The 56255-nt window shown below is 60.8% G+C and carries 58 protein-coding genes and 1 pseudogene (2 of these 59 cut by a window edge); 12 read left to right on the forward strand and 47 right to left on the reverse strand.

Annotated features, from left to right (window positions below; genetic code table 11):
- The 5 genes from ASE60_RS08520 to ASE60_RS08540 all read right to left on the reverse strand — a co-directional run.
- Nucleotides 1-244, reverse strand: the 5' portion of a protein-coding gene (locus ASE60_RS08520; protein ID WP_057249319.1) for a MurR/RpiR family transcriptional regulator. The gene continues 50 nt to the left of window position 1, outside the view; the window shows 244 of its 294 coding nt (coding positions 1-244); it begins with the start codon at nt 242-244; the stop codon falls past the left edge of the window.
- Between the two features lie 2 nt (nt 245-246).
- On the reverse strand, nt 247-1950 hold the full coding sequence (locus tag ASE60_RS08525) for a metallophosphoesterase (protein ID WP_057249320.1): 1704 nt from the start codon (nt 1948-1950) through the stop codon (nt 247-249).
- Nucleotides 1943-2563: a dual specificity protein phosphatase gene (locus ASE60_RS08530; protein ID WP_057249321.1), complete on the reverse strand. Its 621-nt coding sequence runs from the start codon at nt 2561-2563 to the stop codon at nt 1943-1945. The genes ASE60_RS08525 and ASE60_RS08530 overlap by 8 nt, the downstream gene beginning before the upstream one ends.
- 61 nt (nt 2564-2624) lie before the next feature.
- On the reverse strand, nt 2625-3464 hold the full coding sequence (locus ASE60_RS08535) for an inositol monophosphatase (protein WP_057249322.1): 840 nt from the start codon (nt 3462-3464) through the stop codon (nt 2625-2627).
- A gap of 85 nt (nt 3465-3549) precedes the next feature.
- On the reverse strand, nt 3550-4026 hold the full coding sequence (locus ASE60_RS08540) for an Lrp/AsnC family transcriptional regulator (RefSeq protein WP_057249323.1): 477 nt from the start codon (nt 4024-4026) through the stop codon (nt 3550-3552).
- 125 nt (nt 4027-4151) lie between these two features.
- On the opposite strand from ASE60_RS08540, the gene alr reads away from it, so the two are divergent.
- From alr to ASE60_RS08555, 3 genes are read left to right on the forward strand one after another with little or no spacing between them, the layout of a single operon-like run.
- Nucleotides 4152-5285 carry an alanine racemase gene (gene alr / locus ASE60_RS08545; RefSeq protein WP_057249324.1) on the forward strand — a complete coding sequence of 378 codons (1134 nt, stop codon included), beginning with the start codon at nt 4152-4154 and terminating at the stop codon, nt 5283-5285.
- A gap of 27 nt (nt 5286-5312) precedes the next feature.
- Nucleotides 5313-6563, forward strand: coding sequence for a D-amino acid dehydrogenase (locus tag ASE60_RS08550; protein WP_057249325.1), 1251 nt, complete (start codon nt 5313-5315; stop codon nt 6561-6563).
- Between the two features lie 34 nt (nt 6564-6597).
- The gene (locus tag ASE60_RS08555; protein WP_057249326.1) at nt 6598-6975 is read left to right on the forward strand and encodes a RidA family protein; all 378 of its coding nucleotides are present in this window, start codon (nt 6598-6600) and stop codon (nt 6973-6975) included.
- Between the two features lie 97 nt (nt 6976-7072).
- On the opposite strand, the gene ASE60_RS08560 is transcribed toward ASE60_RS08555, so the two are convergent.
- The 9 genes from ASE60_RS08560 to ASE60_RS08600 all read right to left on the reverse strand — a co-directional run bounded on the left by ASE60_RS08560 (nt 7073) and on the right by ASE60_RS08600 (nt 17691).
- Complete coding sequence (locus ASE60_RS08560) at nt 7073-7771, reverse strand: alpha/beta hydrolase (RefSeq protein ID WP_057249327.1); 699 nt, start codon at nt 7769-7771, stop codon at nt 7073-7075.
- 128 nt (nt 7772-7899) lie between these two features.
- Nucleotides 7900-9171, reverse strand: a complete 1272-nt coding sequence (locus ASE60_RS08565; RefSeq protein WP_244495567.1) for an SGNH/GDSL hydrolase family protein — start codon at nt 9169-9171, stop codon at nt 7900-7902.
- A gap of 7 nt (nt 9172-9178) precedes the next feature.
- The gene (locus tag ASE60_RS08570; protein WP_057249329.1) at nt 9179-9928 is read right to left on the reverse strand and encodes a glucose 1-dehydrogenase; all 750 of its coding nucleotides are present in this window, start codon (nt 9926-9928) and stop codon (nt 9179-9181) included.
- 16 nt (nt 9929-9944) lie between these two features.
- Nucleotides 9945-12269 carry a DUF4962 domain-containing protein gene (locus ASE60_RS08575; protein WP_057249404.1) on the reverse strand — a complete coding sequence of 775 codons (2325 nt, stop codon included), beginning with the start codon at nt 12267-12269 and terminating at the stop codon, nt 9945-9947.
- Between the two features lie 64 nt (nt 12270-12333).
- Entirely contained in the window at nt 12334-13902 is a 1569-nt protein-coding gene (locus ASE60_RS08580) for an extracellular solute-binding protein (protein WP_057249330.1), read from the reverse strand.
- A 39-nt stretch (nt 13903-13941) separates the two neighbouring features.
- Nucleotides 13942-14823 carry a carbohydrate ABC transporter permease gene (locus ASE60_RS08585; protein ID WP_057249405.1) on the reverse strand — a complete coding sequence of 294 codons (882 nt, stop codon included), beginning with the start codon at nt 14821-14823 and terminating at the stop codon, nt 13942-13944.
- 5 nt (nt 14824-14828) lie between these two features.
- Complete coding sequence (locus tag ASE60_RS08590) at nt 14829-15758, reverse strand: ABC transporter permease subunit (protein ID WP_057249331.1); 930 nt, start codon at nt 15756-15758, stop codon at nt 14829-14831.
- Nucleotides 15759-15765: 7 nt separating this feature from the next.
- On the reverse strand, nt 15766-16881 hold the full coding sequence (ugpC, locus tag ASE60_RS08595; RefSeq protein WP_057249332.1) for a sn-glycerol-3-phosphate ABC transporter ATP-binding protein UgpC: 1116 nt from the start codon (nt 16879-16881) through the stop codon (nt 15766-15768).
- A gap of 27 nt (nt 16882-16908) precedes the next feature.
- The gene (locus tag ASE60_RS08600) at nt 16909-17691 is read right to left on the reverse strand and encodes a GntR family transcriptional regulator (protein ID WP_156414610.1); all 783 of its coding nucleotides are present in this window, start codon (nt 17689-17691) and stop codon (nt 16909-16911) included.
- A 360-nt stretch (nt 17692-18051) separates the two neighbouring features.
- Between ASE60_RS08600 and proV the strand changes: the two genes are divergently transcribed.
- The 4 genes from proV (at nt 18052) to ASE60_RS08620 (ending at nt 21487) form a co-directional block, all read left to right on the forward strand.
- Nucleotides 18052-19284 (forward strand): glycine betaine/L-proline ABC transporter ATP-binding protein ProV, encoded by a 1233-nt coding sequence (proV, locus tag ASE60_RS08605; protein WP_057249333.1) that lies wholly within the window; start codon nt 18052-18054, stop codon nt 19282-19284.
- Between the two features lie 23 nt (nt 19285-19307).
- The gene (locus ASE60_RS08610) at nt 19308-20192 is read left to right on the forward strand and encodes a proline/glycine betaine ABC transporter permease (RefSeq protein ID WP_057249334.1); all 885 of its coding nucleotides are present in this window, start codon (nt 19308-19310) and stop codon (nt 20190-20192) included.
- Between the two features lie 73 nt (nt 20193-20265).
- The gene (locus ASE60_RS08615) at nt 20266-21141 is read left to right on the forward strand and encodes a glycine betaine ABC transporter substrate-binding protein (protein WP_057249335.1); all 876 of its coding nucleotides are present in this window, start codon (nt 20266-20268) and stop codon (nt 21139-21141) included.
- 76 nt (nt 21142-21217) lie between these two features.
- Nucleotides 21218-21487 carry a helix-turn-helix domain-containing protein gene (locus tag ASE60_RS08620; protein ID WP_057249336.1) on the forward strand — a complete coding sequence of 90 codons (270 nt, stop codon included), beginning with the start codon at nt 21218-21220 and terminating at the stop codon, nt 21485-21487.
- A 113-nt stretch (nt 21488-21600) separates the two neighbouring features.
- On the opposite strand, the gene ASE60_RS08625 is transcribed toward ASE60_RS08620, so the two are convergent.
- Complete coding sequence (locus ASE60_RS08625) at nt 21601-22053, reverse strand: DUF2721 domain-containing protein (protein ID WP_057249337.1); 453 nt, start codon at nt 22051-22053, stop codon at nt 21601-21603.
- A gap of 234 nt (nt 22054-22287) precedes the next feature.
- Nucleotides 22288-22749, reverse strand: coding sequence for a hypothetical protein (locus tag ASE60_RS08630; RefSeq protein WP_057249338.1), 462 nt, complete (start codon nt 22747-22749; stop codon nt 22288-22290).
- Nucleotides 22750-23133: 384 nt separating this feature from the next.
- Between ASE60_RS08630 and ASE60_RS08635 the strand changes: the two genes are divergently transcribed.
- Nucleotides 23134-23652, forward strand: coding sequence for a tetratricopeptide repeat protein (locus ASE60_RS08635; RefSeq protein ID WP_113132432.1), 519 nt, complete (start codon nt 23134-23136; stop codon nt 23650-23652).
- Between the two features lie 200 nt (nt 23653-23852).
- On the opposite strand, the gene ASE60_RS08640 is transcribed toward ASE60_RS08635, so the two are convergent.
- From ASE60_RS08640 to ASE60_RS08705, 14 genes are all read right to left on the reverse strand, one after another.
- Entirely contained in the window at nt 23853-24338 is a 486-nt protein-coding gene (locus tag ASE60_RS08640) for a hypothetical protein (protein WP_244495568.1), read from the reverse strand.
- 273 nt (nt 24339-24611) lie between these two features.
- Nucleotides 24612-25916 (reverse strand): hypothetical protein, encoded by a 1305-nt coding sequence (locus ASE60_RS08645; RefSeq protein ID WP_057249340.1) that lies wholly within the window; start codon nt 25914-25916, stop codon nt 24612-24614.
- A gap of 16 nt (nt 25917-25932) precedes the next feature.
- The gene (locus tag ASE60_RS08650; RefSeq protein WP_057249341.1) at nt 25933-26877 is read right to left on the reverse strand and encodes a type II secretion system F family protein; all 945 of its coding nucleotides are present in this window, start codon (nt 26875-26877) and stop codon (nt 25933-25935) included.
- Between the two features lie 7 nt (nt 26878-26884).
- Nucleotides 26885-27838 (reverse strand): type II secretion system F family protein, encoded by a 954-nt coding sequence (locus ASE60_RS08655; RefSeq protein WP_057249342.1) that lies wholly within the window; start codon nt 27836-27838, stop codon nt 26885-26887.
- On the reverse strand, nt 27835-29292 hold the full coding sequence (locus tag ASE60_RS08660) for a CpaF family protein (protein ID WP_057249343.1): 1458 nt from the start codon (nt 29290-29292) through the stop codon (nt 27835-27837). The genes ASE60_RS08655 and ASE60_RS08660 overlap by 4 nt, the downstream gene beginning before the upstream one ends.
- A 19-nt stretch (nt 29293-29311) precedes the next feature.
- The gene (locus ASE60_RS08665; protein ID WP_057249408.1) at nt 29312-29890 is read right to left on the reverse strand and encodes a L,D-transpeptidase; all 579 of its coding nucleotides are present in this window, start codon (nt 29888-29890) and stop codon (nt 29312-29314) included.
- Nucleotides 29891-29919: 29 nt separating this feature from the next.
- Nucleotides 29920-31062 carry a MinD/ParA family protein gene (locus ASE60_RS08670; protein WP_057249344.1) on the reverse strand — a complete coding sequence of 381 codons (1143 nt, stop codon included), beginning with the start codon at nt 31060-31062 and terminating at the stop codon, nt 29920-29922.
- 28 nt (nt 31063-31090) lie between these two features.
- Nucleotides 31091-31711, reverse strand: a complete 621-nt coding sequence (locus ASE60_RS08675; RefSeq protein WP_057249345.1) for a TadE/TadG family type IV pilus assembly protein — start codon at nt 31709-31711, stop codon at nt 31091-31093.
- Nucleotides 31705-32190, reverse strand: coding sequence for a TadE/TadG family type IV pilus assembly protein (locus tag ASE60_RS08680; RefSeq protein ID WP_156414611.1), 486 nt, complete (start codon nt 32188-32190; stop codon nt 31705-31707). The genes ASE60_RS08675 and ASE60_RS08680 overlap by 7 nt, the downstream gene beginning before the upstream one ends.
- A complete protein-coding gene (locus tag ASE60_RS08685) occupies nt 32187-33809 on the reverse strand; it encodes a TadE/TadG family type IV pilus assembly protein (protein WP_057249346.1) in 1623 nt (540 codons plus the stop codon). The genes ASE60_RS08680 and ASE60_RS08685 overlap by 4 nt, the downstream gene beginning before the upstream one ends.
- A 101-nt stretch (nt 33810-33910) precedes the next feature.
- Entirely contained in the window at nt 33911-34237 is a 327-nt protein-coding gene (locus tag ASE60_RS08690) for a hypothetical protein (protein WP_057249410.1), read from the reverse strand.
- Complete coding sequence (locus ASE60_RS08695; protein WP_057249347.1) at nt 34221-35708, reverse strand: type II and III secretion system protein family protein; 1488 nt, start codon at nt 35706-35708, stop codon at nt 34221-34223. The genes ASE60_RS08690 and ASE60_RS08695 overlap by 17 nt, the downstream gene beginning before the upstream one ends.
- Before the next feature lie 65 nt (nt 35709-35773).
- The gene (cpaB, locus tag ASE60_RS08700) at nt 35774-36775 is read right to left on the reverse strand and encodes a Flp pilus assembly protein CpaB (protein ID WP_057249348.1); all 1002 of its coding nucleotides are present in this window, start codon (nt 36773-36775) and stop codon (nt 35774-35776) included.
- Nucleotides 36776-36877: 102 nt separating this feature from the next.
- Nucleotides 36878-37078, reverse strand: coding sequence for a hypothetical protein (locus ASE60_RS08705; protein ID WP_057249349.1), 201 nt, complete (start codon nt 37076-37078; stop codon nt 36878-36880).
- A 330-nt stretch (nt 37079-37408) separates the two neighbouring features.
- Between ASE60_RS08705 and ASE60_RS08710 the strand changes: the two genes are divergently transcribed.
- Together ASE60_RS08710 and ASE60_RS08715 are read left to right on the forward strand one after the other, a co-directional pair.
- The gene (locus ASE60_RS08710) at nt 37409-37921 is read left to right on the forward strand and encodes a prepilin peptidase (RefSeq protein WP_057249350.1); all 513 of its coding nucleotides are present in this window, start codon (nt 37409-37411) and stop codon (nt 37919-37921) included.
- A gap of 221 nt (nt 37922-38142) precedes the next feature.
- On the forward strand, nt 38143-38517 hold the full coding sequence (locus ASE60_RS08715; RefSeq protein ID WP_057249351.1) for a VOC family protein: 375 nt from the start codon (nt 38143-38145) through the stop codon (nt 38515-38517).
- 66 nt (nt 38518-38583) lie between these two features.
- On the opposite strand, the gene ASE60_RS08720 is transcribed toward ASE60_RS08715, so the two are convergent.
- The 14 genes from ASE60_RS08720 to ASE60_RS08785 form a co-directional block, all read right to left on the reverse strand.
- A complete protein-coding gene (locus ASE60_RS08720; RefSeq protein ID WP_057249352.1) occupies nt 38584-39897 on the reverse strand; it encodes a TRAP transporter large permease in 1314 nt (437 codons plus the stop codon).
- Entirely contained in the window at nt 39894-40406 is a 513-nt protein-coding gene (locus ASE60_RS08725; RefSeq protein WP_057249353.1) for a TRAP transporter small permease, read from the reverse strand. The genes ASE60_RS08720 and ASE60_RS08725 overlap by 4 nt, the downstream gene beginning before the upstream one ends.
- Before the next feature lie 126 nt (nt 40407-40532).
- Nucleotides 40533-41510 (reverse strand): C4-dicarboxylate TRAP transporter substrate-binding protein, encoded by a 978-nt coding sequence (locus tag ASE60_RS08730; RefSeq protein ID WP_057249354.1) that lies wholly within the window; start codon nt 41508-41510, stop codon nt 40533-40535.
- A 196-nt stretch (nt 41511-41706) separates the two neighbouring features.
- Nucleotides 41707-42984: an L-fuconate dehydratase gene (locus tag ASE60_RS08735; RefSeq protein WP_057249355.1), complete on the reverse strand. Its 1278-nt coding sequence runs from the start codon at nt 42982-42984 to the stop codon at nt 41707-41709.
- A 21-nt stretch (nt 42985-43005) separates the two neighbouring features.
- Nucleotides 43006-43851: a fumarylacetoacetate hydrolase family protein gene (locus ASE60_RS08740; RefSeq protein ID WP_057249356.1), complete on the reverse strand. Its 846-nt coding sequence runs from the start codon at nt 43849-43851 to the stop codon at nt 43006-43008.
- Nucleotides 43852-43875: 24 nt separating this feature from the next.
- Nucleotides 43876-44610, reverse strand: a complete 735-nt coding sequence (locus ASE60_RS08745) for an SDR family oxidoreductase (RefSeq protein ID WP_057249357.1) — start codon at nt 44608-44610, stop codon at nt 43876-43878.
- A 10-nt stretch (nt 44611-44620) separates the two neighbouring features.
- Nucleotides 44621-45067 (reverse strand): MaoC/PaaZ C-terminal domain-containing protein, encoded by a 447-nt coding sequence (locus ASE60_RS08750; protein WP_057249358.1) that lies wholly within the window; start codon nt 45065-45067, stop codon nt 44621-44623.
- 1 nt (nt 45068) lies between these two features.
- Nucleotides 45069-46148 (reverse strand): Gfo/Idh/MocA family oxidoreductase, encoded by a 1080-nt coding sequence (locus tag ASE60_RS08755; RefSeq protein WP_057249359.1) that lies wholly within the window; start codon nt 46146-46148, stop codon nt 45069-45071.
- Nucleotides 46141-46491 (reverse strand): L-rhamnose mutarotase, encoded by a 351-nt coding sequence (locus ASE60_RS08760; RefSeq protein WP_057249360.1) that lies wholly within the window; start codon nt 46489-46491, stop codon nt 46141-46143. The genes ASE60_RS08755 and ASE60_RS08760 overlap by 8 nt, the downstream gene beginning before the upstream one ends.
- Nucleotides 46492-46501: 10 nt before the next feature.
- Nucleotides 46502-47614, reverse strand: coding sequence for a mandelate racemase/muconate lactonizing enzyme family protein (locus tag ASE60_RS08765; RefSeq protein ID WP_057249361.1), 1113 nt, complete (start codon nt 47612-47614; stop codon nt 46502-46504).
- Nucleotide 47615: 1 nt separating this feature from the next.
- The gene (gene ugpC, locus ASE60_RS08770; protein WP_057249362.1) at nt 47616-48713 is read right to left on the reverse strand and encodes a sn-glycerol-3-phosphate ABC transporter ATP-binding protein UgpC; all 1098 of its coding nucleotides are present in this window, start codon (nt 48711-48713) and stop codon (nt 47616-47618) included.
- Nucleotides 48714-48719: 6 nt separating this feature from the next.
- Nucleotides 48720-49586, reverse strand: coding sequence for a carbohydrate ABC transporter permease (locus ASE60_RS08775; protein ID WP_057249363.1), 867 nt, complete (start codon nt 49584-49586; stop codon nt 48720-48722).
- Nucleotides 49586-50482 carry a sugar ABC transporter permease gene (locus ASE60_RS08780; protein ID WP_057249364.1) on the reverse strand — a complete coding sequence of 299 codons (897 nt, stop codon included), beginning with the start codon at nt 50480-50482 and terminating at the stop codon, nt 49586-49588. Before ASE60_RS08780 ends, ASE60_RS08775 begins: the two co-directional genes overlap by 1 nt.
- An 81-nt stretch (nt 50483-50563) precedes the next feature.
- Complete coding sequence (locus ASE60_RS08785) at nt 50564-51883, reverse strand: sugar ABC transporter substrate-binding protein (RefSeq protein ID WP_057249365.1); 1320 nt, start codon at nt 51881-51883, stop codon at nt 50564-50566.
- Nucleotides 51884-52050: 167 nt separating this feature from the next.
- Here ASE60_RS08785 and ASE60_RS08790 point away from each other — a divergent pair, with 167 nt between their 5' ends.
- Complete coding sequence (locus tag ASE60_RS08790) at nt 52051-52839, forward strand: IclR family transcriptional regulator (RefSeq protein WP_057249366.1); 789 nt, start codon at nt 52051-52053, stop codon at nt 52837-52839.
- A 76-nt stretch (nt 52840-52915) separates the two neighbouring features.
- Nucleotides 52916-53752: an amidohydrolase gene (locus ASE60_RS08795; RefSeq protein WP_057249367.1), complete on the forward strand. Its 837-nt coding sequence runs from the start codon at nt 52916-52918 to the stop codon at nt 53750-53752.
- A gap of 750 nt (nt 53753-54502) precedes the next feature.
- Here ASE60_RS08795 and ASE60_RS35555 read toward each other — a convergent pair.
- The 3 genes and pseudogenes from ASE60_RS35555 to ASE60_RS08815 all read right to left on the reverse strand — a co-directional run.
- Nucleotides 54503-54867 (reverse strand): annotated as a pseudogene (locus ASE60_RS35555) (GNAT family N-acetyltransferase).
- Between the two features lie 21 nt (nt 54868-54888).
- On the reverse strand, nt 54889-55185 hold the full coding sequence (locus ASE60_RS08810) for a DUF1778 domain-containing protein (protein ID WP_057249369.1): 297 nt from the start codon (nt 55183-55185) through the stop codon (nt 54889-54891).
- 280 nt (nt 55186-55465) lie between these two features.
- On the reverse strand, nt 55466-56255 hold the 3' portion of the coding sequence (locus ASE60_RS08815; RefSeq protein ID WP_156414612.1) for an extracellular solute-binding protein. 347 nt of this gene lie beyond the right edge of the window; only the last 790 of its 1137 coding nucleotides appear in the window; its start codon lies beyond the right edge, outside the window; it ends in the stop codon at nt 55466-55468.

Consider the following 56255-nt stretch of genomic DNA (forward strand, 5'->3'; position numbering starts at 1 on the left):
CGTAGCTTTCGAAGCCAAGATCGCTGACCAGGCGCATCACGGTCGTCGTCGAGACACCACTGCGTTCGGCCACTTCGCGCGCACTCGCAAAGGCGACATCATAGGGGTGAGCAAGCACGAACTTCGCCACCTCGAGGCGCCCGCCCTTCAATCGCCGAACGCCGAGGCGGCAGGACTCTCGCAGTTCGATGAAGGTCGCAGGCGCGGCGGTGGAGGTCGCGCGGACGGACAACTGATGCGTCATGTTCAGGCCGCCTCCTCTTTCGCGGACGCGTTCTCAATGCGGATGCGAAGACCGCCAGCCTCGGCGCGATCGAGGAAGGCGTCAAACGCGCCGAAGAAGATCGAAAGGAACCCGTCCGTCGAGCCATCCCAGCCGCTTTCCGGAGGGCGCCCAAACCGTTCAGCGAGTGCGCGATAAAGCCAAAGGCGTGGCGCGGGAATTTTGTCGAGTGCAAGCACCGAGGCCTGCCGCAGGCAATACCAATCGGCGATCAGCTCGAGCATATCGAGGCGAGCCAACTGACCGGCATCTTCGAGCGCGCATGCCGCGACCACATCTGTTATCGTGCCGGGACCACCGAGGCGTTCGCAGACACCTTCGACAGTGAGCCCGGAAATTTCGTCGACGACTTCCTTCGGCCATTCCTTCGGGAAATAGCGGTGCTGGACCAGAGCACGCTTGTGCGCCTTCAGGAGCGCTCCGTAGTCAGACGGATCAAAGGCGGGATCAAGGTTTTCTTCCAGTTGCGCCATTTCGCGTCGATAGCCGTGCAGGATGCGCGGATCGACAGCAGTGGAATGCAGTTCAATAGTTTCAACCAAGAAATCCGATGCGGATGACTCGACAACCTTGAAGGCTGGTGGAAAGGCCACCAGTGACGGCACGGCAATATTGGTAAGTTGCCGACCGCCCCGTTCTCGGCGTGTGACGCCCTCGACATGCAGATGTCCGCTGAAATGCACCGTCATTCCGCAGTCGATGAGCACTTCCGCGACGGCCTCGCGTGGCGTCCTGCGGGCAATGTTGGTCTCGCCGAAGAGCACGCCTTCGGCTCCCGTCGCGCCGTCGAAGGGGTCGAGCACCGGGTAATGCGAGAAGGCAAGAAGCGTTTTGCCGAGGCTCCTGGCCCGCGCCGATACGTCGGCGATCCACTCGATGATGAACGGCTTCAGCCTCAACAGTGCGTTCCAGCCGGCGCCGGTACTGTCGACGAAGGCGGCCTCGCCGCCCTCCTCCTCGAAGGTTCCGTCGCGCGGCTCGAACACGTTGGCATCGATCATCATCAGCCAGAGGCCGGGCGCCGGCTCGACCAGATAGGAAGCGTCCATCAGCGTGTAGCTGTTTCGGCCATCGGAGGATGAAACCTGATATAGCCGGTCCTCGGCCTTGTCCGAGGTGCCGAATGGCGTCTCCCAATGGATGTCGCCGGGCCTCCGGAAGTATCCGAACGCGGCCATGGGGGCGAGACCCTTCGGATATCCCTCACAGTACATCAGCGGCGTTGCGTACGTACCAGGGCCAGCCTTCTCGCCGTCGCTCGTGACAATGACCCTCGCGGCGTTCGCACCAAGGAACTGCTTCGTGTGATGGCGCCCCTTCGGGCCGAAGATGTCGTGGTTGCCGGGAAGCGCATAGAAGCGCGTATCGTGCTCGCGTTCGTGTCGCTCCAGGATGGCGCGCAGCCGTTCGGTGGTTTGCCTTTGGCCGTCATCCGTGTAGTCGCCGAGAAGGACGACATGCCGGATGTCGCGCCGAAGCACCTCCGCAAGCGCCTCGTCCAATGCCTTCGCACTCTCGTTGAAAACGCGGGTGGACTCGCGGGTATCGGCCCAGCTTCTGATGGCAATCCTCTCGCCATCGACCTCGATGGCGGGAAATTCGAAGTTACCCTCAAGATCATGAAAGTGAGCATCGGCAATGACGGCGATCCGCGGCAAATCAGCCATTGGAATTGACCTGCGCACGCGATGTTTCGACGAGATCGATCCAGGCGGAGGCACGCCTTGCCGCTTCGTACAGCATGGGCTTCGGCGTCTCGAACCATTCGTCCTGCCTCAGTTCGCGGTGCTCCCGGATGTGGGCGACTGCGGCGTCCAGCGTTGGAAACAGATGCGGCTGTTGCTTGTGCAGAAAAAGCGCCACCAACGATACGGAGCGACTACGCCCGCCGCGGCAATTGACCAGAATGTTGCCGCCGTCGACGAATGGGTAGGTTGAGCGTTTCGGCATCGTCTGGCGCAAAGCGCCATCGAGAATGTAATAAGCGCCGAGCATCATCGTGTCCGGGCTGCCGTCACCGTCAATCATGCCGAGCTTGTAGTAGCGTATGTCGGCGTAACCACTCGCACAGAGGTCATCGTTGACTGCAATTTCCTCTTCGCGCACCAGATTGATATCCAAGTTGACCGCGCAATTGACGACGATGGTGATCCCGTGGCGCTTGAGCAGATCCATGTCGCGCGCGCCGTCGCTACCGCCGATATAGAGATCGGCGCTGTGCGGTCCGAGCCCTTTTGCGATCAGACTGATTGCGGGGCGCGCATATACCGGTGCATTCATTGGTGTTTCCTTCTAGGGCGGCGAACGCGTCGTTCGGCCGGTGATCCCGCCATTCGTTGATTCAGGCCGATTGAAGCGCAGCCGTCATTTCGCGGGCGCTGACCGGAATGCCCGAAGCCTCGCTCACACCAGCAGCGATGGCCGGTGTCGACGCAAGCACCGGCCCTCCCTCCTGAAGGCTGCCGATCTCCATGAAGGGGCACACGACGCCGCCCGCTTCGGCCACGAGCAGGAGCCCGGCGAGACAATCCCATGAGTTCATATGCAATTCCACATAGGCGTCCGAGCGCCCGTCGGCAACATAGGCAAGCGCAAGTGCGCCCGACGCGCCGCGTCGGACATTGGCTCCTTTGGCGAGCATCCCCCGCATGGTTTCGAGGTAGGCCTCGTCCGGCACGCGGCGTGACCATCCCATTTCGATGGAGGCCGCATCGAATGCGACCGTCGACGAGATGCCGATGGGTTTTTCGTTCAATGTCGCTCCAGCCCCCCTTCGACAAAAATAGAGTTCGTCCTGAGCGGGATTATAGATGGCGCCGATCTCTGCCCTGCCCCGCTCCACATAGGTGATCGAGATGCAGAAATGCGGGATCCCGCGCGCAAAATTGGCAGTGCCATCCACCGGGTCGACGACCCACATGCGCTCGGCGATCAAGCCGCCGCCTTCCTCTCCCAGAAATGCATCGCCAGGGAAGTGTGTCGCAATCGCCTGACGGATGTGAGCCTCGGACGCAGCATCGGTCTCGGTCAGAAAGTCCTGAGGGCCCTTCAACGAGAAGCCGCGCCTGAAACTCTCTTTGAAACCGGCGAGCACCAGCTCGCCAGCGGAGCGAATGACGTCCCGACATAACGACGCTCGCCCTGCGAGATCATTGGAATAGTGCGGATTTTGATCGTTCATCAGTGGGACTCCAGTGCACACGCGTGCACATTTGCACGCGTGTGCACGGCGCGCAAGCAGAATCTGCGCCGCCGCCTCGTCGTCTCTACGGCCGCATGGGGCGCTTAGTACTGGTTCGCGTCGCGAGCACGTTACGGATCGCAAAACTCGAATGTATTCGCGAAACACCGGGAAGAGCCGAGAGGATTTCCTTGTGAATGCGCTCGAACTCACCGGCATTGGCGACTTCGACGCGCAATAGATAATCCGATCCGCCCGTCATCAGGAAACACTCCTTTATTTCGGGGTGCCTGCGTATCGCAGCCTCGAAGCGGTCGAGGTATTCCTCGGTCTGACGATCGAGCGTGATGTTGATGATCACGGCGATGGTGGCTTCGATGTTCGATGTGTCCACCAGCGCAGTATAGCCGCGGATAACTCCGGCCTGCTCCATCAGTTTTATGCGCCTGAGGCAGGCCGATGGCGAAAGGCCGACTTCGGCGGCAAGGCTCGCATTGCTGCGTCGGGCATCGAGACGAAGCAGGCGAAGAATGTTGCGGTCTATCGCATCAAGTGCGGCCATTGCAGATTATTCCAATTTATCATCGTTTCTTTCAATGAACATGATTTCACGCAACGATCAATCATTCTTTCCTTGGCAATTTCACGATCGTTTCACTAATCTCCCGGCAACATGGGGAGGCTGGAATGGACGCGGCAATACAGGCAAGAAGGCAAGGTACGGCGACCGCCATGGGCGGCGCATCGGGCTATCTGACCATCGATCTAGGGGCCATTGCTCGCAACTATGAAAAGCTGGCGGCTGAGGTAGCGCCTGCGCGCGCAGCCGCAGTCGTCAAGGCGGATGCCTATGGGCTCGGCGCCAACCGGGTCGCCGCCAGGCTTTACGAACATGGTTGCCGTCACTTCTTCGTCGCCCAATTTGTTGAAGCCCTGCGCCTGCAGCCAAGTCTCGCCGCGGACGCGACCGTCTACGTGTTGAACGGCCTCCAGCCCGGCAATGAAACTGCCTGCGCCGAGCATCACATCGTGCCGGTCATCAATTCGCTGGAGCAGTTGCAGCGCTGGAGCGAGACTGCGAAGGCGCTCGGCGGCAAGCTGCCGGCGGCTCTGCAATTCGATACCGGCATGTCTCGCCTCGGCGTTCCACCGGCAGAACGCGCCGCCGTTGCTAGCCTGCTGGCGGCAAGCGGCGGCATTGATGTCCAGTTCATTATGAGCCACCTCGCCTCCGCCGACGAGGCCGAGAACGAGCAGAACGGAAGCCAGCTCGCCGAGATGAACCGCATCACGGCCGAATTCCCCGAGTTCCACCTTTGCTTCGCCAATTCGGGCGGCATCTTCCTCGGCAGGCCCTATCACGGCGTACTTGCCCGTCCCGGCATCGCACTCTACGGCGGTGCGCCGACCGCCAACCAACCCAATCCGATGGAACCCGTCCTGCGCCTCGATGTGGCTATCGTGCAGACCCGCACCGTGCCTGCCGGCGCGCGCGTCGGCTACAGCGGCACCCATATTGCCGCGGGAGAAACCCGCCTCGCCACCATTGCCGCCGGCTATGCCGATGGCCTTCCGCGCAGCCTGAGCGGCCGGGGCGCGGTCTATTGCGACGGCATTCGCATGCCGATCGTCGGCCGGGTCTCGATGGACAGCATCACCATCGACATCTCCGCTTTGCCGGACGGTCGCCTGCATCTTGGCAGCCTTGTGGAAGTGCTCGGCTCCAATCAGGCGCTTGAAGACATTGCGCGCGACGCCGGTACCATATCCTACGAAATCCTGACCGGCCTCGGCCAGCGCTACGAGCGGCAATACCGCTGACCCCTTCTCTTCTCCCGTGAGGACACCATGAAAGTTATCGTTCTCGGCGCCGGCATCATCGGCGTGACCTCGGCCTACCAGCTTGCCAAGGCAGGACATGAGGTGACGGTCATCGACCGTCAGCCCGGTCCCGCCCTGGAGACGAGCTTCGCCAATGCCGGCGAAGTCTCTTTCGGCTACTGCTCGCCCTGGGCCGCGCCCGGCATTCCGATGAAGGCGATGAAGTGGCTGTTCATGGAGCATGCACCTCTGATCCTGCGCCCGAAGGTCGACACCGCCATGCTGTCGTGGATGGTGAGGATGCTCTCCAACTGCACGTCCAAGCGCTACGCCATCAACAAAAGCCGGATGTTGCGCCTCGCCGACTACAGCCGCATCTCGCTCGCCACACTGCGCGCAGAGACCGGCATCGCCTATGACGAGCGGATGCAGGGCACGCTGCAATTGTTCCGCACGCAGCAACAACTCGATGCGTCCGGAAAGGACGTCAAGGCACTCGCCGCCGACGGCATTCCCTACGAGGTATTGGACCGCGACGGCTGCATCCGGGTCGAGCCGGCGCTGAAGCATGTTCGCGAAAAGATCGTCGGCGGCCTGCTGACGCCGAAGGACGAGACCGGCGATTGCTTCAAGTTCAGCAACGCGCTTGCGAAAAAGGCTGAAGAACTCGGCGTGCGCTTCAATTATGGCAGCATCATCCGTGGCCTCGACGTCGAGGGTGGCCGCATACGTGGTGTCGTCACCGCGCACGGAACGCTGCAGGGCGACGCCGTTGTCGTGGCGCTCGGCAGCTTTTCGCCGCTGCTCGTCAGGCCGCACGGCATCCGTCTGCCGGTCTATCCGGTCAAAGGCTATTCGCTGACGATCCCGATCATCGACGCGTCGCGCGCGCCGGAATCGACTGTGATGGACGAGACCTTCAAGATCGCCATCACAAGGCTCGGTGATCGCATCCGCGTCGGCGGCATGGCCGAAATCTCCGGCTACACCAACGATCTCGGCGAGCCCCGCCGCCTCACACTGCAGCATTCTGTCACCGACCTCTTCCCCGGCGGCGACGTGTCGAAGGCGAGCTTCTGGTCGGGCCTTCGCCCGATGACGCCGGATGGCACGCCGGTCATCGGTGCGACGAGGGTCGCGGGCCTCTATCTCAACACCGGTCACGGTACGCTCGGCTGGACCATGAGCTCCGGTTCGGCCCGGGTGATCGCCGATCTGGTCAGCGGGCGCAAGTCTGAGATCGACGCAACCGATCTCGCAATAGCTCGCTACGCTTAAGCAGCTCTCTTAATCACTTTCGAGGAAACAAATCATGATCCAGGAAATCCACACAAACGACGCGCCGGGCGCCGTCGGCCCTTTCTCCCAGGCGATCAAGGTCGGCAATCTGCTGTTCGTCTCCGGCCAGCTGCCGATCGATCCGGCAACCGGCGAATTCAACTCGGATGACGCGATCGCGCAGGCCGATCAGTGCCTCAAGAACCTTGCCGCCATTGCGGCCGCCGCCGGCACAAGCCTCGCCAACACCGTCAAGACGACGGTCCTTTTGACCGACCTCGGCAACTTCGCCGAAATCAACACGGTCTATGCCGGCTTCTTCTCCAAGCCGTTCCCCGCACGCGCCTGCTACGAAGTCAGCGCGCTTCCAAAGGGTGCAAAGGTCGAGATCGAGGCAGTCATTGCGCTCTAAGCGCCTCGGGTAGCAGACGTCAATCAAATGGGCGGCCAACACCACCGCCCAACCTCTCCAGGCATGGCGCGGCTTGATACCACGCCAACAGCGCTCATCAGTATCCGGCGCGTTGTTGTTCGAGCCATTCCCCTATCACGGCGGCGAGGCGCTGCGGCGCCTCCATAGGAACCATGTGTCCGGTGTGTTCGATAATTTCGAAGTCTGAGCCGGCGATACCCTGCTGAAGCTCAAGCGCTTCGGTTCGAGACCTCAATCGGTCCTGCTCTCCCGCGATGACGAGAGTTGGACACCGGATCGTTTTCAGATCATCCCGTTCGTCTCGTCGGTCGATCAGCGACTGCCTGCGAAAGACGTCGCCGCCCAATCGCTGCCCTGCCGCCTGGATGCGTGCAACGATGTCCACCCGCTCGGCATTGTCAGGGTGCAGCGACGAGACCACAGCCGTCCTGCTCAGCCCCTTGAAGACGGCACTGCCCGCCTGCCCGGCGATGGCGGCCTTCCGGTGAAGCTCAACATCGCTGTCGCCGCGTGCGGATGTTGCGATGAGGATAAGGGCGGTTACCCGGTCGGCAGCGTGCCGGACGATTTCCCGAGCCACGTAGCCGCCCATGGAGAAGCCGAGCAACACGAACTTGGACGGCGCTTCCGACAGAGCACGGCGAGCCATGGCCGGTATGGAAGCATCCTGCGAAAGATCGGCGTATGTGGCAGGGCCAAATTCGCTCAGTGCGGGAACCACGTCACGCCAAAGATCGGCGTCAAGCATGAAACCCGGAACCAGAAGCATCGCCATATTTCGCCACCTCGCCGTGCACGTTGAGTGACGGTATTGGAAGAAAGGGGCGAGTCGTCAAGGAAGGACCTCGCTTCGAGCCAAAAGCCGACACGAGGAAATTTAGTTCGGGATCCCCCCACAGTCGGCTATTCCGGCCACATGACCTGACGCAGCTCCGGGCGTGAAAACCGTATGCTTGCCGGTTGCTTAGACCGACCAACCTGTAGACTGAGCCCAAGCCGGAGATTTTGCGTCGGCGTCTTCAGCTTGATCGGGGGTGTCCTCAGCGCGCCAGACCACGCCTCCTTTGGAAAGGGTGCGAGGTTTCCGTCGCCGAGATCGAACGGAGCGAGCGCTTGCGACATCAGGCCCTCCGCCGCACCATCTTCCAGGATCAGCGAAATGTCCCGCCAGCCATCGTGTGCGTCGACTTCCACCTCGACGCTCGCCTGCACCCAGGCGCCCGCCGGCAGCGGATTGACGAAACCGTCCGGCAGGATATGCACGAAGCACTCTCCGCCCGCCACGTCGATTTCCTGCCAGTTTGCCACGCGGTCGGGCTGGCAGATGATCCGGCTTGCAGTCGTGCGACCGCGAGAAACGGCCAGTCCATCGGCCAACGGTCCGTGCCCGGCAAGAAGCGGATTGGGCAGAATGTTGCCGAGCGGGTTGTTGACGGCATCGAAACGATCGTCCTGTGCCCAGATGCGAGGAGCGGACGGCGCAAGAAAGCCACGAAGATAAGCTGCCAATGCCTTGCCGACCGCATAACCGCCCGGAACCGAGAAGTGGGTGCCGTCGTCGGAAAAACCATCGTGTGGCGCGCCATCGGCGGAATGCGGATCCACCCAGACACTATTCCAGTCAAAGACGTGGCATTGAGGTCTTCTCGCCGCAAAGGCGAGGCTCTTCTGGTTGATCCAGTGTGCCTTTGCCCGTTCCGATCCGCCCGCGACCCATTTCTGCGTGCCGCGCGCCAGGATCGGCAGCAGAATCACATTCTTTCCCGTCTCGAGCAGCCGATCAACGATTGCCTCGCGGATCGACTGGATGACCTCCTTTGTCTCCACCATCATGTCGTTCGTACCAGCGTCGACGATGATCAGGTCAAAATCGAGTCTCAACACCTCTTCCAGACGCTGTTCGATGTCCCGGGCCTTCTGACCCGAGACACCGGCGTTCAGCCCACCGAAACCGCGGGTGACGCCGACCCTGCCGCTCGGCTCCCATCCGGGATGCACGCGCGAATCGTGAAACACCGTGACATCGAGCTGGCCGCCGGACAGAACCTCCGCCCATGTTGCCCAGCCTCGGGCGCAGGAGTGGATATGCCCATCGCCCGCGTGGTGGTTCTGCTGGACGAGCGACGTGCCGAGAAGAGCGACACGCTTGCCATGGATCGGAAATCGCGCTGTCACAACCATGTCAGGAAAACAACGTGCCGCCGTTTACATCGTAACAGGCGCCGGTGATGAACGACGCCTCGTCGGAAACGAGGAAGGCGACCAGATTGGCGACCTCCTCCGACTTGCCTTCACGCTTGACCGGCGTTGCGCCAGCAACACGTTCCCGTACCTCCGCTTTGGTGAACGTGTCGTGGAATGTCGTGGAGATCATGCCGGGGCAGACGGAATTGACGCGGATCCTGGGTCCGAGCTCCTTTGCGAGTCCGCGCGTGAAGGTCATGACCGCCCCTTTCGAGGTCGCATAGGCCAGCGCACCCGGGCCACCACCATCGCGGCCGGCCTGCGAGGCAAAGGTGACGATCGAGCCACCGTCGGCCATTGCCGGAACGACCGCCTTGGATGCATTGAAGAGCGACGTGAGATTGACGTCGATCACTTGCCGGAAGAATGCCTCGTCCATGTCCTGCAAAGTCTTGCGGGCCAAGAGTCCGCCGGCGACATGCACAAGCCCATCGAGCCGGCCGAATTCGCCGACCGCCTTGTCGACGGCAGCTTGCGCGTCGGTTGCCACCGTCATGTCGGCCTTGATGGCGATCGCCTTGCCACCGGAAGCGGCTATCGCCTTCACACAATCTTCGGCGCCAGCCGCGGAGCCAAAATACGTGATCGCGACCCTCGCGCCCTCGCTGGCAAGCCGCTCGGCGCAGGCTTTCCCGATGTCGCGGCCGCCCCCGGTTACCAAGATGACCTTGTCCTTCAATCCGTTCATGACGTTTCCTTTCCAATCAGAAATTCTTGGGAATGATGATGCGCAACTGGTTGTCGTCGACATCCGTGAAATAGAGGTCGGCGCTGAAGCCCTGGTCGTCGACGAAGTGGAAAACCCGCCGCGGTTCGCCGAGAGCATAGGGAACGAGAAGCGTCACCAGCGTCTGCTTGGTGGACGCCGGAAGCGTCGCCTCGATGTGATATTGCCTCGGCAGACCTTCGATCTCAGTCGGATCAACGTCCTCGAAGCCTTCGACCATGCTTAGCTGCGGCGGCCCGGCGGTCGAAAAGACGAACTGACCGTAGAGCCCTGCCCTTTCGCCCGTCAGGCGAAAGCTATTGCTCCCTACCTCCAGCGGATGGGCGGAATGGAACAACCATTTGAGGGGCTGTGGCTCGGCGCATTCGACGCGATCGACAATCACGAGAAAGTCGCTGCTGGCAAAATGGATGTCACGCTCGACCCTCAGGACGAGCGGATTGCTTGCCCGATAGGCGGCCGTGGCATCGCCGCTGATGAAGACATGCGTCGGCTCCTCGCGCACAGCAAGGATTCGACCTCCCGCCTTCTTGCCGATCGCCTTGTCGCCTTCGGCGTATTGCCCACTGTCGCCTATGAGGATGGCATTCTTGGACATGGTCTGCCGACGCCAGCGGCGATGCATGGTCGAGTTGAAGGCGACATAGTAGCCGCTCTGGATCGCCAGATCCTCGCCAAAGGCATAGAGCAGGAAGGCGTTCTGGTCGCCGTGACTGTGGCTCAAGGACCCAAACGGGCTGCTCTTGAACAGGAACTGGATGTGGCGATCGGGATCGTCCATGTGCTTCTGGATCGCGACCCAGCCGATCTCCCTGAACCATTTGACCGGTGGCAGGTCGACAGGCGCCTTTGCCTCGACTTGCGGGTAATCGTGCCGATAGACCAGTTCGTCGAAATTGAGGTCCCACCAGCCGTAGTTATAGAATTCCATGGCGGTACCGGCGGCATCCGCCTTCAGCCGCTCGAAATACCATTGGTAATGGGAATTGCCGGTGACGCCCGCAAACTGGCGGACGTTGTAGCCGACCTTCAGGCCGGGCGGATCACCAAGGGTGGAATCGTCTCCGAAGCAGGCCCGCTTCGTACCCGGTGCCTTGGTGTAGAGCGGGAAGTCGCCCGTCTTCTGAAAGAACGGACGCCGGTAGAGATCGACCTTCAGGAAGTTTCGGATGAGATTGGCCGCCTCCGTCAGATAGGCGATCCCGGTCATCCAATAGTGTGGGCCTTCCGCCCAGCCGCCGTCCTTGTCGCCCCAGGGCGAGTAGAGGGTGAACAGAAACTCGACCGTATAGTCCAGCCAGCCCTCGGCTTCCATTTCCTCACCGACCAACGAGATGCAGGCGGCCGTCAGCGCGGCCGAAAGCGAGCGCACCGCGTGGCTGTCGTATGGAAAAACGTGAATGCGCGCACGCCAGAGCACGTGGTCGGCGACCTCGCGTGTGCGCGCCAGGAGCACGCCACGCACCTGCTCTCGCTCACCCTCGTCCAGATGGTCATGCAGCCAATCGTAGCCCCAGGCGAGCGCAGTCACCACCCGGAACGCCGCCTCGTCGTTATAGGAGCGCGCCGTTGCGCCTTGCGGGTCCCAGCCTGCGACGGACAGTAGCCACTCCTTGGCCCGCGCAATTATGTCTGCGTCATTAAGGATGACGCCGGCAATCGCGAGGTGTCGAACGGCATAGATCGCTTCCTGGCAGTCAATATACATCTGCCGCCAGAGCTTGGCGGTGCGCACATTGTCCGGGTAGCGCGCAGGCTCAGCGATCGGGTTGTGCGAAAGCCACGGCTGAACGGAGTTGCTGAAGAATGTCTCCCAACTGCTATGGTCAGGATCCTGGCGCAATCTGTCGCGAAAGTCGGCGACGCCATCCGGATTGAGCCACAGGCGGGGGTGGCGAAGGTCCAAGTTCTCGCGCCGTGCCGTCGCGCGCGGCAAAGCCGTTTCGGGCAGACCCGGCTCGAGCGTGAATTCACGGACGCGGCTCCATTCGGAGGCGACGCGCTTTGCAGCACCGTCCCAGAGCGCAAACGACCAGCAATAGGAACCGGGCTCGAATGCTGTATCCGGCGTGAAGAAGTTCCAGGCGAGATTGTCGAAGACCAGCGTCCGCTCGGGCGGAAAACCCGGATCGCTGGAAACCCGCAACACGTAGCGCGCATCGTCATTCAGGGCCGGGAGCCAGCTGAAACGGGGTGGGTTCTCGATACAGGCGTTGCCGGTCGGCTGATAGCCGATGGTCAAGGTACCGGGTTTCGGCTCATCGAGATATTGCAGGCGGGGTGCTTCAGCGGGTTTGGGCATCGAAATGACGTCCTTTGGATTCGTGATGGAGGCGGGCGCGGACCAGCCGCGCCCGATAATCGAATCAGTTCTTTCCGTATTGGCGGTCATAGGCCGCCTGCATCACCTCGTTGACCTTGGCGTAGCCAAGCTGGTCGAGGCGGGCCACGTAGCCGTCCCATGAGGTATCGACATCCTGGGCTCCGAGGACCCAGGTCTGCTGCATTTCCATCATGTAGGTAAGCAGGCTCGGCCAGTACTTGTCGTAAACCGCGCGCTCTTCGCTGTTCATCGAGACGCCCGTGAACTCAGGCTGCAGAAGGCCTGGCTCCTTCTCGTACATGGCGATCCCGTCCAGGGCCATCTTGTTCGTCCATTGCTCCTCGGAGGCGTAGGCGGCCCAATAGCCACGCGGCACGCCGGCGCCGATTTCCCACATTTGAGCGTTCACCGGCTTGGGATTGTGAAGGACAGTCTCCTTGTAGATGGGCTTGCCATCGACCATGTCATAGGTCTCGCCCTCGATGCCCCAGTTGGACAAGATCCGGCCCTTTTCGGAGAACCAGAAGTCGAAGTATTTGATCGTCTCGACCGGGTGCTGGTTCGAATAGGAAATCGCCCAGCCCGCCGGCTGAACGGTCGCACGACGGCTGTCCTCGAAACGCTTTCCAGAGACGGTCTTCGGCGGCAGCATCGGCGCGAAGTTGATGCCGGGCACACTGTCCTTCAGGGCTTCGGTGTAGTTCGAGGTGCTTGCGAACCAGTCGTGCGTCATGCCGCCGATATTGTTGCCCAGCATGTATTCGCGCACGCGGGCGCCCCGGGTAAACACTTCCGTGTCGATCAGGCCTTCCTTGAACCACTGCGCGACCTTGGAAATACCGGTCTTGTAGTTCGCCGTCGTCCACGGATGCACAACCTTGCCGCCTTCGATCATGAAGTCGCCATAGCGTTCCGAGCCGGACACACGGGCATCCCACATGTTGATCAGCCGGACCGCTTCGATCGGCTCGCGCGCGAAGTACGGAACTTCATCTTTCTTGCCGTTACCGTTCGGGTCCTTCTCGCGGAAAGCCTTGAGAACGGCATAGAGCTCGTCGACATTTTCCGGGACCTTCAGGCCAAGCGTGTCGAGCCAGTCCCTGCGGATGAACCAGGCCCGGGAAAACTCGCCCTCAGGCACGTAGGGGATGAAGTAGATGTGCCCGTCGGGCGCGCTGATTGCCTGGCGAACGATCGGATGCTCGTCGAAGAATTTCTTGAGGTTGGGGGCGTTCTCCTCGATCAGATCATCCAGCGGCATGAAGGCACCCTCCATGCCGTAACGGATGAAATCGTCTTTCAGCCCGCCGGTGACGTCGCCGCCGACGATATCCGGCAGGTTGCCGGACGCCATCAGCAGGTTAAAGGCGTCCCGACTGTTGCTGGTGGCAAGCGACGCGATGTTCTTCACGTGGATACCGGTCCACTCGGCGGCCTTCTTCTCCACCGGCCAGCCTTCCGTGTAGACGTATTTGTCACGGAAATGGAAATGGATCGTCAGCTCGAGTGGGTCGTCGGTAATCTTCGTCGCGGCGTCTTCGGCATAGGCCGAGCCGGTTTGCAGCAACGCGCAGGTGGCGAGCAATGCCAACGTATCTCGAATATATCTCATTCCATTCTCCTCCTTAAACAGAATTGGCTGAGACAGCTGTTATTCTTTCACTCCACCAAGGGTGATACCCTTATTGAAGTATTTCTGGATGCTTGGATAAATGAGCAGCACTGGAATGATCGAAGCGATCATGATCGCCGCAGTGACGGTCTCGAACGAATAGCGAGCCGTCAGCAGGCTGCTTGCGAACTCGTCGTTGGCGGTGAGATCGACGATGATGCGCTTGAGGTAGAGCTGAAGCGGGATCTTCTCCTCGCCGCGCAACAGCACCATGGCCCAGAAATAGCTGTTCCAACGGGAAACGATGCAGAACAGCGCGACCGTGATGATCGCCGGCTTGGACAATGGAATGAAAACCTTCCAAAGCAGCTGGAACTCGCTGGCGCCATCCATCTTGGCGGCTTCCTCAAAGGACTTCGGCACGGCCTCGAAGAAGTTGCGCAGCAGGATGACGTTGAAGGCATTGCAGGCAAACCCGATGATGATGCCGAAGCGCGAGTCGAGCAGCCCGAGATCTCGCATGTTCAGGAAGAACGGGATCATGCCGGCGTTGAACCACAGCGTGAACGCCACCATCAGGTTGAGGATCTTGCGGCCCCGAAGCCGTGGGCGCGACAGCGCATAGGCGCCGGGGATCATGATCGCGAGGCTGACGGCCGTGCCGCCGAAGGTGTAGATGAAGGTATTGCCGTAGGCGATCCAGAAGAGCCGATCCGAAAGAACGAACTCGTAGGCGGCAAGTGTCAGGTCCTTCGGCAACAGCACGACCTGTCCCGAGGTGACCGCCGCACCCGATGAGATCGAAACCGACAAGAGGTAGATGAACGGGTAGAGCGTTGAGAGTACGAAGAGCCCGATCAGGGTCGCGTTCGCATATCCGAAGATCCGGTCGCCGCGAGAATAGAGATTGAAGCTAGCCATGACGATCACCAGAGCGAAGTTGTCGAAACCTTCCGGCTAATCCGGTTGGCAGCGAAGACGAGAGCGAAGGCGATGACCGCGTTGAAGAGCCCGGCGGCAGTGGCGAGGTCATATTGCGTGCCCTGCAGACCCGTACGGTACACGTAGGTCGAGACGACGTCGGCGGTGCGGTAGGTTGCCGGCTGGTAGAGCAGGATGATGTATTCGAACCCGACCTCAACGAGATTGCCGATGCGGATGATCAGCATGATGATGATCGTGGGTAGAATGCATGGAAGGGTGATGCGCCACATCATCTGCCAGCGCGATGCACCATCGACCCGGGCGGATTCGTAGAGCGTCGGACTGATGCCGGCGATCGCCGCGAGATAGACGATCGATTCGAAGCCTGCCTCCTTCCAGATGTTCGATCCGATGAAGACCGTGCGGAACCATTCCGGCTGGGTGAGGAAATAGACCCGGTCAAGACCGAGGCTCGACAGGATGAGATTGACCACGCCTGTGGTGGGTGACAGCAGGTTGATCACGATGCCCGCGACAATCACCACGGAGATGAAGTGGGGCAGATAGACGATGGTCTGGGAAAACCTGCGCCCCAACTCGCTCTGAAGCTCGTTGAACATGATCGCGAGCACGATCGGCACGGGGAAGGCGAAGATCAGCCCGAGACCGCTGATGGTGATCGTATTGAGGAATGCACGGATGAAAATCTGGTCGTCGAGAAGGGTGCGAAAATTCTCAAGACCCACCCAGGGACTTCCGGCGATACCGCGGAACGGGCTGAAATCCTTGAACGCGATCTGCAGCCCTTCCATGGGCTTGTAGAGGAAGAGCAAAAACCAAAGGAGCATCGGAAGCATAAGCAGGTAAAGCTGCCAGTCCCTCCGGAGATCCTCACCAAGGCGCTTGAAATATCCAACGATTATCGTTGCCATGCTCGCCTCACGCATGTCCGTTGACGGCTCTGCCGCTCTCGGCATCGAAAACATGAAGTCGACCCACCGGTATCTGTAGCCTGCCGATTTGCAAGAGCGTCTCGACATCGGCAGGGGTTTCGATTTTGGCGACGATCGATTGGCCAGAAATCCTTGTGTGCAGCAGAGCTTCGGAGCCGAGTGGCTCGACCAGGTCGACCGTCGCTGCAATCTCCTGGACGTCCGCACTCGCGTCCATGCCGACCGCGACGTGCTCTGGCCGGAGGCCGACCAGGATGCGCTGATCGGCGCGCAGGGACGCGCTGCTTGCCCTCGGCAATTTGAGCACGGCCGCCTCTGCATCGGCAGCGTCTATGCGCGCCCTGGGTTCGCCATCCATGGAGACGACCGTTGCCCGAAGGAGGTTCATGGGTGGCGAACCGAGAAAACTTGCGACGAAGGCATTGGCCGGCTTGAGGAAAAGCTCCATCGGAGAGCCCACCTGCTCGACGCGGCCGCCATTCATGACGACGATGCGGTCTGCCAGCGTCATCGCCTCGATCTGGTCGTGGGTGACATAGATGCTGGTGACGCCCATGCGCTTGTGAAGCCGCTTGATCTCCGCGCGCATCTGGGTGCGCAGCTTGGCGTCGAGGTTCGACAAAGGCTCGTCGAACAGAAAGACTTGCGGCTTGCGGACGATTGCCCGCCCCATGGCGACACGCTGCCGCTGCCCGCCTGACAAATCCGCGGGCTTGCGCGCGAGGTAGGGGGTGAGATCGAGAATGGCGGCCGCTTCCTTGACGGCCGCGTCGATGACGTCCTTCTTCTCGCGTCGTACACGCAGGCCGAAGGCGATGTTCTCGGCGACGTTCAGATGGGGATAGAGGGCGTAGTTCTGGAACACCATCGCCACGTCGCGATCCTTTGGCGCAACCCGGTTAACGAGCCGCCCGCCGATCGAGACCGTGCCGCCGGAAATCTCCTCCAGGCCCGCCACCATCCGCAAGGTCGTCGATTTGCCGCAACCTGACGGCCCGACGAGAACGACGAATTCCCCCTGCTCGACATTCAGGTTCACAGAGTGCACGACTTCGAGTGCGCCGTAGCGTTTCACTACGTCGTTCAATTCCACTGCAGACATTTCAGTTTCCTCCCGACGGCGCCTTCCTCAGGTCAGGCTGCGCCGTGGTTTCCGTTTTTCTGTTGTGGTTGCATTGATCGATTCAATGTAGCTCCACAGCTTCGGATTGCGCGAAAGCTCGGTGATCTTGGCTTCGAGCGAGCCCAGGTGTCGGGTCATCGCCGCCACCGCCTCATCAGGAGATGCAGCCCGTATCGCATCGACGATATCGCGGTGTTCGTGGATGACCTCCCCAGTCCGCCGTACCCCAAACACCATCTTCAGGTGGCGCATGCGGTCAATTTCGCCCTTGGCCTGATTGACGAAGGCCCAGACACCGCTGAGCCGCGCCGTCGAAAAGATCATCCGGTGAAATTCTTCGTCCAGCTCGAAGAAGCGCGTATAGTCCTCGTTCCCGACGGCCTCGACCTGCTGGTTGAGACAAAGCTCCAATCGCCCAAGGTCTTCCAGAGTATGCCGCTTGGCAGCTTCCGCGGCCGCGCCGGACTCAAGGCGAAAACGAATGAAGCAAGCCTCGATGTAGCGCTGCACCTCGATCGTCGCGACAAAGGTGCCACCCTGCGGCACGACCTTGACCAGACCTTCCTCGGAAAGCCTGATGATCGCCTCGCGCACCGGGGTCTTGGAGACATTAAGGAGCGCTGCCACTTCTTTTTCCGGCAACGCCCGCCCAGGCAGAAGCCTGACCTCGACGATCAATTGCCGAAGCAATCGGTAGACCTTGGTCGTCGTGTTGCCAGGCCCCTCCATCGGAGTCGACCGGAGCAGTTCCTCCAAGGGCAAGGCCGGAATTTCGACAATGTTCGACATATCTCTTCGCTAACTGATATCTTAGTCATGAGACTGATGTCTCAGAAGCCGGTTGTCAAGGCGAAATCTGTGTCCGAGATTTTAGATCGAGCCTCTAAACCGTCGCCAGCCGTCGGCCGACGAAAGCAGGAAGGCTGCGAAACCATTCCTCTCTGGCGAGCCAGCATGGATATTTATAGATTTTTATTCCTACTCTATGGACATTGAAGCAAGTGTATGCCACACGGTATCCATATTGCGACGCGCTATCGTATTTGCGAAGCACTTCTGGCGAACGCGTCGTCCCACTTCGCTGATTGCTTCATCAGCTCCCAGCAAACAAAGGAGAGTGCCCCGCTTCCGGAGCCGGGCCCAGGACATATGGCATTTGCAACTGAGAGCGACCCCACGGCGAACAACCGACCGGTCAAGATCAGTATCAAGAACGTCTTCAAGGTGTTTGGCGAGCGGCCGGAACAGGCCCTCCGCCTTCTGAGCGCCGGCAAGACCAAGGCTGAGATCCACGCAGCGACGGGCTGCACCATCGGCGTCAACAATGCGAGTTTCGACGTCCTCGCCGGCGAGATCTTCGTTATCATGGGCCTTTCGGGCTCGGGCAAGTCGACAATGCTTCGCCTCATCAACCGGTTGATCGAACCCACGACTGGTTCAATCGAAATCGAGCGACGAGACGTGGCGCGCATGCCCCGCAGCGAACTGATCGAGCTGCGCCGCCACGACATCAGCATGGTCTTCCAGTCCTTTGCGCTTCTTCCCAACCGTACCGTCATCGACAATGCCGCTTTCGGTCTCGAAGTCGCCGGCATCAGTGAGACAGAACGCAAGCAACGCGCCCGCGCAGCACTGCAGGCCGTCGGGCTGGATGGCTACGACGACAGTCGCCCTGATCAACTTTCCGGCGGCATGAAGCAGCGCGTTGGCCTCGCCCGCGCCTTGGCGGGCGAGGCCTCGGTGCTTTTGATGGACGAAGCCTTTTCCGCGCTCGATCCGCTCATCCGGACGGAAATGCAGGACGAACTGGTTCGCCTCCAGGCGGAGCACAGCCGCACGATCGTTTTCGTCAGTCACGATCTCGATGAAGCCATTCGCATCGGCGACCGCATCTGCATCATGCAGAACGGCGAGGTCGTTCAAGTTGGCACGCCCGATGAGATCGTGCTCAAGCCCGCCAATGACTACGTGCGTTCGTTCTTCCGCAACGTCGACGTTTCGCGGGTCTTCCGCGCGGGAGACGTCGCCCGCAAGACGCAGGTGACGATCATCGAGCGTCAAGGTGTTTCCGCCGCAGCGGCCCTGGAGCGCATGGAGCACTTCAACCGGGACGTCGCCATCATCCTCGGTCGAGACAAGACCTATCACGGCATGGTCAGCCGCACATCGCTGATCGAGACCGCCCGCGACGGTGCAGGCCATTCGTACCGGCGGGCTTTCCTGCCGGATATCGAGCCGATCCCCGCGTCCGAAAGCCTCTCCACTGTGCTCGGCACGGTCGCGGCCAGCACCTTTCCCGTGCCCGTCATCGACGAAGCCAATCGCTACCTCGGTTCCATCAGCAAATCTGCGCTTCTCGAGACGCTCGACCGCACCGCCTGATCCCGCCAGTTCGGAGATACATCATGACTTTCGATATCGGTGACGGCGTCGACAGCGCCGTCAACTACGTCCTCGACAATTTCGCGCCGCTGCTCGATCTCATTGCGGCTGCCATCGGCGCCGTGACGAACAGTATTCAGGCGCTGCTGCTCGCTATGCCCATGTCCGTCGGCCTCGCCATCTTCGTGCTGCTTTCGCTGTGGCGCGTCGGTTTCGGCTTCGCGGCCCTCGCGGGCCTCTCCCTTTTCCTCGTCGATCACATGGGGCTTTGGTCCGCCATGATGGAAACGCTGTCGCTGGTCCTTGCATCGACGCTCGTCGCCATACTGATCGGCCTGCCGCTCGGCATCGCCATGGCTCGCAGCGACCGGGTTGCCGCCATCGTCCGGCCGGTGCTCGACCTCATGCAGACAATGCCCGCCTTCGTCTACCTGATTCCGGCAGCGATGTTCTTCGGCCTCGGGGCCGTACCTGGCACGATTGCGACGGTCATCTTTTCGATGCCGCCGGTCGTGCGGCTCACCAATCTCGGCATCCGCCAGGTGCATGTGGAATTCATCGAGGCCGGCAACGCCTTCGGCTGCACCGCCTTACAGCTGCTCTGCAAGGTGCAGCTTCCCAACGCCATGCCTTCCCTCATGGCCGGCATCAACCAGACGATCATGCTGTCCCTGTCCATGGTCGTGATCGCATCGATGATCGGCGCGGGCGGCATCGGCAACACGGTGTTGACCGGCATCCAGCGTCTCGATGTCGGAACCGGCTTCGAGGGTGGCCTCGCCGTCGTCATTCTCGCGGTCGTTCTCGACCGCCTCACCCAGAGCTTCGGAAAGGAGCGTGCCTCCCCCTGGCGCAGCCTTTTTCGGCGACAGGTGTACCAGCCCGAGGTTTCGACCGCCACGGCGTGATGACCCGAGGCCTTGTGCCCAAGTTGACGGTGTTCACTCCGCCGAATGCGAACCTTCAAAAAAAGGAGGAACAATGTTCAAGACCCTCGTTACAATGAGCCTTGCGGTCAGTATCGCCGCTGGCACGTTCGGCGTGGCTTTGGGAGAAGACAAGGCCCCCGTTAAGATTGGTTGGGCCGCCTGGTCCGACGCCGAGTTCGTCACCAAGCTTGCCGCAAAGCTCATCAACGACAAACTCGGCCACGAGGTCGAACTGGTCCAGACTGACATCGCACCGCTTTACCAGGGTGTCAGCCGCGGCGATCTCGATGCCATGATGATGGCCTGGCTGCCCGAAACCCACGCCGATTACTTCGCCAAGGTGAAGGACAAGGTGACGACGCTCGGCACGGTCTATGACGGCGCCAGGCTCGGCTGGGTAGTACCCAAGTATGTTCCCGAGGACGCCATCGCCTCGATCGACGACCTCAAGAAGGACGACGTGAAGGAGAAGCTCAAGGGCCGGATTGAAGGCATTGATCCCGGTGCGGGACTGACGCGTCTGTCCGAACAGGCACTCAAGGACTACGAACTCGACAGTTACAAGCTGCAGATTTCCAGCGAGGCCGGGATGCTGACGACCGTCGACCGTGCAGTCCGTAAGGAACAGTGGTTCGTCGCCACCTCATGGAGCCCGCACTGGATGTTCGGCAAGTATGAGCTTCGCTACATCGACGACCCGAAGGACGCGCTCGGCAAGGCCGAACGCGTGAACGTGCTCGCCCGCAAGGGTTTCGAGACGGACAATCCGGAGGTTGCCGGCTTTCTGTCGCGCATGAAGTTGCCGATCGGCGATCTCGAGGCGGCCATGTTCAATGCCCAGGAGACCTCCTACGAGAAGGCGGTCGACAAGTACATCGCCGATCATCCGGACCAGATCAGCGCTTGGCTCGCCAAGGACGGCGGCTGACGCCGACGCTCTAATTTCCGCTTCCGCTCCGCGGCACTGTCCGCGGACTGTTCTTTAGAGACATAGGAGCATCGATATGCTGAACGATACCCTTGCCCCGCGCGTTGCGCGTGATACCAGCGATGACACGATCGGTGGCCGCATCTCCCTTGCCCGCGATGCCGTCGGCTTTACCGTCGAGCAGATTTCCGCCGTCGCCGGTGTGACCGAGGAGACCTGGACCAGCTGGGAAAACGATCGCGCCGAGCCGAGAGCCAACCGCCTCGACATGCTGGCGCGAATTCTGCAGGTGAACATTGCCTGGCTTCTAAATGGGCAAGGCAGAGGTCCTGCGGAGGCGCGATAAAGCTCAACGGCAAACCGTGGGAACGTCTTCGTCTCGGTCCGGACGCCCCCAATGCGAGCCGAGATAGACGGAAAAGGCGGGCTCCATTCTCAGCCCGCCATGTCTCGCGAAGCTCAATCGCGCCCGGCGGCTGACTGATCCATCCGCATCTGGCGCAGCATGTTCCGCCCGGCGATGAGCATCTCGAACAGGAACGCCACAAGCGATACGATGAGCGAAACGATCGCACCGCCGAAGAACCAGAACAGATTTTCCTCTCGGAACCCGAACGCGAGCGCGCCGGCGAGCAGGTTAAGGATCGCGCAGCCGGTACAGATCGCAGCCAAGGTTCCCAAGGCGACCGCTATCTCCAGGGCAAAGGTTCGCCGGCGCAGATAGTCCAGTTGCATGCGCCGCGCCTCATCGTCCCCATCCTTTTCCCCCACCTCGTTAACCCGATCCGAGACCCTGCCGAGACGTGTCGCGTAGACATTGACAAAACCGGCTGTACCGGCGAGCAGGAAGACAGGCGCCAGGGACGTCTGGATTATTGAGGCCAAGTCGTTGACGATTGATGGTGGCTCCATGAGTGCTCTTAATAACTTCCGCGCAAGTGTATTCGCCTTGATGTGAGTAGCGTCCGATCAACCTACAGCCGCAAAAATAGACAATTTTCCGGCGGCAGCTCAGACGACTTGCCGCAGCTCTTGCCGAGAGCCGCCTGCTTGATCGCATAGCATCAGATCATTGCGTGAAGCGAGATCCCGGATATGAAGTTCGTGAACTCTCGTTAGAAAGACATCCCCGGCAGGCTCGTCATTTCATTTGGTGCAATGACGAGCGAAACGGATGCTCTCGATGATCGCCGCATGAGCGCTAACGCAGGCCAAGAGGGTCAGAACGAACAGGGCGAACGCCGCAGACGAACCGTCGACGAGTGACCAGTCAACTGGCGGAAGTTGCGAAAACGAAACACTGGCGAGCCCGGCGCTGTTTTGCGATATCTGAAGTACAGCGAGCCCGGAGGCGATGAGCGCCGCGTGCGCATGAATGAAGCGAAGCTGAAGATTTCGCTCCGGCCGAACCGCGAGATAACCGCCAACGGCGGCGGCGACAATAAGCGTAAAGGTCACGCCCCAAAAGACCATGTCGGAAGCGGTCACGAGCGTCAGTATAAGCGTGCGCGTCGTCGGCAACATGGTCGTGTACAAAGCCCAGGCGAGCGGGCTGGACGGAGTGTTGCCAAGCAGCGCAACACTCAGAAGCGAGATGGTTGCGAGCAAGTAGGCTCCGCAGGGCCCAAGTCGAATGATTGTCAGCGCTAACGCTCGCATGGCTCCGTTCCTTCATGCCCGCCCACCCGATATGGGATGTGTGAGACATAAAATATAAGATGATACTTAATTGAGGCTTACGGGATTGCAGCCTGGATTCGGAATATCTCGCGGTTTCACGGGGCCGCCCTCATCGAAGTCTGTCGGCTCCAACCCCTTGATTTGCGGGGTTGAAAGGCGAAATTACGGAGGCAGATGCGGCCGGCCAGCCGGCATGTGTCTCTTTATTGCGACTCTCAGTTTCAATTCTATCTTTATTAGTTATTTTTCTGGAAGATTTCCGGTGAGCTCATTTCTAGGCGAGGCTAGGATGCCCGCAATCGGGGGAATGTAATGGAAATGTCTCGGAGCAAAATAGGCCGCGTTACGCTGCTCGCGGGGGCGCTGTTGCTAGGTGGGTGCCAATCGGATGCACTCGACGATGTCGCTGCCTTCGGCGATAGCGCGAAAACGCTCAATGATGATTCGGCGGTCGCCTTTTACAAGGACGATGAGCTGGTGACCACGGGGAAGCTCCAGTTCCAGGAGAAGAACTACGGAAAGTCCTACGCGATCTACAAGCGGGCGGTTGAGGTCTTTCCGCGAGATCCTGCGGCATGGCTGGGCTTTGCGGCCTCGTCCGACATGGTTGGTCGCTTTGATACGTCGGATCGTGCCTATGCGCAGCTTTCTAAGATGATCGGTGGTACAGCCGTCTACTACAACAATATCGGCTATTCCCATCTGCTGCGGGGTGACCTGCCCGGGGCTCGAACCTACTTCCTGAAAGCATATGAGATTGACCCTTCGAACGAGACCACGGCGAGGAACCTCGAACTGTTGAAGAACAGCGTCAAATACGCCCAGCGGTAAGGACCTGACGCCACCTACTCAGGTCCGCCAGGCGCCAAAGCGCTTGGGTGAGTTCCCTCATGCGTTTTTTTTCACGCTGAACGCGGTGGTGGTATCGCTGGCGCAAGCGAAGTGCGCCGAGCCAACACGACAGCTATTGCCTCGGCGGCTTCGGTTTAAAGAATTTGCGAGGCGAGAATCGATTTCAACGTGGCTTTGCCCTACCGGACCTTTCGCAAAACTAGCTTCCCATCCGCTGAGACGGACCGTTCATAGCGCGGCAAGTTAGCGACGGAACCGCCCTGAGGATCGGCTGCGGCCAAGACATCGTCGACGGCGGTTTCCGGAGAGGAGGCCGAATAGGATGATGGCGCCAGCCGCTGTGTTACTTCCTTCCCAGGCGCACTGATGATCATGCTGCCGCCGCTGGAGGTAAAGATACTCGGGCTCATGCGGTCATCGAGATCGGCGACATCTTTTTGCAGGTCCTCGACAGTCTTGCGAACGGCCGCTATATCGTCGGCCTTCGCGCCGTTTGCGATGTTCACAGCCTGCTTGCTGATCTGCTGCTTCAAGCCGTCGATCGAGCGCTTGAGGGCAGAAAGGGTCTCCCGGCTTTCTCGCACATCTGCGGCGTTCTTGGCTGTGTAGAGCAAGATGCCGGCGTTGAGCGGCAGCAGCATGAGTGCCAGCGCGATGATCGACATGTTCCTCGAACGGCCTAGCTCCTTCGCGGCGTGCTCGTTGCGCCGCAGCTTGGCGTCCGGCTCGATCTCGATATCGACATTCGAAATATGAGTCATCGAATTCCTCCGTCACGAAACTCAGCTTCAGCCCTGACTTTCCGTGTCCCCGAAACCCCGAATGATCCCCCGGGATCACGCTCACTCAAGACATTCATCGCTATCGCGCCGATGGCCGGTCTGCAACAGTATTTCGTACATTCCTTAACGACATGCTCGCCCGGTTCAGTTCCCGCCTCAGTCCAGTGTGAACACCCCTCCCCAAGCCCGATCCAGCATCTCCAGCGACGCGACCTTCGGCAAGTCGTTGAAATCGCAATAGGAGGAGATGAAATCCAGGAGGTATTTGGGATGGTAACAAGACGCTAGCGTATCTCCCTTGTATTTTCGATCGTAGAACAGGCGCAAATCATCGCTCAACAAATTTACCGCGACCTTGCGCGCGTAGGACTCGAAGATGCGGATATATTCATCTCGCGAAGGGTTATTCACATATATCTTATACTTGAGGCGGCGCAGGCCGGCTTCGTCGGAGATCTCCCGCGGGGGAATGTTGGTCGAAAAGACGACGAGCTCGTCGAAGGGCACCTTGAACTTCTTGCCGGTATGCAATGTCAGGAAATCGTAGCCACGCTCGAGCGGCACGATCCAGCGGTTGATGAGCGCTTGCGGCCGGTCCTGCTGACGCCCGAAATCATCGATGATGAAGACCCCTCCCGAGGCCTTCAGGTGCACCGGCGCTTCGTAGACGTTGGATCCGGGGTTGTGGGTCAGGTCAAGCAAATCGAGGGTGAGTTCGCCACCGGTCTTGATGACCGGCCGCCGGCATTCGACCCAACGTTGATCGGCCTTCGGGCGCGGTCTAGCCGTCGGCTCTCGCACGGCCTGATGCGTCGCCTCGTCATAGAAACTGATGACATAACCACCGACCTCGATAGCATAGGGGACCCAAATCGTCTGGAGGAAAAGCTCGGAGGTCCGCTCGGCAATGCTGGTCTTGCCGTTGCCGGGCGGACCATAAAGAAGGATGGAACGGCCCGAATTGACCGCCGGCCCCAGCTTCTCAACCAGCGCCGGCGACAGCACCAACCCGTCCAGGCTGCGGACGAGCCGCTCATAGGTGACGCGTTCGTGATTTATCGACTGCAAGCCGATCTGGTGACAGAAAGCGTCGAGCGAAACCGGGGCCGGACCGATATATTCCGACTGCCGCAGGGCCGCCTGCGCATAATCCAAACCCTTGATCGAGAGTGCATAGCGAATGTCCGACTTGACGTCTTCGCCGGCAAGGCCTCGCGCCTCGAGGTAGGACAGCTTTACCAGTTCCTTGATGAGCAGATTAGTCAGCACTTTCGACAGCTTCATCCGGTCGGTAAGATGCGAAGCCGTAACCGTGTCCTGCTCGGTCGCGCACTTGGCTGCCAGACGCAGCAGGAACGACAATTCCAGCCCCGATTCTTCGAGACTCAGCGGCGCCGTCGGCATGCGCGAGTCAAGCGCGAGGGCAAAATCTTCACGGTCCTGGCTGGGCGAATACTGCATGGGGCCTCACTCTGATCTAGCCACCGGGCTTCAAGCCGGTGAGAATGCCGAGAACGCGAAGGACGATGGGGACGAGCACAATGATGAGACTAACGGGAAACAGGAACGCTCCGAGCGGCAACAGCATCTTGATCGGCAGGGCATTGGCCTTCTCCTCCGCCCGCACCATCCTGAGATCACGCATTTCCTTGCTGTACACACGCAGCGTGAGGGTAACGCTCGTTCCAAGCTCCTCCGACTGACGGAAGAGCACGGCAAGCGCGCGCGCTTCATCGATCCGCAAACGCGTTGCAAGATTGCTCAGGGCTTCGCGCAAACGGCGGCCGCCGCGCACCTCTAGCATCATGATCGATAGATGCAGGCCAAAATCCTGACGTTTCTGGACGAACTCCCGGGCGACACGGTTCGCCGCCGCCTCGATGCTCATGCCCGCGTCAAGGCACACGATCAGCATATCCATGAAATCGGGGAAGAGCCGCCGGTATTCCCGCTCCTTGGCGTCACCGCGCCGGTCGATGTAGATGTTCACCAGGACGAAGGTAGCGCCGGTCGCAATCATCGCGACCAGCAGGATCGCAAGCCTGGACATCTGCGGCGCGAATCGGTCCAAAGCCCAAGCCGCCACAACCATGACCACGCCGCAAAGGAGCGCTCGCACCGCCTGAAAGACGGTAACCGCTCTGGCTCCGAAATATCCCGCCCGGATCAGCCGGTTCTGTGTGGAATTGGCATTTTGGTCGCGCCTGGTAATTTCGAAATAGCGGCGGATCAGGCGGTTCTCCGCCTCTCCCAGGTCGACAAGGGTGCCATCGCCGAGCTGAAGGTCGTCGCCACCTGCCTTTGCGGTCGCCTCCGACAATCGGACGCCGATCGCGCGTCGGCGAAACACCAGCTCCGAAGTAACGGCGGTGAATATCAGAACCGCAAGGAAGACGACGATGTAGATTCCGTACTCGCCCATAGCGGCCTCAATATTCGAAGTTGACCATCTTGTAGAGAATGATGTTGCCGATGATCATGACCACGCCCAGCACGGCCACGATGGTCGTGCCGTGGCCGCTCGCCCACACCGGATCGAAGTAAGTCGGCGCAAGCGCCCTGATCATCGCGTAGAGAAGGAACGGATAGACCGACATGAAAATCGCGGTGATACGCCCTTCTGACGAAATCGCTTTGACCTTGGCTTTCAGCATCGTGCGATCACGCAGGGTCTTCGAGAGATTTTGAAGGATTTCGACCAGATTACCGCCCGTGCCCGCCTGGACGCTCAAGGCGATTGCCAGCAGGTTCAGGTCTTCCGCGCCGACGCGGTGGCTGAGATTGACGAGGGCGTCATCCAAGGTGGTGCCATAGGTCAACTCATCCGAGAGCAGGCCAAATTCCGTTCCGACCGGATCAGGCATTTCGCGCGCCACGAGGGAAATCGCCGCCGGCAGCGGATGACCTGCAGACAGGCTGCGGTTGGCAACGTCGAGTGCCTCGGGAAGCTTGAGGGTAAATTTGCGGATCCGGCTCGCCCGTATGCGCCAGACGGCGATGACCGGGATGAGAAGGCAGATCACCAGGAAGACGGGAACCCGGACCAGGTTGCCCGGAACTAGGAATTGGACCACCAACCAGACCAGCCCCGCGCCGGCGATCCCGTAGAGCGCAAAACGCTGTGCGTCGAACCGTATGCCTGACTGCATATAGAGCTGCCGGATGCGATGAACCGGCGGCAACGATCGCCAATCTTCGTCGGCGCCACGCTCCTTCAGCATCGCACGGTAAGTCTTGAGGTGGTCCTCGCTCGCATCGAGCAGGCCAAGCCGATGATTGACGGCGCGCTGGCGCTCGGACTTCCGGAAATAGCTGCGCAGCAGTGCCTCGACGGAAACCAGCGCAGCAATGAAGACCGCGGCGTAGAGGAGCAGCAGGGTCATGGTTCAACGGCTCCCGTCTGCAATGGTTTTCCCGGTTCGAAGATCGCCACAGGAATCACGATCCCGAGCTGCGCGAACTCCTCGACGAAGCGGGGTCGAAGGCCGGTCGCCCGAAATTCACCGTGGATGCGGCCGTTCTCGTCGGTAGCTGTTCGCCTGAACCGCATGATCTCCTGCATCTGCACGACCTCGCCCTCCATGCCGGTGATCTCGGAGATCGAAACCACTTTGCGGCTACCGTCACTCAGGCGCTGGACCTGAACGATGATGGTGATCGCCGAGGCGATCTGCGAGCGGATACTGAGCTGCGACATGGGCATCCCCGCCATGCCGACCATCTGCTCGAGCCGGCCGACAGCGTCGCGCGGCGTGTTGGCGTGAATGGTCGTCATGGAGCCTTCGTGGCCGGTGTTCATCGCCTGCAGCATATCGAAGGCCTCTTCGCCGCGCACCTCGCCGACGATGATGCGGTCCGGGCGCATGCGCAGCGCATTCTTCAGTAATTCGCGCTGACGCACTTCATTGCGGCCGTCGAGGGTCGGCGGTCTCGTTTCCAGCCGCCCGACATGCGGCTGCTGCAGCTGCAATTCAGCCGCGTCTTCGATGGTGATCAGGCGCTCCTTGGTCGAAATCTGCGACGACAGGGCGTTGAGCAGGGTCGTCTTGCCCGAGCCTGTGCCGCCCGAGACGACCATCGACACCCTGCCTTTGACGGCGGCGCTCAGGAGGATCCGCATCGCGTTCGCCATGGCGCCATTCTCGACCAGACGCTCCAACGTCAGCGGCTTGCGGGTGAACTTGCGGATCGAGACCAACGGTCCGTCGACCGAGATCGGCCTGATGGCAACGTTGACACGCGATCCATCCTTCAGGCGCGCATCGACCAGCGGCGTCGATTCGTCCACTCGGCGGCCAACAGCCGAGACGATCTTGTTGATCACGCGCAGCAGGTGATCTTCGTCCTTGAAACGCACCGCCGTGCTTTCGAGCTTGCCACGTCGCTCGACATAGACGCTGTTGTAACCGTTGATCAGTATATCGGCGATCGAGTCATCGGCAAGCAGCGGCTCGATCGGCCCGAGCCCGAGCATCTCGTCGGTGATATCGCGGATCAGGTCGCTGATTTCCTTGGCATTTAGGGGGAAATTGTTGCGCCGGATATAGTCCTTGACCAGTGGCCTGATCTCGGTGGCGATCTCCTCGTCGTCCATCGTGTCGAGAATGCCGAGGTTGATGCGATCGAGGAGGTAGCGGTGCAGATTGACCCGCTCCGCAACCATGTCGAGCCCGAGCGACTCTTCCAATCTGGCACTTGCTGCGGCGCCGGCAGCCTCCGGATCGGGCATGACGGCAGCGTCGCCCGCTGGTATCGCAGAGGGCTCGACGGCGTCCTGAAGGTCCTCATCATCCGGCTGCCGCTGTTTGTAGAAACGTCCAATGAACCCGGTTGCCATCGCTTCCTACCCTGTTCGATTATTTGACGATCACCGTTGCTCCGACCTTCACCCGCTCGTAGAGATCGATGATGTCGGCATTGCTCATGCGGAAACAGCCTGAGGACGCGAACTGCCCGACGGTGGACTGCTCGTTCGTTCCGTGAATGCGATAAAGCGTGTCGGAACTCCCCCGGTAGAGATAGATACCGCGGGCGCCGAGCGGGTTGAACGGACCAGGAGGCACCAGCTCCGGCAGTTCCGGCGCGCGCGCCTTCATCTCGGCCGGCGGCCGCCAATCGGGCCATTCGGTTTTTCGCCCAACCTTCACCACGCCGCTCCAGCGGAAACCGTCGCGGCCGACGCCGATCCGATAGCGGATCGCTCGCTTGCCGGAGAGAACGAGATCGAGCGTCCGCTCCTGACTGGCGACGACGATCGTGCCGGTCGGATATTTTTTCTCGATCGTTACGACCGTGCTCGTTTTCGGCCCGAGACTGCGCGGCACCGTCCCACCCGCCAATGCTCCAGTCGCAGCCGGCGGGAGCGCCAGCGCGCTCAAGAGCAGTACGGCCCGCGTCCACCGGCCATGACCGAAGCCAGCGCTGCTTCGGTCCATCGAGCCACTGCTGATGTGGAGGGGCGTCTTCATCTGACAAGCGCTCCGAGCTTGCCGACGGCGCCACAGAATGGAGAGCGAGGGTTGACTTCGTGGGGTAGGACACCACGGTTCACCGCCTCACTCAACGTATCCCAATCATAGGGAATGATGTGCACGTCTGTATCCTTAAACACCTTGTCAACCTGCTCCCGGCGCACGCCAAGGCTGAAGAACTTGGTGCGGTACTTGTTGATCACGACGTGGATCCCGCCGGCGCCGCCGCGCAGGCGCACGAGGTTGGCAAACAGATCCTTTGCCTGATGCAGCGAAGGGATGGTCGTTTCAGTGACGATGGAAATGCTGTTGACTGAAGCCAGTACATCGCTCTTCCAGGGCGTTTCGTAGTAGGGCACGTCGATCACCATGTGGTCGCTCTCGAATGCCGCGACATCGAGCATGCGCAGCGCGAGTTCGGCTCCCTTGGGTTCCAGCAAGATGGACGGCTGTTTGAACGACAGCAGCGTGAAGCCAGCCGAATGGCGCATGCGGACGAGATCGATGAATTCGAGATCGACACGTGCCGGATTCGCGACAACGGTCTTCAAATCGTAGTCGTTGACAAGATTGAGATAGTAGCCGAGGGAACCGGACGAAAAATCGAGATCGAAGAGACCAACCCGCGGCGCGACGCCCTTCGTCGGTTGCGCCAGTATGTGTGCGAGCGAAGAAGAAATAACACTTGCCCCGGCACCGCCAACAGCAGCAACGATGGCGTGAACCCGGCTCTCATTGCCGCTGACGCCCGGCGCATGCGTGGAGATCATATCGATCAGTGCGCGGCGCTCGAGCGGCTTCTTCAGCCAGTCGTCGCCGTTCAGCCGAAACAACAGGCGCATCAGTTCGTCGGAAAGAACCTCGGATACGACGACCATTGGAATGTTGCGGTGCTTGGCGCGCAACTGAGCGATCTCTTGACGACAGAGGACCTCGCCATTGTCGACATCCAATACGATCAGGTTGAACTGCGTCGGGTCGACCTTCCCCGCCTCGCCCAACACGCCCAACGACATGTGCCGCGCCTCGTAACGCGAAAGCGACCCAAACGTATCCAGCATGAGGCTCGCCGCCGCCGCATCGTCGGAGAGAATGAGTATCTTGGTTGTCGTTGCAAAGTTCATGTGTGCGGTCATCTCGCTTCCCCACGCAGAATTGAAGGGCTCAGCAGCTTGAACATGTCTCGAGGTCTTCCGTCGTTAGTGTCACCGGGTGAGCGGGAACTTCGATCTGATCCAATCCCAGCAGAGCGCCAAGCAGCGGCAGGTCGAATGTGACGTCGCGCACCTCCAGCCGCATGGTCAGCACCGGCCCGTTCGGCCGCCCCCAGTAGCCGAGGCCGGAGCGCTGGTAGGTGACCACCAGGTTTGAAGGCTGGATCCGCCAATTGAGGTCGCAGATGCCCGGGTTCGGGTCCCCCGCCACCCCGCAGACACCGTCACCTCCCATGACAATCCGGGTCAATTCGTCACTGCAATTGGCGAGGGCCGGCCCGCAGGTGGACGATATCGTCGCGTCATTCGGCGTCGCGTCACCGTTGTTCAACGGATCGTCGGCGTCGGTCGGAAAAACATCGGCGAAGTCGCTGGTCAGGGGCTCGGAGACGGCTGCGAGCCGGGCGCCAAGTTGCAGGGCCTTGACCGTCTGGTTCCATTGCGACATGGCGTAACCGAACTCAAAGAAAGTCGCGAACACCAGAAGCACGAGCGGCAGCGTTATCAGCCCTTCGGCGAGCGTCACGCCACGCTGATCCTGCCAGAAGGAGACGGGCGAATGGACTACCATCCGATGTACCTCTCTTCGTGGGAGGAACTGATGGTGAGTGCAGCGATACCGAGCCAGGAGAAGACGGGCGAACTCTCGTAGACATGCGCAGTCTGCACGGTGATCGTGCCATTCGCGTCGGCAGGCGTGATCGTGATATCGGCGAGATCGGGTCCCCAGCCGGCAACGCGCAAGGCGGCGCCTTCAGCTGGGCTCTGCGTTCCGTAAAACGCGATCATCTTGGCAGTTGTCTCGTTGCATGTCGGGTCGTAGGTTCCCGAATCCGGCCGGCACCGCGCAAGATAGCGACCCGCATCCCTGAGCCCTGCATCGATCTGCATCCGTTCCCAGAAGATGTTGCCAAATTCGAGAATACCGGCCGCAAATATCGTAATGAAGGGTACAGCAACCAGTGCTTCGGTCAGCACCGCGCCGTCATCTTTCGACCAGAAGCAGAGACGGAAGCGATCGCAGATGAATATTCGCAGAGCGATGATCATCGGACCAACTCCGCTTCTTCGCGCAGGAACTCGTCAAGCGTGCCGCGCCCGCCCTTGCCGGTGATGTCGATCATCTCCAGCGAAAGATAGCGTTCGCTACCTGCCTTGATCGCCGGTTTGGTCAGGAACATGCGGGCAAAGGCGACCGCCTGGGTGGCCTTGTGGCCGTTCAGGTGGCCTTGCGAGGCCTCGTAGCCGCAATTGACAATCGCGGAAAAGATCTCGCGGCGATCGCCATATTCGTCCGCGGTATAGTTCGAAAGCTCTGGCCCCGTGTAACATTGCCCGCCGGTGCCGGGTGTGCCTTTTTCTCCGTTTGCCGAGGCATGGCTGATCAGCGACGGGTTGTTGAGTTCGTAGCGATAGACGTCGTAGGTGGACGGTTGGCTCGGCGTCGAGGCGCCGCCGCCCGGATAGCTCGAAGAGTTGCTGAGGACGGCAGTAACGGACGGCGCCGTTCCGCCCTGCGCGACGTTCCAGTAGGTTCCATAATTCCAGTTGTTGCCAGTGCTGATCTTGCCGCCGCCCATCGTGGTCATCGTCGCGCCGTAGCCGAGCGGCACCGCCTTGGTGACATCGCCGACGGCGCTTCCGATCATAACCGGGTCATAGTCGCCGCAGATTTTGCTGGCACCACCGGTCTGATCCTGTGCGGAGCGCACATTGCTGGCCGGTCGGTAGCGACCGTCGTTACGTGCACTCTTGAACGATCCCGAATACAAACCGAAGCGGGTGTTCACGCCGGCCTCCACCGGTCCCGCCTTTGCGCCGGTTTCGGTGTCGAGATTATCCTTGGTGTAACAGGTGCCTGGATTGCCCGTCGCAAGCGCCTCCGCCAGCACGGACGCACCACTGCCCAAAGGGGTTCTTAGGAATCCGAAATTGCCCGGCCCGGGATTGGATGACGATGTACTGTGCAACTCGATCTGGAGACCATAGAGATCTCCAGCCCCGAATTTGGTGTGCAGCAGTTCGGCCGCCTGTTCGCTGACAGCCGCACTGCTGTTGCCGGCCGGCTCATAAGGGTTGCAGATAAAGATCGGTGTTACGTCGCAGGCACTGACCCGGTAGGCTGCCACGGCGTCGGCGGAAACATTGATCGTATCGCGATCAAGCCCGACGGGCACGGGGAAGATCGTCTGCAACGCCTGGTCTTTGGCCGTGACCCAGGCATAACCGGCTTCGCTCGGATCCGTGGTCACCATCGCCGCGGTAATCGGGTCGTCGTCGTCCCCCGCGAAAGTTCCGTCACCGGGAATACCCTTGAGGAATTGGACCGTTACCGTACTGGCGGCGGCGTCCCCCGAATCATAAGAAACCGTGATGTACGAGCCGAGCGACATGCCCTCACCGCCCTGGCCGAAGGCCGCAGTGTTTGCAAGCTTTTCGATTGCAGCCTCGGCACGGCTGATCGCGTCGTCACGGCCGTCGAGCTCGCGGGCTCCCGCCAGAGCCATGGCGTCGACCGCATTCTGAAGATCACTGTGGAGATTGGCACTACGGCCGACGTCGATGACGATGAGGGAGAAGCCGAGCAACATCGGCATGGCAATGAGCGTCAGCGCGATGACGTAACCTCGATGGTCGTCCCAGAACCGTTTGATTGCCCTGTTCAACATTGGCATGCCTCTCCGATCGCGGCGGCTTACCGTCGTGACACGTTGTTTTTATTGCATTCCTCTCAGGGGCCTTCGCCGCCTATCTCCTTCTGCCACCGCGGTCACTTTGCCGCGCTGCTGTAGCCGTTCGTGCCCATAGGCGGCGTGGCCGTCGGCAGGATCACTGCCATTGGCATCGCTGCGCCAGCACTCGAGCCGGTTCCATTATAGTTCCGCATGACCTTGCCAATCGTCTTGCCGTCCGTAGCGATTCGGGTGTTCTGCGCCACCCTCGGGAAGGGATCCTGAATATGGATGCCCTTGTTGGCCTCCACCGCATTGCCGAGCCCGAAGGTGATCGTGTCCCTGTGGTTCATATAGTCGGCGCAGCCCGAAACGAGGCTGGTCGCCGCCAGAACCAGAAGCGCGCGCTTACTTCTTAATAACAGCAACGACGCCTCCCGTGTCGAGATCCAGCCTGTGGCCATAGGGGCCGGTGACGCCTTCGCCGTTGCGAAAGCGACGCAGCATGTCCTTGTCCACTTCCAGAACGCCAAGCGCGAAGAGCTCCACATCGTTGGACGAGCGTGTCTGGTCGAGCGGACTGTAGAGCGCCTCGCTCGGTGCCGCCGGACGCACGATATGCGGGGTTACGACGATCACGAGATCGGATTCGCGCTTCAGGAAGCTCGTTGAACGGAACAGTGCACCGATCACCGGAAGTTGCCCCAGGCCAGGCAGTTGCTGGATATCCTTGGAGTTGATCGATTGCAGCAGGCCGGCCATAGCGAAGCTCTGGCCATCACGCAGCGCGACGGTTGTCTTGGCCGCACGGGAAATGAAGCCAGGATTGCCGTTGACGTTGATCGACGTATCAAGTTCGGAGACTTCCGGCTCGACCTTCAAGCTAATCAGCCCGCCATCGAGGACTACAGGTGTAAACGTCAGCCGTACGCCGAAAGGACGATAATCGGTCTGCGTCGCTACCGTGGCGCCGTTGGCCACGGTCGTCTGGATCGGCACTTCGCCACCGGCATGGAAGCTGGCTGTCTCGCCGCTCATGGCAATCAGGTTCGGCTGGGCGAGGCGACGCACTAGACCCTTTTGTTCGAGAGCGTTGATGACCACGTCTATCCGGCCGCCGGAGATCTCGAGGACCTTGGCAATCAGCTGACCGAAGGGTTGCATGCCGGTTGCCGCGCCCGCCGCATCTTCGAGGGTTCGAACCAGCGCGCCGTCCTTGACCGCAATGCCCTGACTGGTCGTGGCCTTGCCGATGCCATTCCTGCCAGCCCCTGCCCAACCGATGCCGAGATCGCGACCGGTCTGACGGGAAGCCTCGATCACCCGGACCTCCAGCATGACCTGCTGGGAGTCGTTGACACGCAATTGGTTGAGAACAGGCTGGTCGGAATAGGACTGGGCGATTTCAAGCACCCGCTGCAACTCGGTGGCATCGCGCACGATGCCGGTCAGGCGGATGCGGTCGTTCGAGTTGATCACGCGAACCTGGGAGCCGGGCGATGCTGCGCGGATGGCGGACGCCACTTCGCTGAAATCGCTGGCGACACGAATGTCGATGACACCAAGAAGCTTCTTGTCGTCACCGTAGACGGAAATGTTCGTCGCCCCGTTCTTCTTGGCGCGGATGAAAAGTGATTTGTCGGAAAGCGGCACGACATCGATCAGCTCAGCACTGCCGATGACGAGGTCGCCGAAGGGCTTACCCGTGGCGATCGTGATCGTGTCATTCGGCGGCAACACCACTTGCTGAACGGCCCCGCCGAGGTTGATGAACTTCTCCTGCGCGTCCGCTGGCCCGACAAGGCCGGGCCCCCAAAAACCGCAGGCCGAAACGATCGCAACCGTCGCTGCGAAGGCTCTGCGTCTTACCGCGTGTCCTATGCTTCCCCTCAACATTCCTGCGTACGTCCCCTCTCCTCGAAGTCGGCCCTACCCCCGCCTCAGGGAAGGTATGTCCCACGTTACTGGATCTGCCCCACCCGGTACTCTTCCCGTTTGGTCGTGCTCCAGACGCCGACCGTCGCCCACTTCGGTTCTGCCGGCAAGACCGGCTCGACATTTCGCTCGACAATTTGCACCTGTTTTTCGCGCACCGGAGCCTTTATGCGACTTTCGACGGAATTGATCCGGCCTCCGAGGTCCTCGCCGACCTTGCGAACCATACGTTCGATCAGATCGAATCGGCCATCGTCAGAATTTTGCGCGAGTTCGGCGGCGACAGGGCCCCCGCCCAGGTCCGCCACGGTGACTGGCCGGGTCTGCTCGACGGAGGCCGAGGCGATATTGCGAAGCGCGAGCGAAAGCGTGCCGATATTGGCACCAAGCGTCAGGCGCTGCGCCTCGTCGGTCGTCACCTCGAAAGTAACGGTCTTTACCACGGAGGGCTCATCCTTGCGCTCATCGGCAGTCTGGTCGACCGCCAACACCTTTACCCCTTGCAGTAGAACATCCACCGAAGTCTGTTCGTTGCCGCTCCTCGGATTACGGATCACTCGAGTCAGGAGCACATCAACCCGGTCCGAGGGACGTACGAAACCGGCCACACCCAGCACGTCGTTGACGCGGATGGAAACGGCCTTCATTCCTTGATCAAGGGCCGCCGAGAGGGTGGCGCGCTCGCCGGCGCCTGTAATCTTCGACGACAGCACCGGCTCACCGGGATCGATCGCCTCCATCGCATAACGCGGCTCTTCCTTGTCGCCAAGAACCGCTTCGATCGCCTGGAAGGAGCCTTCGGGCCGCTCCTCCGAGGGCCAGGGAATGGTTTTCAGATTTTCCGGGCGCACCCTGTCGCCGAAGCGCATCGACTTCGAGGCAACGACTAGCGTCTTTTCCGATTGTTTGACGCCTCCGTTCGCTGCAAGGCGAGCCCGCTCATCAGCGAGATAAGTCCGCGTGGCGAAGACTGCAGCGACAGCAAGCACAAGCGCAATAACCAGACTGATGATCGTGGAGGAACGCATCGCCGCTACTCGTAAATTGGAGGAAATTACTTCCAATACAATTTTCTAAAATAGAGGAGAGGAGTTAACAAACTCCTCTCCTTTGTCGTCCTCTATTTGCCTTTAAACAGCAGGAGGAGGATCGAGGGTGTCCGTGAACCACGTGGCCCACTGGTCCCAAGCGGCATCAAGATTAGTTCCTGCGACAGATACCGCCGTAACGACTCCGCCAACCAGAAGCCCAAGCAGGATCAGGTATTCAGTCAACGCTACGCCGTCTTCTTCCCGCGAGAAAGCGCGGACTTTTGTCAAAAATGCTTTCATCGAGAATTACCTCCAACACAGTATACTTATTGCGTGACCGCTTATTTTCCCGGCCCCCGCCCGTCATCGAGACCGCCTCTCCGACTGACATTATTAATAATCCCTTAATTATTATATCGTCAACTTCTAATACGAAGTGGTATGAGCCATCTTTGGGTTATGGTTAAAATCAGAACCCCTACTATTTAAGGGTCAATAGAGAGATCGCCTGCGGAAACATGACATCCGTTAATATTTCTTGAACTTTTCTGATCCGCGGTTTCTTGCGAAGCCTTTGGAAGAGCAACACAATTGCATCTGAGATCACCTATCGCGCAGAACTGGTGAAACATGACAGAACTTATCAATATAATCCCTTTGGTAGCGGCGGCGCTCTTCCTCTACTCCGCCTGGAGCGACTTCCAGCGCTGGCGCATTCCGAATGGCGTCGTGCTCGCGCTCATCTCCGTCTACGCACTGGGCGCCATGATCCGGCTCACGACAACACAGGACATTGGCGCCGCGCTCTTCTCACTCGACGGCGTCGGAGGCGATATCGGAGCTGGCTTATTGCTCTTCACGCTCGGGGTAGCGCTCTGGGCCTTTCGGTTGTTCGGAGCCGGCGACGCCAAGCTATTCCTGCCGATCGGCCTCTTCATCGGCTGGCACGGCATGCTCCCCTTCGCCGTTTTCCTGCTGCTTGGCGGCGTCCTGACCATGCTGGCACTGAGGCTGCCGATGCCGTTGGCGTTCGCGCACTACGCTGTGGTCATGCGGATCGAAGAGATCCGCGTCAGCCGCAAGATCCCCTATGGCGTCATCATGGTCTTCGCCACGCTTGTCACGATGGCCCTCAGCTTCTAAAGGGCTTGGATTGCCCATGGCGCTTTGGCTACGAACGACCGGCCGCTTGAACGCCCGGTCAGCGATCTGCTGCCAAAGGGCTCTCCTCCTCCGTTTCTTGCCATTCATCGTTCAGACATGCCATTTTGGCTTGATGCAAATCGGCGGGGAAGGACCGATTTGCAGCACAAGCAGCACTGAGGGCCCACCGCCAGACAGGCTCGCACACGTCAGGAGAACCCATGTTTGACCACGTCAAATTCGGCGTCAGGGACTTTGCTGCGAGCAAAGCCTTCTACCTTAGGGCACTCGAACCGCTCGGTGTAGCTATCATAGCCGAGGGCGAACCTTCCTACGGTGTCGAACTTAGTTCGAAGGGCAAGGCTTCATTGTGCCTGCACCAGACCGAGGAGAACCCTGCGCATCTACACCTCGCCTTCGCGGCCGAGAGCCGCGAGCAAGTCGATGCTTTCTACCGCGCGGCTCTGGAAGCGGGTGGTAAAGACAATGGTGCGCCAGGTCTGCGCCCACGCTACCACGCGAACTACTATGCAGCTTTCGTGCTTTGCCCGGATGGACACAACATCGAAGCGGTTTGCCACGAAGCTGAGGCCTGACCGAGCGGGTTGAACGTCTCTGGAGGCGCCAGGCCCTCCGCCAAAGCGGAGGGCCGTCTCATTGCGCTATTGAACTGCGGCGGTTCCATAGACGAGGTTGGGAAGCCACAGCGAGAGCTGCGGAAACATGCTGAGCATGACCAGAAGGACCATCATCATCGCGAGATAGGGCAGCACCTCGCGCGCATAGGCCATCATCGGTACCTTCAGCACCATGGACGAGATGTACATCAGGCCACCGACCGGGGGCGTGATGCCGGCGATCGTCAGGTTGGTAATGAAGACGACGCCGAAATGCACGCGGTCGATGCCGACGCCGTCGATGATCGGGATCAGCATCGGTGTCAGGATGATGAGCGCCGCCGAACCCTCGATCGCCGTGCCGATGACGATGAGGAGAACGTTGATGAGGAGCAGCATGAGCAGCGGATTGTCGGTGGCGCCGCCGAGCCAGCCGGACATGGCCTGCGGCACCTGCTCCCAGGCGAGATAGAAACCGAAGGCGGCTGCCGCACAGATCATGATCATGACCACCGAGGAATCTCGCACCGCCTCGGCCAGCACCTCCGGGATCTGGCGGAGCGTGAATTCGCGGTAGCCGAACACGGCGACGAAAAGCACATAGACCACGACAACCGCGCCGGCCTCGGTGGTGGTGAAGATGCCGTAGCGCGTGCCGGCGAAAATCACGACCGGGATCGACAGCGCCCAAAGCCCGTCGATCAGCGCCCGGCTCGCCTCCGCCCGGCTGGCGCGCTCCTTGCGAAGCGGTTTGTAGCCGCGCTTGCGCGCGATGAAGTAGGTGGTGACCATAAGCCCGGCCGCGAGCACGAGGCCGGGCACCACGCCGGCGGCAAACAGCCGGCCGATCGAGGTCTCCGCCAGGAATCCGTAGACGATAAGACCGATCGAGGGTGGGATGAGGCTGGTGATGATGGAGGCGGACGAGGTGATGACTGCGGCAAAGGCGCGGCTGTAGCCTCTCTCGGCCATTTCGACGCCAAGGGTCTTGGCGAGCATCGCGGCATCTGCGTTGGCCGATGCGGTAAGGCCGCCGAGCAAGGTGCCGAGCACGGTGCACATCTGCGCCAGCGCGCCGGTCATATGGCCGACCATCACGTCGGCGAGCGCCAGCAGGCGCCGGGTGATGCCCGACGCATTCATGATGCAGCCGGCAAGCACGAAGAGCGGCAACGCCAGCAAAGACACGGACTGGCTGCCCTCCGCCATTTCCTGGGCGAAATTGGCGAGCGGGATCATGTCCATGTTGATGACGAAGAAGGCGAGTGCGCCGATCGCCATGGCCCAGGTGATGGGCGTCGACAACAGGAAGAGGATGACGACCAGCAGCGAAGGGCCGGCCAGATGGAAGAAGGTCATATCAGCGATTCCACATTGCGATGCAGACGGACAGTCCACGGCCTTTCGACGATGAGCTGCTGGAACAACATGCCGGCCGAAGCGAGCGCGAGCGGTCCGTACGAAAGACCCCGCGACAGATCGAGAGCGATCGTGTGCACATGCCGCGACGTCCAGGCCTGCCAGCCGAAGAGAACCGTCATGGCGATGAAGAACAGGGCCAGCAGAAAGTAATTGAACCAGGCGACCGCCTTCTGCCACCCCTCTGGGAACGCTGCAACGAGAACGTCGATCGCCGCATGGGTGCCGAGACGGACACCGGCAACTGCGCCGAAGAAAACGAGATAGGCAAAGGCCATGATCGCCAGTTCGTAGGTCCAGGCCGCCGGTTGCGGGAAGACGTAGCGGCTGATCACTCCCCAAAGGATCGAAATGACGATGACGAGCAGCGCCGCAACGCCAATCGCTTCATCGGCGCGACGCAGGCTGAGCAGAGGAATTGCTTCCTCGGGTGGTCGTGAGGTTTCCATGGTTGTCTCGATATCCTAAAGGGCGGAACGGGAACGGCGGTATGGCCACGCGGCCTCAGGTCATCGCACCGAGATGCGCGACGGCATGAATGGGCGCGGCCGCGCGAGCCACGCCCATTCGAGCGCTTACTCGGCCATTGCCTTCTGCACCTGATCGTACATCCCGGGCGAGATGTTCGGCACCTTCTCGTAGGCCGCACGCGAGGCTTCGATGAAGGCTGGCACGTCGATGTCGGTGACGATCTCGACGCCGGAGGCCGCGAGCTGCTTGGCGTAGGCGTCGTCCGTTTCGAGCGTCATCGCCGTCAGCTCCTTGGCGATCGTCTGGCCTTCCTCGAGCAGGATCTTCTGCAGATCTTCCGGCAGGCCGTTGAAGAACTGGCTCGATGCCACCCAAGCCGTGAACATGATCTGGTGGCCGGTCTTGGAGATGACCTTGCGGGTCTCGTTGAGCTTGGCGCCGGCAATCGAGCCGAAAGGGCCTTCGGCCGCATCGACGACACCGGTCTGAAGTGCGTTATAGACGTCACCCCATGGCAGTTCCGTCGGCCGTGCGCCGTAATTGCCGAAGGTCGCCATCATGATCGGCGACGAGGGAACGCGTATAGTGACGCCGGCGAGGTCGGCCGGCGAACGGACCGGCTTGTTGGCGATGATGTGGCGGTAGCCGAAAAGACCGTTCGGCATGATGATCTTGATGCCCTGCGCCTCGAGCTTGCCTGAAAGTTCCTTGTAGAGATCCGAGGCGAAGAGACGGTCGGTCGCTGCCAGATCCGGATAGACATAGGGACCCGCCAGAATGGAGAGATCCGGCACGAACTGGCCGAGCTGGCCATAGTCCGTGGCGCTGAGCAGGCTTGCGCCGCTCATGACCATCTCGTTGACCTTCTTCTGCGCGCCGAGCTGGTCACCGGTCATGACGGTGATCGCGATGCGGCCGCCCGAACGTTCGCCGACACGCTCGGCATAGGTCCTCATGGCTTTGACGATCGGCTCGTTGGGATTCACCTGCGAGGTCGAGAACCGTAGGCTGTATTCCTGCGCATGGGCGACGCCGCAAAAGGACAAAGCAGCCATGGCTGCGGCCAGAACAAAGGTCTTCATCAGTTCCTCCTCTTTCCGGACTCCCCTCCGGAATTCACAATGAATGAATAGATCATTCATAAATGAACGCACGCCGTCAAGTGGCAAGATGCCCTTTTACGTCAGCGGTCAGCGGAAAACAACGAAGCCGAAGCGACTTATCGCCGCCCCGGCTTCAATTTCTGAAGAACTTATTCTTATATGAAAATCTCTTGCGCTAGCCGCCGAACGTGTAATCGGCGATCGACTGCGGCTTCATCTCGATCGAGAATCCGGGCCGCTGCGGCGGCATGTAAGCCGCGTTCTCAATCACGCAAGGGTCGAGGAAGTGCTCATGCAGATGGTCGACATATTCGATCACGCGTCCCTCCTTGGTGCCGGAAACGGCGACATAGTCGATCATCGACAGGTGCTGCACATATTCGCAGAGGCCGACACCACCGGCGTGAGGCCAGACCGGCAGGCCATACTTGGCTGCGACCAGCAGCACCGCCAGCACCTCGTTCAGCCCGCCCATGCGGCACGAGTCGATCTGGACGATGTCGATCGCGCCCTCAGCAATGAACTGCTTGAACATGATGCGGTTCTGGCACATCTCGCCGGTCGCGACCTTCACCGGCCCGATCGCCTCGCGGATCTTGCGGTGACCGGCGACGTCGTCGGGGCTCGTCGGCTCCTCGATGAAGAAGGGCTTGGCGAAGGCAAGCTGCTTCACCCAATCGATCGCCTCGCCGACCTCCCAGACCTGGTTGGCGTCGATCATGAGATAGCGGTCAGGTCCGATCACCTCGCGTGCGATCGTCAGCCGCCGAATGTCGTCGGCAAGATCGCGCCCGACCTTCATCTTGATGTGGTTGAAGCCTTCGTCGATCGCTTCCTGGGCAAGGCGCCTGAGCTTGTCATCGTCATAACCGAGCCAGCCGGCCGACGTCGTGTAGCAGGCATAGCCCTCCCTCTCCAGCGTCGCAATGCGCTCAGCCTTGCCGGGCTCGGCCTTGCTGAGAATTCCGATCGCCTCGTCGCGGGTGAGCACATCCGTCATGTAGCGATAGTCGACGATGTCGGCGATCTGTTCCGGCGACATGTCGGAAACGAGGCGCCAGACGGGTTTGCCCGCTTCCTTGGCAAGCAGGTCCCAGACGGCGTTGACCACGGCGCCGGTGGCGAGATGGATCGCCCCCTTTTCGGGGCCGATCCAGCGCAATTGGCTGTCGCTCGTCAGGTGCCGCCAGAAGCGGCCCGGATTGGCGAGGATGTCCGCCGTATCCTGACCGACGATCAGGTGCTGCATAGCCTTGATCGCCATGCAGCAGATATCGTTGCCCCGGCCGATGGTGAAGGTGAGACCATGGCCCGCAACACCGGGCCTGTCCGTGTCGAGGATGACATAGGCCGCGGAATAATCCGGGTCCGGATTCATCGCATCGGAGCCGTCAAGGCTCTGTGAGGTCGGAAAGCGCAAGTCGAAGACGCGCAGATTGGTGATGCGGGTCATGGTCACTCCAGTCGGTAGAACTTAATCGTCCGCGCGTACGGACTGCTTCTGGCTGCCGAGGCCCTCGATGCCGAGTTCGACGACATCGCCCGCCTTGAGATAGCGCGGCGGCTTCATGCCCATGCCGACGCCGGGCGGCGTGCCGGTCGAGATGATGTCGCCCGGTTGCAGAGACATGAACTGCGAAAGGTAGGACACGAGATGGGCGACGCCGTAAACCATGGTTTTCGACGAGCCTTTCTGCATGGTCTCGCCATTGACCTTCAGCCACATCGGCAGGTTCTGCGGATCCGGCACTTCGTCCTTGGTTACGAGCCAGGGGCCTGTCGGACCAAAGGTGTCGCATGACTTGCCCTTGGTCCACTGGCCCTGGCGTTCGATCTGGAAGGCACGCTCGGAGACGTCGTGCACAACGCAGTAGCCTGCGACATAGTCGAGGGCTTCCGCTTCGCTCACGTATTTCGCCTTGCGGCCGATGACGACACCGAGCTCCACTTCCCAGTCGGTCTTGGTCGAGCCGCGCGGGATCAGAAGATCGTCATCGGGGCCGACGATGGCCGAAGTCGCCTTCATGAAGATGATCGGCTCGGATGGGACCTTGGCGCCGGTTTCAGCCGCGTGATCGGAATAGTTGAGGCCGATGCAGATGAACTTGCCGGTTCCGGCAACGCAAGGACCGAGACGCTGGTTGCCGGCAACAGCAGGCAGACCGGCAAGATCGAGCGACTCCAGTTCCGCCAGCTTGTCGGGATCGAGAGCCGCACCAGAGAGGTCGGCCACATGACCGGAAAGGTCGCGCAGCGTGCCGTTGGCATCGAGAATACCCGGTTTTTCGTGACCCGGAACGCCGTAACGCAGAAGCTTCATATCTTAAATCCTTGAACTCGGTGGTCAGATGGTCCAGCCGCCATCGATGGCATAGGCTTGGCCGGTCGTATAGGTAGCGCTCGCGAGATGAACGGCGAGCGCGGCGATCTCCTCCGGCGTGCCGAGGCGGCCCATCGGCTGGCGGGCGATAAAGGCGGCTCGTGCCGTCTCATAATCGCCCTGCGCCCGCATACGGTCCTGCAGCGACGGGCTCTCAACGGTACCGGGGCAAATGGCGTTGCAGCGAATTCCCTGGGAGACGTAGTCGGCGGCAACGGCCTTGGTGAGACCAATGACGGCCGCCTTGGTAACGCCATAGGCGAAGCGGTTGGGCACGCCCTTGATGCTGGAGGCGACCGAAGCCATGTTGATGATCGCGCCATCCTTGCGCTGAAGCATGCCCGGAAGCACCGCGCGGATGGTGCGGATCATCGCTTTGACGTTGAGGTCGAGCGCGAATTCGAGGTCGGCATCCTTCATCTCCAGGATCGAACCTGCATGAACGAAGCCGGCACAGTTGAAAAGGATATCGACGGCGCCGATCTTCGCCACCAGCGCTTCGACGGCTTGCGTGTCGAGCACGTCGAGCCGGTGCGTTTCGACGTCCGCTTCCTTGGCGAGCGCTGCAAGCGCGTCGACATTGATATCGGTCGCATGCACTTTCGCGCCGGCCCTTGCGAAGGCCAAAGCTGAAGCGCGGCCAATGCCTTGAGCGGCAGCCGTAATCAGGACGACCTTGCCTTTAAGATCCGCTGTCATTCTCGATCCCTCATGCTTTGCGTTCGACGACCAGGATATGGTCGGCGGCGAGAACGACCTCGCCACGCTGGTTGATAACTTCTAACCGTTCCACGACGCGTCCCGCCTTCGGCCGCTTCGGATCGTCCTCCTTGGCGGCGATCGTCACGCGGGTGCGGATCGTATCGCCGATATGGACCGGACGCACGAAGCGCAGACGATCATAGCCGTAGGAAAAGGCAACCGGATTGATCAGCGATGCCGTGAGACCGACGCCGATCGCAAAGATCATGGTACCGTGGGCGATGCGCTGGCCGCCCGGCAGCGTCTTGGCGAATTCCGCGTCCATGTGATGCGGAAAGAAATCGCCGGTATGGCCGGCATGAACGACGAAGTCGGTCTCGGTGATCGTCCGACCGGTCGTCAGGCGTTCGTGTCCGAGCTCGTAGTCTTCAAAATGGATGATCTGTTCAGACATGTCATTGTCCTGGAAGCGGCGCGATCGCCGTTGCCGGCGCGGCACTCGATTGATAGGCGGCCTCGACGAGAGCCATCGTCTGCCACGCGTCTTCCACCGAGCCGATCAGTTCATTGTCCTCTCCCGCCGCAAAGCGCTGCAGATTGGCCATGCGGTTGGCGAAGGCATCGGGGAACCAGGCGCCTTCGAGCGGAACGGCAACCCAGTCACTGCCGCCTGCCGGCCGAATCCAGAGTTCGTCCGGTTCTCCCTTGGGGTAGTCGAGATTGACGCCGAGCTTCACGTAGGCCACGCCGGAGGTGCCGGAGATGCGGAATTCGCAGGCCTGGAACTTGCGGCCGAAATCATGATCGTGATTGACCGAGAGCACGCAGCGCACGCGATCGCCGTAGTCGAGGATGGCCGCCGTTCGCGTCTGGGCGACATCATGGTTCGGATGGCCGATGGTCTTGGCATGCACGCCCTGGGGATTGCCGAGCAGGCCGCGGATCAGATCCAGATAGTGGATCGAGTGCATGGCAATCTCGATGCGCGGCAGACCTTTGAGGAACGGCCAAAAGCCCCAGGGGGTGGCGAGCGCCAGCCAGGCATCGAAATCCACCACCTCGCCGAGATGCCCCTTGGCGATGGCATCCTTCAGCGCCAGCATCATCGGCGCGAAGCGAAGCTGGAAGTTGACGGCAGCCTTCAGCTGGCGCGTGCGGCATATCTCGAGAATGGCGGTTGCGGCATCGAGGTCCGACCCCATCGGCTTCTGGATCAGCGCTGCCGCGCCGATCGGCAATCGGCCAAGGATGGCGGCATGGGCTGCCGGGGGCGTCGCGAGGTCAAAGATGGCATCGGGCACCAAGAACCCGGCAGCTTCGTCTTCGAAGGCACGGATTTCCCACTCGTTCGCCAGAGCGGCCGCCTTGGCGTGATCCGGATCGTAAATCCCGGCAACGGGGAAGCCGGCTTTGCGGTAGGCCGGCAGATGCGCGTCGCCGACGATGCTGCCGGCACCGAAGATCACAATCGGTCGCGGCTTGCTCGGCTTCGGCCACCATTGTCTGAGCGCGCCGGGATCGAAGCTTTCAGTCATGACGGGATGCCTTCCCGTCGTGATGAAACACCTCTTCCATCATCGCCCACCACTCGCCTTCCTGTCTCGTCTCAAGCGGTTTCTGGCACGGCATGCAGACGGACCACCATTCCTGGTTCTTCGGATGCGCCGCCATCTTGGCCATATCTGCCTCAAAGTCCGAGCCGACATATTCCCAATAGCCGAACAGCAGGTTTTCCGGCTCCTTGAGGAAGATCGAGTAGTTGGTGACGTTGCATTCGGAGATCAGTTCGAGGATCTCCGGCCAGACGGCGGCATGCAGAGCCTTGTATTCGGCGATCTTCGACGCTTCGAGGCCGATCACCATTCCCATTCGCTGCATAATGACCTCCCTACCCGCGGAACTCGCGGGTGAATTCACTGATCGAGCGGGCGCGCACGGCGTCCCAATCCCAGGCGATGCCGATGCCCGGCTCTGAAGGCGCGATGGCGCGGCCGTTGCGGATCTCCATACCCTTGGTGGTCAGGTCATCGAGCTGAGGAATATATTCGACATATTTACCGTTCGGTATGGCGCAGACGAGGCTCACATGCAGTTCCATCAGAAAATGCGGGCAGACCGGAATGTCGAAGGCTTCCGCCGCATGCGCGACCTTGAGCCAGGGCGTGATGCCGCCGATGCGGGCAACGTCGACCTGCACGATCGAGCAGGCGCCCTTCTGCATATATTCGCGGAAATGGCGGATCGAATACATCGATTCACCAACCGCAATCGGGGTCGGCGTCGAGCGTGTCAGCCGGATATGGCCGTCGAGATCGTCGGCCGGCAGCGGCTCCTCGATCCAGGCGAGATCGAGCTCCTTCAACCGCGACGCGCGGCGGATCGCCTCGTCGACGGTGAAGCCCTGATTGCAGTCGGTCATGATCTCGAAGCCATCGCCGAGTGCCTTGCGCATGGCGGCGAGCCGATCGTAATCCTCCGAGCCGTGCGGCTTGCCGATCTTCACCTTCGAGCCGGAGAAGCCCTTGGCCTTGGCAGCGAGCGCATCCTCGACCAGCGCCTCCTTCTCGATATGCAGCCAGCCGCCCTCGGTGGTGTAGAGCGGGCAACTGTCCTTGGCGCCGCCGGCGAGCTTCCAGAGCGGCAGCTTCTGCTTTTTGGCGCGCAGGTCCCAAAGGGCGGTGTCGACTGCGGCCAGCGCCAGCGCGGTGATGACACCGATGGTCGTGGCGTGGGTGGCAAATTCCATCTTGTGCCAGATTGCCTCGATGCAATCGGCGTCCTCGCCGATCAGGATTGGCACGAGGTGATCGGAGAGAAGCCGCATTACCGACGATCCGCCGGTACCGATCGTGTAGCTGTAGCCCGTCCCCGTCGCTCCGTCGGAATCGACGATCGTGACGATAGGCGTTTCCTGGCTGACGAAGCTCTGGATCGCATCGGTCCGCTTCACCTTCGGCGGCAGGTCGACCATGCGCAGTTCAATTTTTTCGATTCTTGCCATGTCAGCCTTCCAGAGCCTTGCCAGTATCAACGTCGAAGAGATGGGCGCGCGACAGGTCGAAGCTCATCCGCACCTTCTCGCCGGAGGTAAGCGGGCGCGGATTGAGCATGCGCGACACCCAATCGCGGCCGTTGAATTGGATGAAGACGAGCGTCTCGTTGCCGAGCGGTTCGGTGATCGATACTGGCAGTTCGACCTCGTGCACGGCCGCCGGATCGCCGGCATGCAGACCATGACCGCTTGGATAGATGTCGTCTGGCCTCAGGCCGAATGTCACCTTCTGGCCCGGGCGCAGCACGTTTGCAAAGCGCGGCGGGATCGGGAGCCGGGCGCCGCTGACAAAGACCAGTGCGCCGTTGTCGACGATCGCCTCGTCCATGTTCATTGGCGGAGAACCGATGAAACCGGCAACGAACTTGGTGGCGGGGCGCTGGAACACCTCTTCCGGTGTGCCGACCTGTTCGATATGGCCGTCGCGCATGATGACGATGCGGTCCGACAGCGTCATGGCCTCGACCTGGTCGTGGGTGACGTAGATCATCGTCGCCTGCATGCGCGCGTGCAGCTTCTTGATCTCGGTGCGCACCTGCGTGCGCAGCTTCGCGTCGAGGTTCGACAGCGGCTCGTCGAACAGGAAGACATCCGGCTGGCGCACGATCGCGCGGCCCATCGCGACGCGCTGGCGCTGGCCGCCGGAAAGCTGCGACGGACGACGCTCAAGCAGATGGCCGAGATCGAGAATGGCGGCCGCTTCGGCGACCCGCGCCTTGATGTCATCGGCCGAGCGCCCGGCGATCTTCAGCGAAAAGCCCATGTTCTCGGCAACGGTCATGTGCGGATAGAGCGCATAGGACTGGAAGACCATGGAGATGTTGCGCGCCCGCGGCGGCAGATCGTTGACCTTGAGGCCGCCGATCTCGATCGCGCCGTCGCTGACGTCCTCGAGGCCGGCGATCATGCGCAGCGTCGTTGACTTGCCGCAGCCGGAGGGGCCGACTAGTGCGATGAACTCGCGATCCTTCACTTCGAGGTCGATGCCGCGGACGACTTCGAGCGCGCCGTAGCGCTTGACCAGTTTCCTGAGGGTGACAGGAGCCATGAACGATTATCCTTTCACCGCGCCGAAGGTGAGGCCCGAAACGAGGTGCTTCTGAATGATGAAGGTTAGGGTCAGCGCCGGGATGATCATCACGACGGCGAGCGCGCACATGCCGCGCCAGTCGATGGTGAATTCGGCGGTGTAGTCGAGAAGTCCAACCGGCAGCGTCTTGGAATTGACCGAGCGGGTGATCTGCGAGGCGAGCGCATATTCGTTCCAGGAGGTGAGAAATGCGAAGATGCCGGCGGACGCAATGCCGGGACCGGCGAGCGGAAACTCCACCTGCCAGAAGGCCTGCCAAGGTGTGCAGCCGTCGATCTGGGCGGCTTCCGCGAGATCCTTCGGCACCTGGCGAAAGAAGCCGTCAATCAACCAGATGGTGAAGGGCACGTTGAGCGCGACATAGGTGAGGATCAGCGAGAAATGCGTGTCGATGATGCCGGTGCGGGCGTAGAGCATGAAGAGCGGCAGCGACAGAGCGATCCCGGGCACGGCCCGCGTCAGCATGAAGCCGAGAAAGATCGCCGACTTCGCCTTGAAGCGATAGCGGGCAAAGGCGTAGCCACCGGCCATGCCGATCGCGAGCGCGATCACCGTCGATGTCACGGAGATGATCAGCGAGTTGCGGAAATAGTCCCAGACGGGAACGCCGCCCTGCCCCGCGCCCGAGAACATGGCGCGATAGGCATCGAGAGAAACGCTTTCCGGAATCCAGACCGGCGGTTTGGCCATGATCTCGACCGTCGGGCGCAGCGACGACAGCACGATCCAGAGGCCCGGCAGGCAGATGACGAGCATCGCCAGGAACAAGCCGATCAGATGCGCGACCTTCAAAAGGCGGCGGCGCAGGCGGTGCGAAGCGTTGATATCCATTACCACTCGGCTCCGATCTGCTGGCGCGCTGCGGCAAGCTTGCGGAAGAAATAGACGGTGAAAACGATCGACAAGAGGATCGCGACATAGGCCATGGCGTTGGCAAGCCCCATGCGGGCATCGGCATAGGCGGTGCGGCCGACGAGCGTCCAAAGTAGTTCGGTCCGCTTGGCAGGGCCGCCGTCGGTCATGATCTTGACGATGTCATAGGCCCGGGCGACGTCCAGCGAGCGGATGGTCATCGCAATGAAGGCGAATGGCATGAGATAGGGCCAGGTGACATAACGGAAGGTCTGCCACGGCGTGCAGCCGTCGACATGGGCGGCCTCGACCGGATCCTTCGGCATGGCGAGCAGACCGGCGAGGATCAGGATGGCGAACACGGCGGTCGAGGACCAGACTTCGGCTATGATGATCGAAAGGAGCGCCAGATTACCGTCGATCAGCCAGGGGATCGCCTGGTCGGTCAACCCCAGCGACTGCAGCGCATTGTTGACGAAACCGATGTTGTCGTTGAACAGGAACTTGAACTGGAAGCCAACCAGCACCGGCGAGAACATCATCGGAAACATCATCGCGGTTCGCAGCAGTCGCTGGCCATGGGTCGCCTTGTTGACGAGCAGCGCCAGGCCGAGACCGAGCAGCATCTCGGCGTTCAGGGCCACCGTCAGCAACAGCACGGTGCGGCCGAAGGCGACCCAGAACTCGGCGTTGCCGAGAACGGTCGCGTAGTTGCGCAAACCGACGAAGATCCACAGCGTCTCCGGCTTGGTCAGGCGAAAGGGTGTGAAGCTCGAATAGAAGGAAAAGAGCAGCGGCAAAACGATCACCGCCGCGAGCACGACAAAAGCCGGAAGCAGAAGCAGGGCCGGTGCTGACAATTTCTTGAGCTTCATCGGGCAGTCCTGAGGATGGCATGAAATGGCTGAGGCGGCGCCGGCGCCCGCAAGGCACCGGCGCCGCCTCCTTGGTTGTGATCAGAGCTTGCCCGCGTCTTCCAAAATGCCGGTCGCCTTCTCAGTGGCGGCATCCAGCGCTTCCTTCGACGTCTTGTCGCCCAGGATGGCGGCCTGCAGTTCCGGATAGACTGCGTTGGAGATTTCGATCCATTCAGCCGTCTTCGGCACCGGGAAGGCATGCTTGGCAGCTTCCTGGAAAGCCTGCAGCACTCCGGTCTTGTAGGCGTCGCCTGCGGCTGCCTTGATGTTGTATTCCCAGACGGCCGTGCGGGTCGGCAGCGGGCCGGCAGCCGATTCCAGCTTCTGACTGTCCTCGTTGGTCAGCCACCAGACGAGCGAGGCGGCGGCCTCTTTGTTGGCGCAATCCTCGGTGACCGAGAAGCCGTGATGGCCCGACCAGCCGGTGCGCTTGCCGGAAGAACCGGCCGGCTGCACCTTCACGCCGACATTGCCGGCGACCTTGGACGACTTCGGATCGTTGAAGAAGCTCGCCCAGCCAGGCCAGTCGAGGTTGAGAGCGATCGAGCCCGAGGCGAAGCCCTGACCAAGGTCGTCCCAGAGATAGTTGGTCGTGCCAGGCGGTACCGCCTTGTCCTTGTAGAGCTTGACGAACCAGTCGAGCGCGCGCACGCCGGCTTCGGAATTGAAGGCCGGGCGACCATCCTTGTCGAGATATTCCCCACCTTCGGCGACCAGCATTTCATAGAAGCGACCGTTGATGGCCTCTTCCTTGCCGGCGAACTGCGTGCCGTAGAAATTCGGTGGCGCTGCGAAAAACTCGGCCTGGTCGCTAACCTGGGCCCAGGTGTCCGGCGGCGCGAGGTCGTAGCCATACTTTGCCTTGAAGGCGGTCTTCTTCGCTTCGTCCTGATAGAGGCTCTTCTGGTAGTAGAGTGCCGATACGTCGAACTGAGCGCGCGGCAGCATCACCAGCTTGCCGTCGAGTGTCGAGGCATCGATCAGTGCCGGCACGAACTTGGCGATCTCGTCCGGCGGCAGAAGCGCTAGCAGGTCGGTGTAGATGTCAGGATATTGCGGAGCGAAAGACGAATGGTTGGAACCGACGCACCAGCTGACGCCTCCGGTCGCGATATCCGACTTGATCTCCTTGTCGAGCTCGAAGTGGTTCTTCTTCGACAGGATGTTGACCTTGGCGCCGGTCGCCTTCTCCCACTCACCGATACGCTCATAGAGCTTTTCATATTGCTGTCCGCCGATCAGCTTGGCGTCGATCGTGACGCCTTCAAACTTGCCGGGCAGGTCAGCGGCCATCGCCGTCCCCAATCCCGCGGCAAGCATGATCGCTGCGGCGGACACGCCGGATAGCAGCCTTCTCATCTCCACTCCTCCCTGGTTCACGCCCCTCATCTTGGCGCGGTATTCTCATTTGTGAGACATTAATTCATATACAAACAACAAATTTATCCAACGTCAAGGGCGAACTTTCCTTTGTCGGCGCCTTTCTCTGCGTATATGGATATGAATATTCACCAAGGAGGGATCTCATGGACACCGAAGAGTCTGACCGCTATCGCGCGCCCGCCCTCGACAAGGGGCTCGACATTCTCGAGCTGCTCGCCAGCGTCGACGGCGGCCTGACGCAGGCGGAGATTTCCAAGCGCCTGAACCGCAGCCCCAACGAGTTCTACCGGATGCTCGACCGGCTCGTGCGACGCGGCTACGTCACCCGCATCGACGGCGATCGCTATTCCCTGACACTAAAGCTGTTCGGTCTTTCGCAACTGCATGCGCCGGTTCGCAGGCTCGCTTCCTACGCAACACCGTTGATGCGCGACCTGGCGCAGCGCTCCAAGCAGGCCAACCACCTCGCCGTCTTCGATCGCGGCTCGGCCGTGGTCATTGCCCAGCAGGAAGCGCCTGATTATTGGGGCATCTCGATCCGGGTCGGATCGCACATCAGCCTGTTCGACACCGGCTCCGGCCACATCCTTCTCGCCTTCCGCTCAGCCGAAGAGCGCGAAATGATGATCGCAGAACACGCCAAGAGCAAAGACGAAGTCCCGCGCGGACCGGAGTTCTACGCGCGGCTCGACCAGATCCGCGAACGCGGCTACGAGATGATGGCGAGCGCGCAGACCGCCGGCGTCTATAACCTTTCGGCACCGATCCTAGGCCCCGATGGCCGCGGCATCGCGGCACTCACCGTGCCCTATATCGCGCTGGTCAACGCGCCCTCGGCGCCGGATATTACCGAAACGATTGCCCTTTTGCTGAAGACCGCGGAGCAACTGTCGACGCTTGCTGGCTCGGACGTGGCGCCGGTAGCCGATTGACGGCAGCCGGCGACGGCCTTACTTCTTATTTGAACAGTCCATTCTTATGTGAGATGACGTTCGGAGGAGAAGCGCTTTGATCATCGACACCCATCTTCACCTCATCGACAGGTCGAAGCTCACCTATCCCTGGCTCTCGGGCGTGCCGGCGCTCGACCACGACTTTCTCTACGCGACCTACGCGCGCGAGGCCCGTCGGCTCGGCATCGAGGCCTGCCTGCACATGGAGGTCGATGTCGAGCCTTCGGAGATCGAGAAGGAAACGGCGGAGATCGAACGGCTGGCGCGCCAGCCGGAAAACCTGCTCAAGGGTGCCATCGCCGCCTGCCGACCCGAAGACGATGGCTTTGCCGCCTATCTTGAACGCCAGGAGGCAAACGATTTCGTCAGAGGTTTCCGCCGGGTGCTGCACGTCATGCCGGACGAGCTGTCCGAGGGGCCGACGTTCCGCGACAACATCCGCAGGCTCGACGGCCGCCGCTTTACCTTCGATCTCTGCGTCCTGCCGCACCAGATCCCGAGGGCCATCGCCCTTGCCGATCTTGCGCCCGATGTTCAGTTCATCCTCGACCATTGCGGCGTTCCCGATATTCGCGGCGGCGCCGAGCATCCCTGGCGCGAGCACATGAGCGACATCGCCCGGCGACCGAACGTCACGGCGAAGATCTCCGGCGTCGTCGCCTATGCCGACGAGGCCTGGCAGGTGGAGACATTGCGCCCCTATGTCGAGCACACGATCGGTGCCTTCGGCTGGGACCGGGTGGTCTGGGGGAGCGACTGGCCGGTCTGCACCCTCGGCGGAAATCTGTCGACCTGGGTCGGCGCCACCCACGCTCTACTTGAGGGCTGCAGCGCACACGAAAAGCGCAAGCTGCTCTCCGGCAATGCGCGGCGGATCTGGAAGCTCGCCTAGAGCAATTCCAAGAAAGTGTGTACGGTTTCCGTGCGGAATTACGCAATTTCAGAAGGTTAGCTCAAAAGAAATTGCCCGCGGCAGATCATGGCAGGCTGCGTCCACGGTTACATCATGGCGACCGACCTCGATCGCCTCACGCACAATGTGCAGGCCTATTTCATGGTTCGCATGGATAGTATGCCGGCCCGAAACGATCGCCGTCCAGTTCGAACGCGCGTTCGTTGGGTTTTCTTAGGCCGTCGACTGTATGTGCGTCGGCGGAGATCCGGATTTCATCGCGCTCGTTCGTGTGCTCGGACGTGCAGGAAGTCGACCCATGATCACCGATCATGGTGGTCGCCGACATTGGCATCCGCAACATGCGGATGCACGTCATTCTAAGCTGACCCAAATGGTTGCCCGCCTAACCACTCGAGGCGATGAAATGGAAATCCACGTCTTGAAGCGGGAAGTGAGAGTCTTCAGGACTTAAGCAAGCCAACCTTGCTGCAAAGTTGGGAAAGTATCAGCCGTTCGGCCTGTATTTAAAGCGGACAGCGCGGAGTGGACGCGGTGGGGTTTCGAAAGCTCGCATTTGAGGTTTAGTCGGCACGCAATGGATCAGCTATCTCAAGTCCAAGAATAATAATGCTTCGATGATCGGAAGAGTAGACCGACCAAGCGCGTTCCCGACGATACATTATGCGATGCTTGGAGCAGGACGCGAACATGCCTGGCCAATGGGTGCTGATATTTCACAAGTTGCGGTTAGAAGTTGAGCGCGCTTTTAAGATCATGTAACCCGACCATAAGCATCATTGGGTCCGATGGCGACGGCAGGAAGCCGATCGCCTCATAGAAGGCCCTCGCGTCCTCGGAAATTGCATGCACCAGCACGCCGCGGAACGGCAACCGGAATTGGATCAGGCACGTTGCGCCGAAACCGACCAGGCGCTTCCGGCTGCTTCACTGCGCCGGAGGCGAGCGCATAATAGGCGATGACGCGATTTCCTTCGCACACGACGAATGTTCGCGATGCGCCGCCAATCTGATTGGTACGGACGCGGCGACGCAGCCAGTCGTCCAGTTCAGGCATACCGGAATTAAAGTCTGCCAGTGTGCTGATCGGCCAGTGGTGTCGGTGCGTTTAAGAGTCACGCCTCATCCCACGGCGCTTTGGTCGACATGGTGCGCTTCAGGCGCTCATTTGTTTGCGCGGGCACCTCGAGCCGAGCAAGGTACTCGGCATAGATTTCGGAGCTGACCGTGAATACGGAACGGTCTAGCAGCACTTCCTCGGCGCGGCGCTCGGAAGCCTCAAGCATGAAATCCGTGCGTGTCTTACCAAGCAACTCGGCGGCTCGGTCGATCAAGTTGCGTGTCGCAGGCTTGATTCGCATATTTAGCGGCACGCTTGCGTCCGGACTTTTACGCGTGTTCGAGGTGGCCATGGAAAGCTCCTGTCTGCACTCATAAGATAGCGTAACGACATCATCTTTACAGGGCCCGTAAAGATGATGTCGTTACATATTGGTCGTGGGCTATTTCAGCCGCTGATCACGATCTTCGGCTAAGCCAAGCAGGAATTTGAGATTGTGCGAAGGTTTATGAGTAGCTCGCGCCCACAAGCGGCGCCGCAGATCTCGATATAAAATCCAGCCGCTATGCGCTGCCCTTCATTTCCCTTGATTGAAGACCCTGCCGCTAAGCTGCGCAGTAGTCGCCGGCTGCTCAAGCGGGTGCAAAGCTCGCACCAAATAGGCGATTGAGATCGTCGACAACCTTTCGCGCTGCATCCTTCCGCAGGAGCCCGTCGTTGATCCGATCCGAGCCCGCCTGCTGGAAGGCCATGTAGCCATCGTGCCTTGGGCGAACCCAGGCGGTTTCCAGCGTCTTGCGGGTTGCCCGGTAAAAGTCTGATGCAGCGGCGTTGACGGCGTCATCATCCCAGGCGGCCGCATGGCCCGGCTGCCCACCGCCTGCGGCATAGGGGCCGCGCTGCGCCTCGCCGCCAGCGACGAAGTAAGCAAAATCGATCGCCGCGTCGATCGCGCCGGAGAAGGCGGAGACGGCAATTCCCGTTCCGCCAAGGGCAGAGCCGGAAGGACCGCCCCGCCCGGCCACCGCGATGTCGCCGAACCTGACGAGAGACGGCCGGAAGCCTGGCATCGCGTAGCTGACATACCCATAAATCAGCGGCGCGCAGACGGCCTTCGCTTGCGGCTCGCTCATCGCTTCGAGCACGGCAATCGGATCCATCGAGAAGCAGGCGGGGTCGATCAGATCCGTCAACTCACGCAGGCGCTCGAACGCTTCGATGCCGGCATCGATCTCGATCAACTTCCCTGCCCCATCGCTGCGGCAAGGATGACCGAGATTAGCCGAGAGCGTATAGAAGCACATCAGGGAATGCGGCGGGCGCATCGGCAGCGCGACCTTTCCCTGCCGCGCCATGACCAGCATTTCAGACCAATCCGCCGCGCGCTCGGCCTGGTCCGGGCGCCAGGCCTGAACCTGTGTT

Source organism: Ensifer sp. Root278 (genome assembly GCF_001429285.1).
In the GTDB taxonomy this organism is placed as follows: Bacteria; Pseudomonadota; Alphaproteobacteria; order Rhizobiales; family Rhizobiaceae; genus Ensifer.

Coding starts and splice junctions, on each gene's coding strand:
- ASE60_RS08730 (WP_057249354.1), bottom strand. CDS start 41,510: ATGAAGACCTTTGTTCTGGCCGCAGCCATGGCTGCTTTGTCCTTTTGC.
- ugpC (WP_057249332.1), bottom strand. CDS start 16,881: ATGTCTGCAGTGGAATTGAACGACGTAGTGAAACGCTACGGCGCACTC.
- ASE60_RS08570 (WP_057249329.1), bottom strand. CDS start 9,928: ATGAACGGATTGAAGGACAAGGTCATCTTGGTAACCGGGGGCGGCCGC.
- ASE60_RS08540 (WP_057249323.1), bottom strand. CDS start 4,026: ATGGCCGCACTTGATGCGATAGACCGCAACATTCTTCGCCTGCTTCGT.
- ASE60_RS08615 (WP_057249335.1), top strand. CDS start 20,266: ATGTTCAAGACCCTCGTTACAATGAGCCTTGCGGTCAGTATCGCCGCT.
- ASE60_RS08670 (WP_057249344.1), bottom strand. CDS start 31,062: ATGACCGCACACATGAACTTTGCAACGACAACCAAGATACTCATTCTC.
- ASE60_RS08675 (WP_057249345.1), bottom strand. CDS start 31,711: ATGGTAGTCCATTCGCCCGTCTCCTTCTGGCAGGATCAGCGTGGCGTG.
- ASE60_RS08685 (WP_057249346.1), bottom strand. CDS start 33,809: ATGTTGAACAGGGCAATCAAACGGTTCTGGGACGACCATCGAGGTTAC.
- ASE60_RS08715 (WP_057249351.1), top strand. CDS start 38,143: ATGTTTGACCACGTCAAATTCGGCGTCAGGGACTTTGCTGCGAGCAAA.
- ASE60_RS08735 (WP_057249355.1), bottom strand. CDS start 42,984: ATGACCCGCATCACCAATCTGCGCGTCTTCGACTTGCGCTTTCCGACC.
- ASE60_RS08620 (WP_057249336.1), top strand. CDS start 21,218: ATGCTGAACGATACCCTTGCCCCGCGCGTTGCGCGTGATACCAGCGAT.
- ASE60_RS08750 (WP_057249358.1), bottom strand. CDS start 45,067: ATGTCTGAACAGATCATCCATTTTGAAGACTACGAGCTCGGACACGAA.
- ASE60_RS08560 (WP_057249327.1), bottom strand. CDS start 7,771: ATGGCGATGCTTCTGGTTCCGGGTTTCATGCTTGACGCCGATCTTTGG.
- ASE60_RS08720 (WP_057249352.1), bottom strand. CDS start 39,897: ATGACCTTCTTCCATCTGGCCGGCCCTTCGCTGCTGGTCGTCATCCTC.
- proV (WP_057249333.1), top strand. CDS start 18,052: ATGGCATTTGCAACTGAGAGCGACCCCACGGCGAACAACCGACCGGTC.
- ASE60_RS08645 (WP_057249340.1), bottom strand. CDS start 25,916: ATGCAGTATTCGCCCAGCCAGGACCGTGAAGATTTTGCCCTCGCGCTT.
- ASE60_RS08725 (WP_057249353.1), bottom strand. CDS start 40,406: ATGGAAACCTCACGACCACCCGAGGAAGCAATTCCTCTGCTCAGCCTG.
- ASE60_RS08760 (WP_057249360.1), bottom strand. CDS start 46,491: ATGCAGCGAATGGGAATGGTGATCGGCCTCGAAGCGTCGAAGATCGCC.
- ASE60_RS08780 (WP_057249364.1), bottom strand. CDS start 50,482: ATGAAGCTCAAGAAATTGTCAGCACCGGCCCTGCTTCTGCTTCCGGCT.
- ASE60_RS08530 (WP_057249321.1), bottom strand. CDS start 2,563: ATGAATGCACCGGTATATGCGCGCCCCGCAATCAGTCTGATCGCAAAA.
- ASE60_RS08650 (WP_057249341.1), bottom strand. CDS start 26,877: ATGGGCGAGTACGGAATCTACATCGTCGTCTTCCTTGCGGTTCTGATA.
- ASE60_RS08635 (WP_113132432.1), top strand. CDS start 23,134: ATGGAAATGTCTCGGAGCAAAATAGGCCGCGTTACGCTGCTCGCGGGG.
- ASE60_RS08765 (WP_057249361.1), bottom strand. CDS start 47,614: ATGGCAAGAATCGAAAAAATTGAACTGCGCATGGTCGACCTGCCGCCG.
- ASE60_RS08555 (WP_057249326.1), top strand. CDS start 6,598: ATGATCCAGGAAATCCACACAAACGACGCGCCGGGCGCCGTCGGCCCT.
- ASE60_RS08740 (WP_057249356.1), bottom strand. CDS start 43,851: ATGAAGCTTCTGCGTTACGGCGTTCCGGGTCACGAAAAACCGGGTATT.
- ASE60_RS08590 (WP_057249331.1), bottom strand. CDS start 15,758: ATGGCAACGATAATCGTTGGATATTTCAAGCGCCTTGGTGAGGATCTC.
- ASE60_RS08535 (WP_057249322.1), bottom strand. CDS start 3,464: ATGAACGATCAAAATCCGCACTATTCCAATGATCTCGCAGGGCGAGCG.
- ASE60_RS08550 (WP_057249325.1), top strand. CDS start 5,313: ATGAAAGTTATCGTTCTCGGCGCCGGCATCATCGGCGTGACCTCGGCC.
- ASE60_RS08785 (WP_057249365.1), bottom strand. CDS start 51,883: ATGAGAAGGCTGCTATCCGGCGTGTCCGCCGCAGCGATCATGCTTGCC.
- ASE60_RS08790 (WP_057249366.1), top strand. CDS start 52,051: ATGGACACCGAAGAGTCTGACCGCTATCGCGCGCCCGCCCTCGACAAG.
- ASE60_RS08655 (WP_057249342.1), bottom strand. CDS start 27,838: ATGACCCTGCTGCTCCTCTACGCCGCGGTCTTCATTGCTGCGCTGGTT.
- ASE60_RS08705 (WP_057249349.1), bottom strand. CDS start 37,078: ATGAAAGCATTTTTGACAAAAGTCCGCGCTTTCTCGCGGGAAGAAGAC.
- ASE60_RS08710 (WP_057249350.1), top strand. CDS start 37,409: ATGACAGAACTTATCAATATAATCCCTTTGGTAGCGGCGGCGCTCTTC.
- ASE60_RS08580 (WP_057249330.1), bottom strand. CDS start 13,902: ATGAGATATATTCGAGATACGTTGGCATTGCTCGCCACCTGCGCGTTG.
- ASE60_RS08660 (WP_057249343.1), bottom strand. CDS start 29,292: ATGGCAACCGGGTTCATTGGACGTTTCTACAAACAGCGGCAGCCGGAT.
- ASE60_RS08525 (WP_057249320.1), bottom strand. CDS start 1,950: ATGGCTGATTTGCCGCGGATCGCCGTCATTGCCGATGCTCACTTTCAT.
- alr (WP_057249324.1), top strand. CDS start 4,152: ATGGACGCGGCAATACAGGCAAGAAGGCAAGGTACGGCGACCGCCATG.
- ASE60_RS08600 (WP_156414610.1), bottom strand. CDS start 17,691: ATGTCGAACATTGTCGAAATTCCGGCCTTGCCCTTGGAGGAACTGCTC.
- ASE60_RS08695 (WP_057249347.1), bottom strand. CDS start 35,708: ATGTTGAGGGGAAGCATAGGACACGCGGTAAGACGCAGAGCCTTCGCA.
- ASE60_RS08680 (WP_156414611.1), bottom strand. CDS start 32,190: ATGATCATCGCTCTGCGAATATTCATCTGCGATCGCTTCCGTCTCTGC.
- ASE60_RS08665 (WP_057249408.1), bottom strand. CDS start 29,890: ATGGACCGAAGCAGCGCTGGCTTCGGTCATGGCCGGTGGACGCGGGCC.
- ASE60_RS08810 (WP_057249369.1), bottom strand. CDS start 55,185: ATGGCCACCTCGAACACGCGTAAAAGTCCGGACGCAAGCGTGCCGCTA.
- ASE60_RS08610 (WP_057249334.1), top strand. CDS start 19,308: ATGACTTTCGATATCGGTGACGGCGTCGACAGCGCCGTCAACTACGTC.
- ugpC (WP_057249362.1), bottom strand. CDS start 48,713: ATGGCTCCTGTCACCCTCAGGAAACTGGTCAAGCGCTACGGCGCGCTC.
- ASE60_RS08585 (WP_057249405.1), bottom strand. CDS start 14,823: ATGGCTAGCTTCAATCTCTATTCTCGCGGCGACCGGATCTTCGGATAT.
- ASE60_RS08640 (WP_244495568.1), bottom strand. CDS start 24,338: ATGTCGATCATCGCGCTGGCACTCATGCTGCTGCCGCTCAACGCCGGC.
- cpaB (WP_057249348.1), bottom strand. CDS start 36,775: ATGCGTTCCTCCACGATCATCAGTCTGGTTATTGCGCTTGTGCTTGCT.
- ASE60_RS08755 (WP_057249359.1), bottom strand. CDS start 46,148: ATGACTGAAAGCTTCGATCCCGGCGCGCTCAGACAATGGTGGCCGAAG.
- ASE60_RS08575 (WP_057249404.1), bottom strand. CDS start 12,269: ATGCCCAAACCCGCTGAAGCACCCCGCCTGCAATATCTCGATGAGCCG.
- ASE60_RS08775 (WP_057249363.1), bottom strand. CDS start 49,586: ATGGATATCAACGCTTCGCACCGCCTGCGCCGCCGCCTTTTGAAGGTC.
- ASE60_RS08625 (WP_057249337.1), bottom strand. CDS start 22,053: ATGGAGCCACCATCAATCGTCAACGACTTGGCCTCAATAATCCAGACG.
- ASE60_RS08745 (WP_057249357.1), bottom strand. CDS start 44,610: ATGACAGCGGATCTTAAAGGCAAGGTCGTCCTGATTACGGCTGCCGCT.